50 protein-coding genes and 2 pseudogenes (2 of these 52 only partly in view) are annotated in these 57374 nt (G+C 62.0%); 28 read left to right on the top strand and 24 right to left on the bottom strand.

The genetic code is table 11. The annotated features are described in order from the left end of the window. On the bottom strand, window positions 1-1087 hold the 5' portion of the coding sequence (gene gpmI, locus ACYCCG_RS06165) for a 2,3-bisphosphoglycerate-independent phosphoglycerate mutase (protein WP_176684806.1). The gene continues 449 nt to the left of window position 1, outside the view; the window shows 1087 of its 1536 coding nt (coding positions 1-1087); it begins with the start codon at window positions 1085-1087; the stop codon falls past the left edge of the window. A 207-nt stretch (window positions 1088-1294) separates the two neighbouring features. Between gpmI and ACYCCG_RS06160 the strand changes: the two genes are divergently transcribed. From ACYCCG_RS06160 to secB, 3 genes are read left to right on the top strand one after another with little or no spacing between them, the layout of a single operon-like run. Next, window positions 1295-1708, top strand: coding sequence for a rhodanese-like domain-containing protein (locus ACYCCG_RS06160; RefSeq protein WP_176684807.1), 414 nt, complete (start codon window positions 1295-1297; stop codon window positions 1706-1708). A 1-nt stretch (window position 1709) separates the two neighbouring features. Next, entirely contained in the window at window positions 1710-1964 is a 255-nt protein-coding gene (gene grxC / locus ACYCCG_RS06155; RefSeq protein ID WP_003249204.1) for a glutaredoxin 3, read from the top strand. A gap of 39 nt (window positions 1965-2003) precedes the next feature. Then, complete coding sequence (gene secB / locus ACYCCG_RS06150) at window positions 2004-2489, top strand: protein-export chaperone SecB (RefSeq protein ID WP_003249206.1); 486 nt, start codon at window positions 2004-2006, stop codon at window positions 2487-2489. A 154-nt stretch (window positions 2490-2643) separates the two neighbouring features. On the opposite strand, the gene trmL is transcribed toward secB, so the two are convergent. Then, entirely contained in the window at window positions 2644-3105 is a 462-nt protein-coding gene (gene trmL / locus ACYCCG_RS06145) for a tRNA (uridine(34)/cytosine(34)/5-carboxymethylaminomethyluridine(34)-2'-O)-methyltransferase TrmL (RefSeq protein ID WP_003249209.1), read from the bottom strand. Here trmL and ACYCCG_RS06140 point away from each other — a divergent pair. Beyond that, entirely contained in the window at window positions 3104-3541 is a 438-nt protein-coding gene (locus tag ACYCCG_RS06140; RefSeq protein WP_339443779.1) for a hypothetical protein, read from the top strand. The genes trmL and ACYCCG_RS06140 overlap by 2 nt on opposite strands. A gap of 589 nt (window positions 3542-4130) precedes the next feature. Here ACYCCG_RS06140 and ntrC read toward each other — a convergent pair. From ntrC to glnA, 3 genes are all read right to left on the bottom strand, one after another. Continuing rightward, window positions 4131-5567 (bottom strand): nitrogen regulation protein NR(I), encoded by a 1437-nt coding sequence (ntrC, locus tag ACYCCG_RS06135; RefSeq protein WP_003249213.1) that lies wholly within the window; start codon window positions 5565-5567, stop codon window positions 4131-4133. Continuing rightward, a complete protein-coding gene (glnL, locus tag ACYCCG_RS06130; protein WP_209969488.1) occupies window positions 5564-6649 on the bottom strand; it encodes a nitrogen regulation protein NR(II) in 1086 nt (361 codons plus the stop codon). The genes ntrC and glnL overlap by 4 nt, the downstream gene beginning before the upstream one ends. A gap of 365 nt (window positions 6650-7014) precedes the next feature. Continuing rightward, on the bottom strand, window positions 7015-8421 hold the full coding sequence (gene glnA / locus ACYCCG_RS06125; protein WP_021783715.1) for a type I glutamate--ammonia ligase: 1407 nt from the start codon (window positions 8419-8421) through the stop codon (window positions 7015-7017). A 470-nt stretch (window positions 8422-8891) separates the two neighbouring features. Here glnA and thiI point away from each other — a divergent pair, with 470 nt between their 5' ends. Beyond that, the gene (gene thiI, locus ACYCCG_RS06120; RefSeq protein ID WP_459669743.1) at window positions 8892-10346 is read left to right on the top strand and encodes a tRNA uracil 4-sulfurtransferase ThiI; all 1455 of its coding nucleotides are present in this window, start codon (window positions 8892-8894) and stop codon (window positions 10344-10346) included. A gap of 128 nt (window positions 10347-10474) precedes the next feature. After that, the gene (gene typA, locus ACYCCG_RS06115) at window positions 10475-12295 is read left to right on the top strand and encodes a translational GTPase TypA (RefSeq protein WP_021783717.1); all 1821 of its coding nucleotides are present in this window, start codon (window positions 10475-10477) and stop codon (window positions 12293-12295) included. Window positions 12296-12477: 182 nt separating this feature from the next. On the opposite strand, the gene ACYCCG_RS06110 is transcribed toward typA, so the two are convergent. Further along, window positions 12478-12882, bottom strand: a complete 405-nt coding sequence (locus tag ACYCCG_RS06110) for a YkgJ family cysteine cluster protein (protein WP_049870388.1) — start codon at window positions 12880-12882, stop codon at window positions 12478-12480. A gap of 184 nt (window positions 12883-13066) precedes the next feature. On the opposite strand from ACYCCG_RS06110, the gene ACYCCG_RS06105 reads away from it, so the two are divergent. The 5 genes from ACYCCG_RS06105 (at window position 13067) to ACYCCG_RS06085 (ending at window position 18416) form a co-directional block, all read left to right on the top strand. Continuing rightward, window positions 13067-15517: a glycogen/starch/alpha-glucan phosphorylase gene (locus ACYCCG_RS06105; protein ID WP_339443780.1), complete on the top strand. Its 2451-nt coding sequence runs from the start codon at window positions 13067-13069 to the stop codon at window positions 15515-15517. A gap of 237 nt (window positions 15518-15754) precedes the next feature. Beyond that, entirely contained in the window at window positions 15755-16765 is a 1011-nt protein-coding gene (locus ACYCCG_RS06100; RefSeq protein WP_176684813.1) for a class 1 fructose-bisphosphatase, read from the top strand. A gap of 3 nt (window positions 16766-16768) precedes the next feature. After that, window positions 16769-17365 carry a DUF924 family protein gene (locus ACYCCG_RS06095; protein ID WP_176684814.1) on the top strand — a complete coding sequence of 199 codons (597 nt, stop codon included), beginning with the start codon at window positions 16769-16771 and terminating at the stop codon, window positions 17363-17365. A gap of 227 nt (window positions 17366-17592) precedes the next feature. Beyond that, complete coding sequence (bamE, locus tag ACYCCG_RS06090; protein ID WP_009681214.1) at window positions 17593-17847, top strand: outer membrane protein assembly factor BamE domain-containing protein; 255 nt, start codon at window positions 17593-17595, stop codon at window positions 17845-17847. After that, window positions 17844-18416, top strand: coding sequence for a lipocalin family protein (locus tag ACYCCG_RS06085; protein ID WP_176684815.1), 573 nt, complete (start codon window positions 17844-17846; stop codon window positions 18414-18416). The genes bamE and ACYCCG_RS06085 overlap by 4 nt, the downstream gene beginning before the upstream one ends. 156 nt (window positions 18417-18572) lie before the next feature. On the opposite strand, the gene ACYCCG_RS06080 is transcribed toward ACYCCG_RS06085, so the two are convergent. Beyond that, window positions 18573-19937, bottom strand: coding sequence for a formimidoylglutamate deiminase (locus ACYCCG_RS06080; RefSeq protein ID WP_459669738.1), 1365 nt, complete (start codon window positions 19935-19937; stop codon window positions 18573-18575). Between the two features lie 144 nt (window positions 19938-20081). Between ACYCCG_RS06080 and hutC the strand changes: the two genes are divergently transcribed. The 14 genes from hutC (at window position 20082) to ACYCCG_RS06010 (ending at window position 37595) form a co-directional block, all read left to right on the top strand. Beyond that, complete coding sequence (hutC, locus tag ACYCCG_RS06075) at window positions 20082-20792, top strand: histidine utilization repressor (protein ID WP_176684829.1); 711 nt, start codon at window positions 20082-20084, stop codon at window positions 20790-20792. Next, complete coding sequence (locus ACYCCG_RS06070) at window positions 20789-21361, top strand: HutD/Ves family protein (protein WP_404701396.1); 573 nt, start codon at window positions 20789-20791, stop codon at window positions 21359-21361. Before hutC ends, ACYCCG_RS06070 begins: the two co-directional genes overlap by 4 nt. A gap of 339 nt (window positions 21362-21700) precedes the next feature. After that, window positions 21701-23374, top strand: a complete 1674-nt coding sequence (hutU, locus tag ACYCCG_RS06065; protein ID WP_176684818.1) for a urocanate hydratase — start codon at window positions 21701-21703, stop codon at window positions 23372-23374. A gap of 107 nt (window positions 23375-23481) precedes the next feature. Continuing rightward, the gene (gene hutH / locus ACYCCG_RS06060; protein ID WP_176684819.1) at window positions 23482-25014 is read left to right on the top strand and encodes a histidine ammonia-lyase; all 1533 of its coding nucleotides are present in this window, start codon (window positions 23482-23484) and stop codon (window positions 25012-25014) included. Window positions 25015-25167: 153 nt separating this feature from the next. Beyond that, on the top strand, window positions 25168-26571 hold the full coding sequence (locus ACYCCG_RS06055; protein WP_176684820.1) for an amino acid permease: 1404 nt from the start codon (window positions 25168-25170) through the stop codon (window positions 26569-26571). A 15-nt stretch (window positions 26572-26586) separates the two neighbouring features. Next, window positions 26587-27792, top strand: coding sequence for an imidazolonepropionase (gene hutI / locus ACYCCG_RS06050; RefSeq protein WP_339533652.1), 1206 nt, complete (start codon window positions 26587-26589; stop codon window positions 27790-27792). 10 nt (window positions 27793-27802) lie between these two features. After that, window positions 27803-28606 carry an N-formylglutamate deformylase gene (hutG, locus tag ACYCCG_RS06045; RefSeq protein WP_339533650.1) on the top strand — a complete coding sequence of 268 codons (804 nt, stop codon included), beginning with the start codon at window positions 27803-27805 and terminating at the stop codon, window positions 28604-28606. A 169-nt stretch (window positions 28607-28775) separates the two neighbouring features. Continuing rightward, window positions 28776-29747 (top strand): prolyl aminopeptidase, encoded by a 972-nt coding sequence (pip, locus tag ACYCCG_RS06040; protein WP_252461015.1) that lies wholly within the window; start codon window positions 28776-28778, stop codon window positions 29745-29747. After that, entirely contained in the window at window positions 29744-30181 is a 438-nt protein-coding gene (gene dtd / locus ACYCCG_RS06035; protein ID WP_176684823.1) for a D-aminoacyl-tRNA deacylase, read from the top strand. Before pip ends, dtd begins: the two co-directional genes overlap by 4 nt. A 263-nt stretch (window positions 30182-30444) precedes the next feature. Further along, on the top strand, window positions 30445-32166 hold the full coding sequence (locus ACYCCG_RS06030) for a glucan biosynthesis protein G (RefSeq protein WP_392460880.1): 1722 nt from the start codon (window positions 30445-30447) through the stop codon (window positions 32164-32166). Next, complete coding sequence (gene mdoH, locus ACYCCG_RS06025; protein ID WP_459669731.1) at window positions 32159-34732, top strand: glucans biosynthesis glucosyltransferase MdoH; 2574 nt, start codon at window positions 32159-32161, stop codon at window positions 34730-34732. The genes ACYCCG_RS06030 and mdoH overlap by 8 nt, the downstream gene beginning before the upstream one ends. A gap of 296 nt (window positions 34733-35028) precedes the next feature. Beyond that, a complete protein-coding gene (locus ACYCCG_RS06020) occupies window positions 35029-35826 on the top strand; it encodes a transporter substrate-binding domain-containing protein (RefSeq protein WP_033730273.1) in 798 nt (265 codons plus the stop codon). Window positions 35827-35905: 79 nt separating this feature from the next. Then, window positions 35906-36868 carry an amino acid ABC transporter permease gene (locus ACYCCG_RS06015; protein WP_209969536.1) on the top strand — a complete coding sequence of 321 codons (963 nt, stop codon included), beginning with the start codon at window positions 35906-35908 and terminating at the stop codon, window positions 36866-36868. Continuing rightward, window positions 36861-37595: an amino acid ABC transporter ATP-binding protein gene (locus ACYCCG_RS06010; RefSeq protein WP_003249271.1), complete on the top strand. Its 735-nt coding sequence runs from the start codon at window positions 36861-36863 to the stop codon at window positions 37593-37595. The genes ACYCCG_RS06015 and ACYCCG_RS06010 overlap by 8 nt, the downstream gene beginning before the upstream one ends. 109 nt (window positions 37596-37704) lie before the next feature. On the opposite strand, the gene ACYCCG_RS06005 is transcribed toward ACYCCG_RS06010, so the two are convergent. From ACYCCG_RS06005 to ubiE, 13 genes and pseudogenes are all read right to left on the bottom strand, one after another. Continuing rightward, complete coding sequence (locus ACYCCG_RS06005) at window positions 37705-38409, bottom strand: methyl-accepting chemotaxis protein (RefSeq protein WP_392514121.1); 705 nt, start codon at window positions 38407-38409, stop codon at window positions 37705-37707. Between the two features lie 198 nt (window positions 38410-38607). Continuing rightward, a pseudogene (locus ACYCCG_RS06000) lies at window positions 38608-39648 on the bottom strand (methyl-accepting chemotaxis protein); the annotation flags it as partial. 307 nt (window positions 39649-39955) lie between these two features. Next, window positions 39956-40669, bottom strand: a complete 714-nt coding sequence (locus ACYCCG_RS05995; RefSeq protein ID WP_373604727.1) for a methyl-accepting chemotaxis protein — start codon at window positions 40667-40669, stop codon at window positions 39956-39958. 141 nt (window positions 40670-40810) lie between these two features. Beyond that, a pseudogene (locus tag ACYCCG_RS05990) lies at window positions 40811-41755 on the bottom strand (methyl-accepting chemotaxis protein); the annotation flags it as partial. Window positions 41756-41973: 218 nt separating this feature from the next. Further along, complete coding sequence (locus ACYCCG_RS05985; RefSeq protein WP_209969543.1) at window positions 41974-42681, bottom strand: 16S rRNA (uracil(1498)-N(3))-methyltransferase; 708 nt, start codon at window positions 42679-42681, stop codon at window positions 41974-41976. Beyond that, window positions 42678-43466 (bottom strand): twin-arginine translocase subunit TatC, encoded by a 789-nt coding sequence (gene tatC / locus ACYCCG_RS05980; protein ID WP_209969546.1) that lies wholly within the window; start codon window positions 43464-43466, stop codon window positions 42678-42680. The genes ACYCCG_RS05985 and tatC overlap by 4 nt, the downstream gene beginning before the upstream one ends. Next, a complete protein-coding gene (gene tatB / locus ACYCCG_RS05975) occupies window positions 43463-43843 on the bottom strand; it encodes a Sec-independent protein translocase protein TatB (RefSeq protein ID WP_176683056.1) in 381 nt (126 codons plus the stop codon). Before tatB ends, tatC begins: the two co-directional genes overlap by 4 nt. 3 nt (window positions 43844-43846) lie before the next feature. Beyond that, a complete protein-coding gene (locus tag ACYCCG_RS05970; RefSeq protein ID WP_209969551.1) occupies window positions 43847-44119 on the bottom strand; it encodes a twin-arginine translocase TatA/TatE family subunit in 273 nt (90 codons plus the stop codon). Window positions 44120-44181: 62 nt separating this feature from the next. Continuing rightward, on the bottom strand, window positions 44182-44517 hold the full coding sequence (locus tag ACYCCG_RS05965) for a phosphoribosyl-ATP diphosphatase (RefSeq protein ID WP_003249283.1): 336 nt from the start codon (window positions 44515-44517) through the stop codon (window positions 44182-44184). 1 nt (window position 44518) lies between these two features. Next, window positions 44519-44911, bottom strand: a complete 393-nt coding sequence (gene hisI / locus ACYCCG_RS05960; protein ID WP_021783739.1) for a phosphoribosyl-AMP cyclohydrolase — start codon at window positions 44909-44911, stop codon at window positions 44519-44521. A gap of 72 nt (window positions 44912-44983) precedes the next feature. Beyond that, window positions 44984-46606, bottom strand: coding sequence for a ubiquinone biosynthesis regulatory protein kinase UbiB (gene ubiB, locus ACYCCG_RS05955; protein ID WP_103443686.1), 1623 nt, complete (start codon window positions 46604-46606; stop codon window positions 44984-44986). Continuing rightward, window positions 46603-47226, bottom strand: a complete 624-nt coding sequence (locus tag ACYCCG_RS05950) for a ubiquinone biosynthesis accessory factor UbiJ (RefSeq protein ID WP_209969556.1) — start codon at window positions 47224-47226, stop codon at window positions 46603-46605. The genes ubiB and ACYCCG_RS05950 overlap by 4 nt, the downstream gene beginning before the upstream one ends. After that, window positions 47226-47996 carry a bifunctional demethylmenaquinone methyltransferase/2-methoxy-6-polyprenyl-1,4-benzoquinol methylase UbiE gene (gene ubiE / locus ACYCCG_RS05945; protein ID WP_209969559.1) on the bottom strand — a complete coding sequence of 257 codons (771 nt, stop codon included), beginning with the start codon at window positions 47994-47996 and terminating at the stop codon, window positions 47226-47228. The genes ACYCCG_RS05950 and ubiE overlap by 1 nt, the downstream gene beginning before the upstream one ends. A 124-nt stretch (window positions 47997-48120) precedes the next feature. Here ubiE and ACYCCG_RS05940 point away from each other — a divergent pair, with 124 nt between their 5' ends. Next, entirely contained in the window at window positions 48121-48396 is a 276-nt protein-coding gene (locus tag ACYCCG_RS05940) for a polyhydroxyalkanoic acid system family protein (protein ID WP_003249289.1), read from the top strand. 18 nt (window positions 48397-48414) lie between these two features. On the opposite strand, the gene ACYCCG_RS05935 is transcribed toward ACYCCG_RS05940, so the two are convergent. After that, entirely contained in the window at window positions 48415-53175 is a 4761-nt protein-coding gene (locus ACYCCG_RS05935) for a hypothetical protein (protein WP_459669725.1), read from the bottom strand. A 179-nt stretch (window positions 53176-53354) separates the two neighbouring features. Here ACYCCG_RS05935 and ACYCCG_RS05930 point away from each other — a divergent pair, with 179 nt between their 5' ends. Continuing rightward, window positions 53355-53774: a phasin family protein gene (locus ACYCCG_RS05930; protein WP_459669723.1), complete on the top strand. Its 420-nt coding sequence runs from the start codon at window positions 53355-53357 to the stop codon at window positions 53772-53774. Window positions 53775-53784: 10 nt separating this feature from the next. After that, window positions 53785-54516, top strand: coding sequence for a phasin family protein (locus ACYCCG_RS05925; protein WP_209969566.1), 732 nt, complete (start codon window positions 53785-53787; stop codon window positions 54514-54516). A gap of 121 nt (window positions 54517-54637) precedes the next feature. Here the strand turns inward: ACYCCG_RS05925 and ACYCCG_RS05920 are convergent, their stop codons facing one another. The 3 genes in view from ACYCCG_RS05920 to phaZ are tightly spaced (at most 49 nt apart) and all read right to left on the bottom strand, a layout consistent with a single transcriptional unit that may run on beyond the window. Next, window positions 54638-55252 carry a TetR/AcrR family transcriptional regulator gene (locus ACYCCG_RS05920; protein WP_209969570.1) on the bottom strand — a complete coding sequence of 205 codons (615 nt, stop codon included), beginning with the start codon at window positions 55250-55252 and terminating at the stop codon, window positions 54638-54640. Between the two features lie 13 nt (window positions 55253-55265). Beyond that, window positions 55266-56948, bottom strand: coding sequence for a class II poly(R)-hydroxyalkanoic acid synthase (gene phaC, locus ACYCCG_RS05915; protein ID WP_031322405.1), 1683 nt, complete (start codon window positions 56946-56948; stop codon window positions 55266-55268). 49 nt (window positions 56949-56997) lie between these two features. Next, window positions 56998-57374 carry the end of a poly(3-hydroxyalkanoate) depolymerase gene (gene phaZ / locus ACYCCG_RS05910; RefSeq protein ID WP_209969576.1) on the bottom strand. Its footprint extends 475 nt past the window's final position, so 377 of the gene's 852 nt are visible here — the last part of the coding sequence; the start codon falls outside the window, past its right edge; its stop codon occupies window positions 56998-57000.

Below are 57374 nucleotides of genomic sequence, written 5' to 3'. Positions count from 1 at the left end.
CGACCTTCGGCGACGGGATCAGGATGCGTTCTTCGCCTTCGAACGGCTCTTCGCGGCCACCAGAGAAGAAGAAGGTGACGTGGGCATATTTCTCGGTTTCGGCGATGCGCAGCTGGGTCTTGCCGTTTTTCGCCAGGTATTCGCCCAGCACGTTGTTGAGGCTGGATGGCGCAAAGGCTGCTGGTGCCGGGATCTTCGCCGAATACTGGGTCAGGCCGATGTACGCCGCCATCTTTGGCAGGCGCGCACGGGCGAATTCCGTGAAGTCTGGCTCTACAAATGCACGCGACAGTTCGCGAGCACGGTCGGCGCGGAAGTTCATGAAGATCACGGCATCGCCATCTTCGACCTTGACGGCTTCGCCGATGCGCGTGGCCTTGACGAATTCGTCGCTCTCGTCGCGGGCGTAAGCTGCTTCAAGGCCTGCTTGGGCCGTGTCAGCGGTGTACTCGGCAGCGCTGTCGACGATCAGGTTGTAGGCGGCGCTGACACGGTCCCAGCGGTTGTCGCGGTCCATGGCGTAGTAGCGGCCGATCAGGCTGGCGATGCGGCCCTTGCCCAGCTTGGCGAAGGTGGCATCGAGCAGTTCGATGGACGACTGCGCGCTGCGTGGCGGGGTGTCGCGGCCATCGAGGAAGGCATGCAGGTAGATCTTTTCGGCGCCACGCTGGGCGGCCAATTCGGCCATGGCCACCAAGTGGTCCTGGTGGCTGTGTACGCCACCATCGGACAGCAGGCCGAGAATGTGCACGGCCTTGCCAGCACTGGCTGCCTTGTCCACAGCACCGGTCAGCACCGGGTTTTCGAAGAACTCGCCGTCGCGGATGGCCTTGGTCACCCGGGTGAAGTCCTGATAGACGACACGACCTGCGCCGAGGTTCATATGACCGACTTCGGAGTTGCCCATCTGCCCGTCCGGCAGGCCGACATCCATGCCCGAGCCGGAAATAAGGCCATGCGGCTGGGTGGCGCACAGGCGGTCATAGACCGGTTTATTGGCGGCAAAGATGGCATTGTGTTCGGGGATATCGCTATGGCCGAAGCCATCCAGGATAATCAGGACCAGGGGTTTGGGCGTGCTCGTCATCAATCAAACTCACGGTTGTTCAAAGATGATAAAGACACGCATTTTAGGGCAAATACGCCACCCGCGGCGAATATTCGTCCCATTCCACCGACCGGCGCACCTGTGCTAGCAACATGAAGGTGGTTTTGTGGCCGGCCCGTCGGGCTTTGGTGGCACCAAGGGGCTGTGTATACTGGCCGGCATTTTCAATCGCCTGGAACACCGCTGATGGTTGCTCACCTGATTCAATTCGCGACAGATCACTACATCCTGGTTGCGATCTTCCTCATTTTGCTGGTCCTGCTGCTTATCAATGAAATCCGTCGTGGTGGCCAGAGCCTGACTAACGGCCAACTGACAGCCATGGTCAATGCCGAGAAGGCCCTGGTGATCGACATTCGCCCGGCCAAGGAATACTCCGCTGGTCATATCGTCGGTGCGGTGAACATCCCGCAGGACAAACTGGCCAACCGCATGACCGAGTTGGGCAAACATAAAGAGAAGACCCTGATTGTCGTCGACGCGATGGGCCAGCAGTCCGGCACTATTTGCCGCGAGCTGCTCAAAGCTGGTTACAACGCCGCCAAACTGAGCGGTGGCGTTTCCAGCTGGAAAGCCGATAACCTGCCCCTGGTGAAGTGATATGAAGCCTGTCATCGTCTATTCCAGCGACTACTGCCCCTACTGCATGCGCGCCAAGTACCTGCTCGAGAGCAAGGGCGTGGCCTTCGAGGAAATCAAGGTCGACGGCAAGCCGCAGGTTCGCGCCGAGATGAGTCAGAAAGCCGGCCGTACGTCGGTGCCGCAGATCTGGATCGGCAGCACCCATGTCGGTGGATGCGATGACCTCTATGCCCTGGAGCGCGCCGGCAAGCTCGACGCGCTGCTGGCGGCCTGATTTGCACTGCATTCAAAAACATTAGGATAAGGATCTGACATGACTGACCAACAGACCAACGGCGCTGCTGCAGAAGACAACAGCCCTCAGTTCTCCCTGCAACGCATCTATGTGCGCGACCTGTCGTTCGAGGCCCCGAAAAGCCCGCAGATCTTCCGTCAGACCTGGGAGCCGAGCGTTGCTCTGGACCTGAACACCAAGCAGAAATCCCTGGAAGGCGACTTCCACGAGGTCGTGCTGACCCTGTCGGTTACCGTCAAGAACGGTGACGAAGTGGCTTTCATTGCTGAAGTGCAGCAGGCCGGTATCTTCCTGATCGCCAACCTCGATGCGCCTTCGATGAGCCACACCCTGGGTGCGTTCTGCCCTAACATCCTGTTCCCTTATGCCCGTGAGGCCCTGGATAGCCTGGTGACTCGCGGTTCGTTCCCGGCGCTGATGCTGTCGCCTGTCAACTTCGACGCCCTGTACGCGCAAGAAATGCAGCGTATGCAGGAAGCGGGTGAAGCGCCTACTGTGCAGTAATAACTGCCGGTATCAAGAAAGCGCCTCTCGGGGCGCTTTTTTTTGCCTGTGCGGGCCTCTTCGCGGGTAAACCCGCTGCTACAGGCGATCGCGCCGTTCCCTCAATCTGTGTAGGAGCGGGTTTACCCGCGAAAAGGCCGGCACAGGCGACACATCAGCTCCCGGCAAACCCGTTCTGCCGCCACGCCTCATACACCGTCACCGCCACGGTATTGGACAGGTTCAGGCTACGGCACCCCGGCCGCATCGGCAGGCGCAGGCGGTGTTCGGCCGGCAGGCTGTCCAGCACCTCGGCCGGCAGCCCGCGGCTCTCCGGCCCGAACAGGAAGGCATCGCCCGGCTGGAAGGCCACTTCGTGGAACGGGTGCGAGCCCTTGGTGGTAAAGGCGAACAACCGTGGGTTGCCAAGGCTTTCCAGGCATCCGGCCAAGCTCTCGTGACGCTTGAGCGTGGCATACTCGTGGTAGTCCAGCCCTGCGCGGCGCAGGCGCTTGTCATCCAGTTCGAAGCTGATGGGTTCGATCAGGTGCAGGGCGCAGCCGCTGTTGGCGCATAGACGAATGATGTTGCCGGTATTCGGCGGAATTTCTGGTTGAAAAAGGATGACGTGAAACATGCACGGCTCCAAGCGTGAAGATGACGGGCATTCTACTCCTGAACCGGACGTGCGTTCGAAGGCCTTCCCACGGGTGATGCTGTCGTTGGCGATCGTCGGCTTGATGGTGGGGCTGATGATCGGTCGCCTGACTACGCCCAACGAGCGAGAGTTGCAGCAGGTGCAGGTGATGCAGGATGGCCTGGAGCTTTGGTTCAACGAAGAGCCCAAGCTGCATGGCGAGAACGTGGAAGGGACGGTGGCGTTGCTGTTCCAGGCCCAGGGCAAGGCTCAGCAAGGGCAGCTTAGCCTGCAAGGCAAGCCGGTGAGCTGGCGGGTACAGCACAGCAAGGAAGGTTTGTTGCTGACGGTGGTGGCCGCGCGCCCCCTGCACGGCGAATGGGCCGGTGCAGAGGACGCTGGGCGCTGGCGGGTGCAAGTGAAACTGCACGAATAAAAGAGGGGATATCCCGGCCTGCCTGTACCAGGGTCCCCAAAAGGGGTACTGCGTATAAAGGGGGGATGTCCCGGCCTGCCTGTACCGAGGTCCCCAAAACGGGCGGTGCTGCGTATAAAAGAGGGGTTCACCCGGCCTGCCTGTACCAGGGCCCCCGAAACTGGAGATGTATTGCTTATTGCAGGGGGCGTGCCAGTTTTGCAAAACCCGTTAATACTGGGCTTTGCGGGTGATTTGGCCGGATTTTAAGGGTATTTGTGCCTTCGAGAGGTGCAGCCGGCACAGGAACGGTGCATTCAGACGGCTGAAATGGCTGGGGCCGCTTTGCGCCCCATCGCGACACAAGGCCGCTCCCACAGGATCGTGGCAGGAGCGGGTTTACCCGCGAATACGGTGGTGGCGGCAATGGTGAGCGGCAGGTGGAGATTGGCCAGCAGGCCCGGCCTCTTCGCGGGTGAACCCGCTCCTACGACGACCCCGATGTGTGTCCATCGCATCAGCCTTGGGGCAGAGGTGATCCCGTGGGAGCGGCCTTGTGTCGCGATGGGCTGCAAAGCAGCCCCAGCAATCTAGAAGGCTAATTCAGAGCTCAGTGGTCATCACCTTCCTCATCATCCCCACCAGCCACATTCATCCCCAATTCCTTGATCTTGCGTGTCAGGGTGTTACGCCCCCAGCCCAGCAACAGCGCGGCATCCCGCCGGCGTCCGGCGGTGTGCTTGAGTGCCGTCTCGATCATGATCCGTTCAAAGCTCGGCACTGCGCTGTCCAGCAGGCTGGTCTGCCCGCGCGCCAAGGCCTGGTCGGCCCACTGGCGCAGGGCCTGCTCCCAGTTGGTTACCGGCGCGGCGTCTTGTGGCAGGTTCAGCAGTTCTGGTGGCAGGTCACCGATCAGCACTTCGCGGCTGGAGGCCATCACGGTAATCCAGCGGCAAGTGTTCTCCATCTGCCGCACGTTGCCCGGCCATGGCAGGTTGCGGATGAACTCTTCAGTCTCCGGCTTGAGGATCTTCGGCTCGACTGCCAACTCCTGGGCGGCCCGGGCAAGGAAGTGGCGGGCGAGGGCGGGGATATCTTCGCGGCGGTCGGCCAGGCGCGGAATGTGGATACGGATGACATTAAGACGGTGGAACAAGTCTTCACGGAACTTGCCGGCCTGTACCAGTGATTCCAGGTTCTGGTGGGTGGCGGCGATGATGCGCACGTCGACCTTGACCGGCACGTGGCCGCCCACGCGGTAGAACTCGCCGTCGGCCAGCACGCGCAGCAGGCGGGTCTGGGTGTCGGCGGGCATGTCCCCGATTTCGTCGAGGAACAGCGTGCCGCCATCGGCCTGCTCGAAACGGCCCCGACGCAAGTTGGCAGCACCTGTGAAGGCGCCTTTCTCATGGCCGAACAGCTCCGACTCCATCAGATCCTTGGGGATGGCGGCCATGTTCAGGGCAATGAACGGCGATGCTGCGCGCGGGCTGTGTCGGTGCAGGGCGTGGGCCACCAGTTCTTTGCCGGTGCCGGACTCGCCGTTGATCAGCACGGTGATGTTGGAGTGGCTGAGGCGGCCGATGGCACGGAACACCTCCTGCATCGCCGGGGCTTCGCCAATGATTTCCGGGGTGCGCGCCAGGTTCTGTGGCACATCCAGGCCTTGCTGCTCCTGGGCATGCTGGTTGGCGCGCTTGACCAGCGATACCGCTTCGTCGACATCGAATGGCTTGGGCAGGTACTCGAAGGCACCGCCCTGGTACGAGGCCACGGCGCTGTCCAGGTCGGAGTGGGCGGTCATGATGATGACCGGCAGGCGCGGGTGTTGCTCGCGGATCTGCGCCAGCAGGTCGAGGCCGCTGGTGCCAGGCATGCGGATGTCGGAAATGATCACGTCGGGTTGCTGGCGTGCCAAGCGCCCCATGACACCGTCTGCGCTGTCGAAGCTCTGGGTGGTCATGCCTTCCTGTTGCAGGGCTTTTTCCAGGACCCAGCGGATGGAGCGATCATCGTCGACGATCCAGACGGTTTCACTTCGGCTCATGAGGCGGTGGCTCCTTGTTCCAGAGGCAGGTAAATCGAGAAGGCGGTATGGCCTGCGTGGCTTTCACACTCGATCAGGCCCTGGTGCTGGCTGATGATGTTCTGGGTAATGGCCAGGCCCAGCCCGGTACCGTCCGGGCGACCACTGACCATGGGATAGAAGAGGGTGTCTTGCAGTTCCGGCGGGATGCCCGGGCCGTTGTCGATGATCTCTACCCGCGCTACCAGGCGGTGACGCACGTGGCCGATGGTGAACTGGCGCAGGGCGCGGCTGCGCAAGGTAATGCGACCCAGGCGCAGCTCATTCTGCGCGCTGATCGCCTGCATGGCGTTGCGCACGATGTTGAGTACGGCCTGAATCATCTGCTCTCGGTCGATCAGCACGTCCGGCAGGCTCGGGTCGTAATCGCGCACCAAAGTGATGCACCCCTGGCTTTCGGCATCGACCAGGCTGCACACCCGCTCCAGCACTTCGTGAATATTGGTCATGGCCAGCGAAGGCAGCTTGTTCGAGCCGAGCATGCGGTCGACCAGGTTACGCAAACGGTCAGCCTCTTCGATGATTACATTGGTGTAATCGCGCAGCCCTTCCTCGGGCAGTTCGCGGGCCAGTAGCTGGGCCGCTCCGCGGATGCCGCCAAGGGGGTTCTTGATTTCGTGGGCCAGGCCGCGTACCAGCATCTTGGTGGTTTCCTGCTTGCTCAGTTGAGCCTCTTCCTTGGTGATGCGCAGCAGCCGGTCCCGCGGATGCACTTCGAGCAACAGCAGGGTCTGGCCTTGATGCAGTATCGGTGTTACCGCGTAGTCGACAGTGATGGTCTGCCCGGTCAGCGATGTAAGCTGCGCTTCACGCTTGGTGAACGGGTGCGCCTGCTCGACCGCCTGGCGCAGCGAGCTGAGCGCCTCGGTCGATTCGGTGAACAGTTCGCTGATGAACTGCCCATGGCTGCGCTGGCCACTGACGGCCAGTAGCATTTCTGCGGCCGGATTCATGTACTCCAGGCGCAGCTCGGCGTTGAGCAGCAACGTGGCAGTGGTCAGGTTGTCCAGAAGCAGACGGTGCTGTGCATCGCTGATGGTCATAAGGCGTCGTTGACCTCTTTTGGCGCTTGCCTGGCACTGTTATGGCCAGGGCCGGACGCGGGGTGGATCCACTGATGCGAGACTCTTGATAAGAAAATGCAAGAAACAAACCAAAGCGCCGAAAAGAAGCGGAATTTGCCGAGAAAGGCCTGAAACTGCGCAAATTCGGACCAGAAAGTCTTGGTGAAACGTTTAATTTGAACCAGATTGGGGAGCAAATGAGGGCATGGTGTGAATTAGTGCACCAAGATAGAGCATAGCGTGACAGGCGGGGTTGCAGTGCTTCTGCTTGGTGCGCAGAAACGAAAACGGCCTCCCGAAGGAGGCCGTTGTGATCAGGTCATCGGCGCGGGGCGCCAATCAGATCAGCAGCTGTAGTACAGCTCGTATTCCAGCGGGTGTACGAAGGTGCGCACCTTGATTTCTTCTTCGCTCTTCAGCTCGATGAAGGCATCGATGAAGTCGTCGGAGAACACGCCGCCCTTGGTCAGGAACGCACGGCCTTTATCCAGCTCTTCCAGAGCTTCTTTCAGGCTGCCGCACACTTGCGGGATGTTCTTGGCTTCTTCTGGCGGCAGGTCGTACAGGTTCTTGTCGGCCGCGTCGCCTGGGTGGATCTTGTTCTGGATGCCGTCCAGGCCAGCCATCAGCAGGGCCGCGAAGGCCAGGTACGGGTTGGCCGATGGGTCCGGGAAGCGTGCTTCGATACGGCGGGCTTTCGGGCTGCCAACGTAAGGAATACGGATCGAGGCGGAGCGGTTGCGAGCCGAGTAGGCCAGCATTACCGGGGCTTCGAAGCCTGGAACCAGACGCTTGTAGGAGTTGGTCGACGGGTTGGTGAAGCCGTTCAGGGCCTTACCGTGCTTGATGATACCGCCGATGAAGTACAGGGCGGTGTCGGACAGGCCGGCATAGCCTTCACCCGAGAAGGTGTTCTTGCCGTCTTTCCAGATCGACATGTGCACGTGCATGCCCGAGCCGTTGTCGCCATACAGTGGCTTCGGCATGAAGGTGGCGGTACGGCCGTAAGCGTCGGCAACGTTGTGCACGACGTATTTCAGCGCCTGTACTTCGTCAGCCTTCTTCACCAGGGTGTTGAACTTGACGCCGATTTCGTTCTGGCCGGCAGTCGCCACTTCGTGGTGGTGAACTTCAACGGTCTGGCCCATTTCTTCCAGAGCGTTGCACATGGCAGTACGGATTTCGTGGTCGTGGTCGAACGGCGGAACCGGGAAGTAGCCACCTTTCACGCCTGGACGGTGGCCTTTGTTACCGCCTTCCACGTCAGCGCCGGTCATCCACGAGCCCTGCTCGGAGAAGATCTTGAACATCGAGCCGGAGATGTCCGACTGGAACTTCACTTCGTCGAAGATGAAGAACTCAGGCTCTGGGCCGGCGAATACGGTGTCACCGATGCCGGTGCTCTTCAGGTACTCTTCGGCGCGCTTGGCGATTGCACGTGGGTCACGATCGTAGCCCTGCATGCTCGACGGGTCGACGATGTCGCAGGTAATGATCAGGGTTGGCTCTTCGGTGAACGGATCCAGAACGGCGGTTTCGTCAACCGGCATCAGGATCATGTCGGAGGCTTCGATGCCTTTCCAGCCAGCGATGGAGGAACCGTCGAACATCTTGCCGACTTCGAAGAAGTCTTCGTCCAGCGCATCACGCGACGGCATGGTCACGTGGTGCTGAGTGCCTTTGGTGTCCGTGAAACGCAGATCAATCCACTTGACGTCATGATCTTTGATGAGTTGAACCGACTTCGACATGTTGTCCTCCGGATGGTCTAGAGCGCGGTGGGCCGCTGCCCTGGAAAAAGGGTGTTGCCGGGCGCGGATAGTCGGCCAAGCTTACCTGCCTCACAAGGGAGCAAATTGCATGCCAGTGCCCGAAAATGGCGAGGCTGGGATAAAAGGGGGCGTTTGCGGGCATTTGGCGTTGGGGTGGCGGGCAAAAGTGCACCCTTACGATGCGTTTTTTGATCATCTCGCACCAATAGGGTGCGTGGCATGAGTGGTGTGCCAGCTTCTAGGGCCTCTTCGCGGGTAAACCCGCTCCTACGGGCTTTGCACTGCTTGTAGGCGCGGGGGCACCCGCGAAAGGGCCGGAACAGGCACTGCAAAACCCGCTCTCTGCATTTATCTCAAAGCTTCTGATCAAAAGTTGGTCAAATCCTGAGCAATTTCCGATATAATTCGCGCCCCTCATTTTCGGCAGGCCCTGCGCGCGCTGTTAACCAATGAAACTTATCGTCAAAGTCTTCCCAGAAATCACCATCAAAAGCCGGCCGGTGCGCAAGCGCTTCATCCGCCAGCTTGGCAAGAACATCCGCAACGTGCTCAAGGATCTCGACCCTGAGCTCGCGGTCGATGGTGTCTGGGACAATCTCGAAGTGGTTACCCGCGTCGAAGACGAAAAAGTCCAGCGCGAGATGATCGAGCGCCTCACCTGCACGCCGGGTATCACCCACTTCCTGCAGGTCGAGGAATACCCGCTGGGTGACTTCGACGACATCGTCGCCAAGTGCAAGCACCACTTCGGCCACCTGCTGGCCGGCAAGCACTTCGCCGTGCGCTGCAAGCGCGGTGGCCACCATGACTTCACTTCGATGGACGTCGACCGTTACGTCGGCAGCCAGCTGCGCCAGCAGTGTGGCGCCGCCGGGATCGAGCTGAAGAAGCCTGAAGTGCTGGTGCGCATCGAAATCCGCGACCAGCGCCTGTACGTGATCCACAACCAGCACAATGGCATCGGCGGTTATCCGCTGGGTGCCCTGGAACAGACCCTGGTGCTGATGTCCGGTGGTTTCGACTCCACCGTTGCGGCCTACCAGATGATGCGCCGCGGCCTGATGACCCACTTCTGCTTCTTCAACCTCGGCGGCCGTGCCCATGAGCTGGGCGTGATGGAAGTGGCCCACTACCTGTGGAAGAAGTACGGCAGCAGCCAGCGTGTACTGTTCATCAGCGTGCCGTTCGAAGAAGTGGTTGGCGAAATCCTCAACAAGGTCGACAACAGCTACATGGGCGTGACCCTCAAGCGCATGATGCTGCGCGGCGCCGCCCATATGGCCGACCGCCTGCAGATCGACGCGCTGGTGACCGGCGACGCGATTTCCCAGGTGTCCAGCCAGACCTTGCCGAACCTGTCGATCATCGACTCGGCCACCGACAAGCTGGTGCTGCGCCCGCTGCTGGCCAGCCACAAGCAGGACATCATCGACCAGGCCACCGAAATCGGCACCGCGGACTTTGCCAAGCACATGCCGGAATACTGCGGCGTGATCTCGGTAAACCCGACTACCCATGCCAAGCGTCACCGCATGGAGCACGAAGAAAAGCAGTTCGACATGGCCGTGCTGGAGCGCGCTCTTGAGCGCGCCAAGTTCATTTCCATCGACCATGTGATCGATGAGCTGGGCAAGGACATCGAAATCGAGGAAGTGGCCGAGGCGCTGCCTGGCCAGATCGTCATCGACATTCGGCACCCCGATGCCCAGGAAGACGAACCACTGGTGCTGGAAGGTATCGAGGTCCAGGCCATGCCGTTCTACGCCATCAACAGCAAGTTCAAGCACCTGGACCCTACGCGCCAGTACTTGCTGTATTGCGACAAGGGTGTGATGAGCCGTTTGCACGCACACCACCTGCTCAGTGAGGGACATGCCAATGTGCGTGTTTATCGTCCGACATAAGATGCCGGGGCTGTATGGCGGCAGTATTCGCCATCGCCCTCCCGACCGCCGGGCCCGCTGAGCCTTAAACAGTACATATTGGCCGCCTACACTGGGCGGCAACCGAATCCTCTGATCGAGATACACTTGTGATCGAAAATCTGCGTAACATCGCCATCATCGCCCACGTTGACCATGGTAAAACCACTCTGGTCGACAAACTCCTGCGTCAGTCCGGCACTCTGGAGCGTAACGAGCTCAACGACGAGCGCGTCATGGACTCCAACGACCAGGAAAAAGAGCGCGGTATTACCATTCTGGCGAAAAACACCGCCATCAACTGGAACGGCTACCACATCAACATCGTCGACACCCCCGGCCACGCCGACTTCGGTGGCGAGGTTGAGCGTGTAATGTCGATGGTCGACTCCGTGCTGCTGCTGGTCGACGCCCAGGACGGCCCGATGCCGCAAACCCGCTTCGTGACCAAGAAGGCCTTCGAAGCCGGCCTGAAGCCAATCGTCGTGATCAACAAGGTTGACCGCCCAGGCGCGCGTCCTGACTGGGTTCTGGACCAGATCTTCGACCTGTTCGACAACCTCGGTGCCACCGACGAACAGCTGGACTTCAAAGTGGTCTACGCCTCGGCCCTGAACGGCATTGCCGGCCTGGACCACACCGCCATGGGCGAAGACATGACCGCGCTGTACCAGTCGATCATCGACAACGTACCGGCTCCGTCTGTTGACCGCGAAGGCCCGTTCCAGATGCAGATCTCTGCACTGGACTACAACAGCTTCCTCGGCGTTATCGGTGTTGGCCGCATCGCCCGTGGTCGTGTCAAGCCGAACACCCCGGTTGTCGCCATCGACACCAACGGCAAGAAGCGTAACGGCCGTATCCTGAAGCTGATGGGTCACCACGGTCTGCACCGCGTTGACGTCGAAGAAGCCCAGGCTGGCGATATCGTCTGCATCAGCGGTTTCGATGAGCTGTTCATCTCCGACACCCTGTGCGCCCCGGATGCGGTAGAAGCGATGAAGCCGCTGACCGTTGACGAGCCGACCGTTTCGATGACCTTCCAGGTCAACGACTCGCCGTTCTGCGGTAAAGAAGGCAAGTTCGTCACCAGCCGTAACATCAAGGACCGTCTGGACAAGGAACTGCTGTACAACGTTGCCCTGCGCGTTCAGGAAACCGACTCCCCTGACAAGTTCAAGGTATCGGGCCGTGGTGAGCTGCACCTGTCGGTGCTGATCGAAACCATGCGTCGTGAAGGCTTCGAAATGGCCGTGGGCCGTCCTGAAGTGATCATCCGCGAAGTCGACGGCGTCAAGCAGGAGCCGTTCGAGAACGTCACCATCGACATCCCTGAAGAATCCCAGGGCAAGGTCATGGAAGAAATGGGTCTGCGTAAAGGCGACCTGACCAACATGGTTCCGGATGGCAAAGGCCGTGTTCGTCTGGAGTACAACATTCCAGCCCGTGGTCTGATCGGTTTCCGTAACCAGTTCCTGACCCTGACCAACGGTGCAGGCATCCTGACCTCGATCTTCGATCGCTACGACACCATGAAGTCGGGCCAGATGTCCGGCCGCCTCAACGGCGTACTGGTTTCGGTCGAGACCGGCAAGGCACTGACCTACTCGCTGGAAACCCTGCAGGCTCGCGGCAAGTTGTTCGTTGAGCACGGCCAGGAGATCTACAACGGTCAGATCATCGGCCTGAACAGCCGTGACAACGACCTGGGCGTGAACCCGACCAAAGGCAAGAAGCTCGACAACATGCGTGCTTCGGGCAAAGACGAAGTCATCGCCCTGGTACCGCCAGTTCGCCACACCCTCGAGCAGGCCCTGGAGTTCATCCAGGACGACGAGCTGTGCGAAGTGACTCCTAAGTCGATCCGTCTGCGCAAGAAGATCCTGGACGAAGGCGAGCGTACCCGCGCAGCCAAGAAAGCCAAGAACTGAGTTAGCTCAGGCTGAATGAAAACGCCCCCGGTCGAAAGGCCGGGGGCGTTTTAGTTTGTCTGGGTTTTTTGTGCTGGTTGTACCGGCCTCTTCGCGGGTGAACCCGCTCCTACAGGATATCCACAAAGGTCAAGACCTGTAGGAGCGGGTTTACCCGCGAAGACGCCGGTGCAGGCAATAGATCAGCGCCCAACCACTTTGGGCTTGTAGGCGCAATACCCCGGCCGCGGCCCGACCTTGGGGTGGTTGCGGCAGGTATCCGGGCGCTTGTCATAAATGGTGCACAGGCGGCTTTTACGATCCAGGTACATGCAGTCGTCGTTGCTCATCCGGGTCAGGGTGAAGATCCCCGACTTCTGGTTGAAGCGCTCGATGATGCCTTCTTTTTGCAGGCGTTTGGCCACGTTCTTGGGTGGTTCGTCTTTTTCGAACTCGTCGACCACGCCGATACGGATCAGATCCTTGATCTTCACCTCTACCGGCAGGGTGCAGCAGGTCGAATGGCAGCCGTGGCACATGTGGCTGGCGTAGCGCTGCCAAGTCTCCAGGCGGTCGACTTCGGCGGCGGCGATCAGGGTCGTTTTCATCTTTATAAGGTGGATCACGGTCTTGGGGCGCGCGATGATACCGGAATTGTTCAATTTATGAACAACCTTTTGCCGGAATCGCAGAGTGGGCATGAAAACTGCGAACCGTAACTGTCGCTCCCTGTCGAAGGGTCTAGTCTCATCACTCTCCCTCCGCTTTCGTCAACTTGCCCGAGGATGCCGCATGTCCCAGGAACCCAAAGCACGTGACGCCGAAGTCGCGGATTTTCGCGCCGCTGTACTGAACAAGCTGACCTACGCGGTCGGCAAGGACCCCGAGCATGCCTTCGACCATGACTGGTTCGAGGCCATTGCCCTGGCCGCGCGCGATCACATGGTCGACCACTGGATGGATCACACCCGACAGGCCTATCGGCGTAGCCAGAAACGGGTCTACTACCTTTCCCTGGAGTTTCTCATCGGCCGCTTGCTGTACGACAGCCTGAGCAACCTGGGCCTGCTGGACATCGCGCGCGATGCGCTGGAGGGGCTGGATGTGGACCTCGAGCGCATTCGCCTGCTCGAGCCGGATGCTGCGCTGGGCAATGGCGGCCTTGGCCGTCTGGCGGCGTGCTTCATGGAGAGCATGTCTACCTTGGGTATCGCTGCCCATGGCTACGGCATCCGCTACGAGCATGGGTTGTTCCGTCAGGCCGTGGTCGATGGTTGGCAGCAGGAACAGACCGAAAACTGGCTGGATTTCGGCAACCCCTGGGAGTTCGAGCGCGCCGAGGTGATCTACCCGATCAGTTTCGGCGGCAGTGTCGAAACGGTGCACGATGCAAGCGGTGCCCAGCGCCAGGTATGGTGGCCTGGCGAGACGGTGCGGGCGGTAGCCTACGACACGCCGGTGGTCGGCTGGCGCGGATCCAGCGTCAACACCCTGCGCCTGTGGCGTGCCCGTGCGCTGGAAGAGTTGCACCTGGAGCGCTTCAACGCCGGTGACCACTTGGGGGCGGTGGCTGAAGTGGCGCGTGCCGAGAGCATTTCGCGGGTACTTTACCCGGCCGACAGTACCGAGGCTGGTCAGGAGCTGCGCCTTCGCCAGGAGTACTTTTTCGTCTCGGCTTCGCTGCAGGACTTGCTGCGGCGCCACCTGAACATGCACAAGGACCTGCTCAACCTACCCGATGCAGCGGCCATCCAGCTAAACGACACCCACCCTTCGATTGCGGTGGCGGAGTTGATGCGGTTGCTGGTGGACCAGCACGAAGTGCCTTGGGAAAAGGCCTGGGAGCTGACCGTCGGCACGCTCGCCTACACCAACCACACCCTGTTGCCAGAAGCCTTGGAAACCTGGCCGGTAGCGCTGATGGAACGCATGCTGCCGCGGCACATGCAGATCATCTTCCTGATCAATGCCTACCATATCGATGCGTTGCGGGCCAAAGGCCTGCACGATTTCGACGTGCTGCGCGCGGTTTCGCTGATCGAGGAGGACAACGGCCGACGGGTGCGCATGGGCAACCTGGCGTTTCTTGGCTCGCACAGCGTCAACGGCGTGTCGGCGCTGCACAGCAAGTTGATGAAGAGCACGGTATTCTCCGAGCTGCACAAGCTCTACCCGAAACGGATCAACAACAAGACCAACGGCATTACCTTCCGCCGCTGGTTGTACCAGTCCAACCCCCAGTTGACCGAGATGCTGGTCGAGGCGCTTGGGCCGGAACTCAAGGACGACCCGCAGACGCGTCTGGCGGGCCTGGTGCCGTTCGCCGACAAAGCCGGTTTCCGCAAGCAGTTCGCTGCCCAGCGGCTGCACAGCAAGCGTGCCCTGGCCAGCATCATTCAGGATCGCATCGGTGTCACGGTCAACCCCGAGGCGCTATTCGATGTTCAGGTCAAACGCATTCACGAATACAAGCGCCAGTTGCTCAACCTGCTGCACACCGTTGCACTGTATCAGGCCATACGCAATGACCCTGGCACCAACTGGGTGCCGCGGGTGAAGATCTTCGCTGGCAAGGCTGCGGCCAGTTACCACCAGGCCAAACTGATGATCAAGCTGGCCAACGACATCGCCCGGGTGGTGAACAACGACCCGACGGTGCGCGGCCTGCTGAAAGTGGTGTTCCTGCCCAACTATAACGTCAGCCTGGCCGAGAGCATCATCCCGGCGGCGGACCTTTCCGAGCAGATATCCACTGCGGGCTACGAAGCTTCCGGTACCAGCAACATGAAGTTCGGCCTCAATGGTGCACTGACCATCGGCACCCTGGATGGCGCCAATGTGGAGATGTGCGAACAGGTGGGGGCTGACAACATGTTCATCTTTGGCCTGACCGCGCAGCAGGTTGAAACGCGCAAGCGTGCCGGTGACTTTGGTGCCAACGCCGCCATAGCCGCTTCCAACCGTTTGAGCGATGTGTTGCAGGCTATTCGCAGTGGTGTGTTCTCGCCCGACGACCCCTCTCGTTACACCGGGTTGATCGACGGCCTGGTGGCCTACGACCGCTTCCTGGTGTGCGCCGATTTCGATGCCTACTGGGATGCCCAGCGGCGGGTCGAGGATCTGTGGCACACGCCGCAGGAGTGGTGGCGCAAGGCGGTGCTCAATACCGCGCGGATGGGCTGGTTCTCGTCGGATCGGACTATCCGTGAGTATGCGACCGAGATCTGGAAGGCGCTGGATTGAGGTAGGCCTGTGCTGGCTTGTTCGCGGGTAGACCCGCTTCCTGCAGGGCTTTCATCAACCTGGGAGCGCGCGTGCCCGCGAATGGCCCCACAACCAGACCACCGGCCTGGCGCGCGCTGAACTACCGACCTATTGTGCCGTCTGAGAGCCGTGGCGAGTCTCATCACTCGCTAGCCCGTCACTCTCCCTGTAAACTGCGGGGGTTTTTCCTCCCCCCCAATCCGTTCGGAGCCATACATGTCCCGCGTTACCCTGAGTCGCTATCTGATTGAGCAGACCCGCAGCAACAATACCCCTGCCGATCTGCGCTTCCTGATCGAAGTGGTAGCGCGTGCGTGCAAGGAAATCAGCCATCACGTGTCCAAGGGCGCCCTCGGTGGTGTGCTGGGCAGCATGGGCACTGAAAACGTGCAGGGCGAGGTCCAGAAGAAACTGGACGTGATTTCCAACGATATCCTGCTGGAAGCCAACGAGTGGGGCGGCCACCTGGCTGGCATGGCTTCCGAAGAAATGGACAACGCCTACCAGATCCCGGGCAGGTACCCGAAAGGCGCCTACCTGCTGGTCTTCGACCCGCTGGACGGTTCTTCGAACATCGATGTCAACGTGTCGGTCGGTACCATCTTCTCGGTTCTGCGTTGCCCTAACCAGTACCTGAGCCAGAACGAAAGCCTCAACGAAGAAGCGTTCCTGCAGCCAGGTACCGAGCAGGTTGCTGCCGGTTACGCCATCTACGGCCCGCAAACCATGCTGGTCCTGACCCTGGGCAATGGCGTCAAGGGCTTCACCCTGGATCGCGAACTGGGCAGCTTCGTGCTGACTCACGAAAACATCCGCGTACCGGAAACCACTGCCGAGTTCGCCATCAACATGTCCAACCAGCGCCACTGGGAAGCCCCGGTACAGCGCTATGTGGGCGAACTGCTGGCAGGCGAGACCGGCCCGCTGAAGAAGAACTACAACATGCGCTGGATCGCCTCGATGGTGGCCGACGTGCACCGCATCCTGACCCGTGGCGGCCTGTTCATGTACCCACGTGACGCCCGCGAACCAAGCAAGCCGGGCAAGCTGCGCCTGATGTACGAAGCCAACCCGATGTCGTTCATCATCGAACAGGCCGGCGGCGCTTCCACCAACGGTTACGATCGCATCCTCGACATCAAGCCAGAAAGCCTGCACCAGCGCGTGTCGGTGATTCTCGGCTCGAAGGAAGAGGTCGAGCGCGTCACCGCCTACCACAAGGAGTAAGTCATGCTCGCACCTTGGCAGCCGTTGCTGGAGTGGTGGTTCGGTTGGGGCACCAGTGCCCAGGCCGTGGCTGACGAGAAGAGCACGCTGTGGTTCGGCAAGCATCACGATGCCGACGCCTATGCGCTGTTTGGCGATCTCGTCGAGCACGCCCTGGCGGGTGGGCTCGAGGAGTGGCAGCAAAGTCCGCAGGGCTGGCTGGGCCTGCTGATTTTGCTGGACCAGCTGCCACGCATGATCTACCGCGACACGCCGCGTGCCTTCGAGGGCGACCGGCGTGCCCAGGTGGTGGCCATGCAGGGCCTGCAGAAGGGCTGGGACTACCAGCTGCTGCCGATCCAGCGGGTGTTCGTGCTGCTGGTGCTGGAGCATGCCGAAGTGCTGGACTGGCAGAACCTGTGCGTGGAACGCTATCAAATGCTGCTGGACGAACAGCCCGAGGCCAACCGCCGGCTGTTCGAAGGCTTCCTCGACTATGCCGAGCAGCACCAGCGGGTAATTGCCCGGTTCGGGCGTTTCCCGCACCGCAACCTGGTGCTGGAACGGCCAAGTACCAGCGAAGAAATGGACTTTTTGCTGGAGCCTGGGTCTCGTTTCTGACGCCCAAAGGGCCTGCTGTGCAAGACATCGCGACGCGAGGCCGCTCCAACAGGGGCGGCCTTTTTTATTGTGCGCATGACTAATGCTTTGTGATTAATCGCACAGTAGTGGCCATCCGACCAATGGTGTAGGGGCAAGGGGGGTGGGGCAGGGAACCTGGGAGGGATTTTCACGTCGAAGGTCACTGCAGGCCACTCGCCTGTATCATCTTTCAGGAGTGTCCCTTCATGTCGTTGCGTTCCCTCGCCCTGTTGTCGCTGTGCGTCGTTCTGACTGCCTGCAGCAAGATCAACCAGGAAAACTATTCCAAGATCAAGGCCGGTATGAGCAAGGCCGAGGTCGAGCAGTTGCTCGGCACGCCGACCGAGTGTTCTGGCGCGTTGGGCATGAGCAGTTGCACCTGGGGGGACGAGAAGAGCTTCATCAGCGTGCAGTACGCAGCTGACAAGGTGCTGATGTACTCCGGGCAGGGTCTCAAATGAGGCGTGCGTACCTGCTGATGGGGGTATGCCTGGCGTTGCTGCTGGGCGGTTGTGCAGGTTCCTCGCACGACCCGCTGGCACCTAAAACCGCCGGCCATGTCGACCTCAAGCGCTACCAGGGCAAATGGTACGAGCTGGCGCGCCTGCCCATGCGCTACCAGGAAGGCTGCGAGCAGTCCGAGGCGCATTACAACCTCAAGCCTGATGGCAGTTATGGCGTGCTCAACCGCTGCCGCACCATGGGTGATGAATGGCTGCGCGCCGAAGGGCATGCGAATATCCAGGAACCGGGGCACACCGACAAGCTGTGGGTCGAGTTCGATAACTGGTTCACCAAGCTGGTGCCAGGCGTGGCGCGGGGTGAGTACTGGATTCTTTATGTGGACGACCACTACCGTACGGCCATCGTCGGCAGCCCGGACCGCAAATACCTTTGGATTCTGTCGCGCACGCCGACACTGCCGGCCTGGGAGCGCGAGAACCTGCTGTCCAGGGCGCGGCAGCAGGGGTATGACACCAGCCGCTTGATCTGGCGGGCGTCCGATCAGCAAATAGTAAAGATGCACTGAGTTTTTTGGGGTTGCGTGGCAACCCTTCGCGGGCAAGCCCGCTCCCACAGGTTCTGCGCTGAACCCTGGGCTACCCCCAAGACGCTTTGTGGGGCAGTCCACCAACCTGTGGGAGCGGGCTTGCCCGCGAAGGGCTGCAACGCAGCCCCGGTACCCTCAGCCTAAAAGCTGGCGCAACACCTCGGCAAACGCCCGCCCGCTTTCTTCTTCTTGCGCATGCCGCCCCTGGCGCACCACCCACTGCCCATTCACCATCACATCGCGTACCTGGCGATCGCCGCCGGCAAACAGCCAGCGGTTGAGAATGGCGTCACCCTCCGCCATGGCGATGTACGGGTCCTGCCCATCGAGCACCAGCCAATCGGCGCGCTTGCCCACCGCCAGCTCGCCGACCGCCTGCCCCAGCGCCTGCGCACCACCGGCCAGCGCCGCGTCATACAGCGTGCGCCCGACCATCGGCTGGTCGCCGCGATACAGGCGGTTGCGCCGTTGATCCCGCAGGCGCTGACCATATTCCAGCCAACGCAGTTCCTCCACCACGCTTAACGACACATGGCTGTCCGAGCCAATGCCCATGCGCCCACCCTGTGCCAGGAAATCCACTGCCGGGAAAATCCCGTCGCCCAGGTTGGCTTCGGTGGTCAGGCACAACCCGGCCACCGCGCCGCTGCGGGCCATGGCAGTTACTTCGTCCGGTTCGGCATGGGTAGCGTGTACCAGGCACCAGCGGCGGTCCACGTCTACGTGCTCATACAGCCACTGCAGCGGGCGCAGGCCGCTCCAGGCAAGGCAGTCGTCGACTTCCTTCTGCTGTTCGGCGATGTGGATATGCACCGGGCACTGCCTGTCGCTGGTTGCCAGCACTTCGGCGATCTGCCCAGGCGTCACCGCCCTCAGCGAGTGGAAGCACAGGCCCAGGTGCTGCGCGGGTTGCGCGGCCAGCAGCGGGGCGAGTTGCGCTTGCAACTGCAGGTACTGTTCAGTGGAGTTGATGAAGCGCCGCTGCCCGTCGTTCGGCGCCTGGCCGCCAAAGCCTGCATGGCTGTACAGCACCGGCAGCAAGGTCAGGCCAATGCCGCTATCGGCCGCAGCCGCGCTGATGCGGAGCGACAGTTCGGCCGGGTCGGCGTAGGGCTTGCCGGCCTGGTCGTGGTGCACGTAATGGAATTCGGCCACCGAGGTGTAGCCGGCCTTGAGCATCTCGATGTACAACTGGCGGGCGATGACCTGAAGCTGCTGTGGGCTGATCTGCCCGACCAGGCGATACATCAGCTCGCGCCAGGTCCAGAAACTGTCGTTGGGGTTGCCGGCAACTTCCGCCAGGCCTGCCATGGCGCGCTGGAAGGCATGTGAGTGCAGGTTGGGCATGCCGGACAGCAGCGGGCCGGCCAGGCGCTCGGCGCCTTCGGCCGAAGCGCCTGGCGCGATGCTGGCCACATGGCCATCGCTGGCGACCTCGATACGCACATGGCTGGCCCAGCCCGTAGGTAGCAGGGCGCGTTCGGCGAAGTAGGCAGACATCGGTGGAATCCTGTTATTGTTAACTTGTATATACATATACAGGCGTTTGCCTGCCGGGTAAACTGCGGCAAGCTACCGCTCATTTCATTTGCACAAGGATCCATCGCCGTGCCGACACCTCCTGTCTCCGCGTTGGTTGCCCAGATGGGCGAGGGCCCGGCGCCGCTCTACGCCCGGGTCAAACAGATGATCATCCAGCAGATCGACAACGGCAGCTGGCCACCGCATCACCGGGTACCCTCCGAGAGCGAGCTGGTCAACGAGCTGGGCTTCAGCCGCATGACCATCAACCGCGCCCTGCGTGAACTCACCGCCGAAGGCCTGCTGGTGCGCATGCAAGGGGTCGGTACCTTCGTGGCCGAGCCCAAGGGCCGTTCGGCGCTGTTCGAGGTCAACAACATCGCTGACGAAATCGCCGCGCGTGGCCATCAGCACAGCTGCCAGGTGATCACGCTTGCCGAAGAAGCGGCCGGCTCCGAACGGGCGCTGGCTCTGGACATGCGTGAAGGTCAGCGGGTGTTCCATTCGCTGATCGTGCATTTCGAGAATGGCGTGCCGGTGCAGATCGAGGACCGTTACGTCAACGCGGCCATCGCCCCCGACTACCTCAAGCAGGACTTTACTCGGCAGACGCCTTACGCCTACCTGTCCCAGGTGGCGCCGTTGACCGAAGGCGAGCACGTGGTCGAGGCGATCCTGGCCGAGCCGGAAGAATGCCGCCTGTTGCAGATCGAGCAGGGCGAGCCTTGCCTGCTGATTCGTCGTCGCACCTGGTCCGGTCGTCAGCCGGTGACCGCTGCACGGCTGATCCACCCCGGTTCCCGTCATCGCCTGGAAGGACGTTTCAGCAAATGAGTCAGCTGCAGTTGATGCGTGCGCACGATTACCCGCGCATGCCGTGGAAGAACGGTGGCGGTTTCACCGAAGAGATTACCCGCGACCGTGGCGAGGGCCTGGACGGTTTTGGCTGGCGTCTGTCGATTGCCGATATCGAGGAGTCGGGCGGCTTCTCCGCCTTCGTCGGTTACCAACGGATCATCACCGTGCTGCAGGGCGACGGCATGCGGCTGCTGGTCGACGGCCAGGCCAGCCGGCCATTGCTGGCGTTCGATGCGTTTGCCTTCAGCGGCGAGAACCAGGTCAGCTGCAAGTTGCTGGGCGGGCCGATCCGCGATTTCAATCTGATCTATTCGCCGCAGCGATATCGGGCGCGGTTGCAGTGGCTGGATGGCACCAGCCGCGTGTACAGCTCGGCGTCGACGGTGTTGTTGTTTGCTGGCAGCAGCCATGTTGAGGTGACCATCGTGGGGCGTGAAACGCAGCGGCTAGGGTTGTATGACTGCCTGCGGCTGGAGGGCAATGACGAATTGCTTGGGCTGGAGGTTCAGGGGCGGTTCTGCCTGATCGAACTGGTTGAGTGCTGAGGGTCTGGCTGTAGGTTTTTATCGCCTGTGAGATCGAGCGCCGCCAGGTGTCCGCCTCGACACATTCTGCGCCTGTGAGATCGAGCGCCGCCGCAGAACTTAAGCCGGACCGGCGCTCGATCTACGCACCGCCGCAGAACTTAAGCCGGACCGGCGCTCGATCTACGCACCGCCGCAGAACTCAAGCCGGACCGGCGCTCGCTTTACCCCCAAGAAGTCAAGGTGGGAACGGCAAGGTCCGATTATTTTGGTTGTCCATGCTTGTACATACAAGTAAAGGTGTGTTTGTATATTGACCACGACATACCCGCCCGCGGACGACCGCAGAGGACCTTTCCCGTGACCGACAACAACAAATACCGTGACGTTGAAATCCGTGCCCCACGTGGCAACAAGCTGACCGCCAAAAGCTGGCTGACCGAAGCGCCACTGCGCATGCTGATGAACAACCTCGATCCACAGGTCGCGGAAAACCCGAAAGAGCTGGTGGTATATGGCGGTATCGGCCGCGCTGCGCGCAACTGGGCCTGCTACGACAAGATCGTTGAAACCCTGACCCGCCTGGAAGACGACGAAACCCTGCTGGTGCAGTCGGGCAAGCCGGTCGGTGTGTTCAAGACCCACAGCAACGCACCGCGCGTGCTGATCGCCAACTCCAACCTGGTGCCACACTGGGCCAACTGGGAACACTTCAACGAACTGGACGCCAAGGGCCTGGCCATGTACGGCCAGATGACCGCCGGCAGCTGGATCTACATCGGCAGCCAGGGCATCGTCCAGGGCACCTATGAAACCTTCGTCGAAGCCGGTCGCCAGCACTACGGCGGCAGCCTGAAAGGCAAGTGGGTACTCACCGCTGGCCTGGGCGGCATGGGCGGCGCGCAGCCACTGGCCGCGACCCTGGCCGGGGCTTGCTCGCTGAACATCGAATGCCAGCAGAGCCGTATCGACTTCCGCCTGGAAACCCGCTACGTCGACGAGCAGGCCACTGACCTCGACGACGCCCTGGCACGCATCGCCAGGTACACCGCCGAAGGCAAGGCCATCTCCATCGCCCTGCACGGCAATGCCGCCGAAATCCTCCCAGAGCTGGTCAAACGTGGCGTGCGCCCGGACATGGTCACCGACCAGACCAGCGCCCACGACCCACTCAACGGCTACCTGCCTGCCGGCTGGACCTGGGAGCAGTATCGCGACCGTGCGCAGACCGAACCGGCTGCAGTGGTCAAGGCCGCCAAGCAGTCGATGGCTGTGCACGTGCAGGCCATGCTGGACTTCCAGAAGCAGGGTATCCCGACCTTCGACTACGGCAACAACATCCGCCAGATGGCCAAGGAAGAGGGCGTGGCCAATGCCTTCGACTTCCCAGGCTTCGTCCCGGCCTATATCCGCCCACTGTTCTGCCGCGGGGTCGGCCCGTTCCGCTGGGCGGCGCTGTCCGGTGAAGCCGAGGACATCTACAAGACCGACGCCAAGGTCAAGGAACTGATCCCTGACGACGCCCACCTGCACCGCTGGCTGGACATGGCCCGCGAGCGCATCAGCTTCCAGGGCCTGCCGGCACGTATCTGCTGGGTGGGGCTGGGCCTTCGCGCCAAGCTGGGCCTGGCCTTCAACGAAATGGTCCGCAGCGGCGAGCTGTCGGCACCGGTGGTGATCGGCCGTGACCACCTCGATTCCGGCTCGGTATCCAGCCCGAACCGCGAAACCGAGGCCATGCGTGATGGTTCGGACGCTGTTTCCGACTGGCCGCTGCTCAACGCCCTGCTGAACACCGCAGGCGGCGCCACCTGGGTGTCGCTGCACCATGGCGGTGGCGTGGGCATGGGCTTCTCGCAGCACTCGGGCATGGTCATCGTCTGCGACGGTACCGATGAGGCCGCCGAGCGCATCGCCCGGGTACTGACCAATGACCCAGGGACAGGCGTCATGCGCCACGCCGATGCCGGTTACGACATCGCCATCGACTGCGCCAAGGAGCAGGGCCTGGACCTGCCGATGATCACTGGTTGATCGCCTCGCTTTGGACCGCCCCCCACAAGGGGTGATACTGAACAACAAGAAGGAGCGCGCAGGCACCTGGATACGGGCCTGCCGCTCTACGCGATTGGAGTAGCAAAGTGACCGAACTCACCCTCAAGCCTGGCACCCTGACCCTGGCCCAGCTGCGTGCGATTCACGCCGCGCCCGTGCGCCTGCAACTGGATGCCAGCGCCGCGCCGGCCATCGACGCCAGCGTCGCCTGCGTCGAACAGATCATTGCCGAAGACCGTACCGCCTACGGCATCAACACCGGTTTCGGCCTGCTGGCCTCGACCCGCATCGCCAGCCATGACCTGGAAAACCTGCAGCGGTCGCTGGTGCTGTCCCACGCCGCCGGCATCGGCGCGCCGCTGGATGACGACCTGGTGCGGTTGATCATGGTGCTGAAGATCAACAGCCTCAGCCGTGGCTTCTCCGGCATCCGTCGCAAAGTCATCGACGCGCTGATTGCCTTGGTCAACGCCGAAGTCTACCCGCACATCCCGCTGAAAGGCTCGGTAGGCGCCTCCGGTGACCTTGCACCGCTGGCGCATATGTCGCTGGTGCTGCTGGGCGAAGGCAAGGCCCGCTACAAGGGCCAGTGGCTGCCGGCCACCGAAGCCTTGGCGATTGCCGGCCTTGAACCGCTGACCCTGGCCGCCAAAGAGGGCCTGGCCCTGCTCAATGGAACTCAGGCTTCCACCGCCTATGCCTTGCGTGGCCTGTTCCAGGCCGAAGACCTGTATGCCGCAGCCATCGCCTGCGGCGGCCTGAGCGTCGAAGCTGCGCTGGGGTCGCGTTCGCCGTTCGATGCGCGTGTCCACGAAGTGCGTGGCCAGCGTGGCCAGATTGACACCGCGGCCTGCTTCCGCGACCTGCTGGGCGACTCCAGTGAAGTGTCGCTGTCGCACAAGAACTGCGACAAGGTCCAGGACCCGTACTCGCTGCGCTGCCAGCCGCAGGTCATGGGTGCCTGCCTGACCCAGCTGCGCCAGGCCGCCGAGGTACTGGGCATCGAAGCCAACGCCGTGTCGGACAACCCGCTGGTGTTCGCTGCCGAAGGTGATGTGATCTCCGGCGGCAATTTCCACGCCGAACCGGTGGCCATGGCCGCCGACAACCTGGCCCTGGCCATCGCTGAAATCGGCTCGCTCAGCGAGCGCCGCATCTCGCTGATGATGGACAAGCACATGTCCCAGCTGCCGCCGTTCCTGGTAGAAAACGGCGGGGTCAACTCCGGCTTCATGATCGCCCAGGTCACCGCTGCCGCCCTGGCCAGCGAGAACAAGGCATTGTCGCACCCGCACAGCGTCGACAGCCTGCCAACTTCGGCCAACCAGGAAGACCACGTGTCGATGGCCCCGGCGGCCGGCAAGCGCCTGTGGGAAATGGCCGAAAACACCCGTGGCGTGCTGGCCATCGAATGGCTGGGCGCTTGCCAGGGCCTGGACCTGCGCAAAGGCCTGAAGACTTCGGCCAAACTGGAGCAGGCGCGCCAGGCGCTGCGCAGCGAGGTGCCGCACTACGACCGTGACCGTTTCTTCGCGCCGGATATCGAGAAGGCCGTGGAACTGTTGGCCAAGGGTAGTCTGACCGGCTTGCTGCCGACGGGTGTGCTGCCAAGCCTGTGATGCCCCTTGGGGCCGCTTGGCGGCCCTTCGCGGGCAAGCCCGCTCCTACACAAATTGCGATAGGCAAATCCATGTAGGAGCGGGCTTGCCCGCGAATGGGCTGCGCAGCAGCCCCTCAATCTCACGACCACAAAAACAATTCAAGGACGTGACATGCAACAAGCTCAAGGTCTCAAGCGCGGGTTAAGTGCCCGCCACATCCGTTTCATGGCCCTTGGCTCCGCCATCGGCACCGGCCTGTTCTACGGCTCGGCCTCGGCCATCCAGATGGCAGGCCCGGCCGTGCTGCTGGCCTACCTGATCGGCGGCGCTGCCGTGTTCATGGTCATGCGCGCCCTTGGCGAAATGGCCGTGCACAACCCGGTGGCCGGCTCCTTCGGCCACTACGCCACGACCTACCTCGGCCCAATGGCTGGCTTCATCCTCGGCTGGACCTACGCTTTCGAGATGGTCATCGTCGCCATCGCCGACGTCACCGCGTTCGGTATCTACATGGGCTTCTGGTTCCCGGAGGTAGCCCGCTGGATCTGGGTGCTGGGCATCGTCTTCCTGATCGGTGGCCTCAACCTGTGCAACGTCAAGGTGTTCGGCGAAATGGAATTCTGGCTGTCGCTGCTCAAGGTCGGCGCCATCGTGGCGATGATCCTGGCCGGCCTCGGCATCATGGCCTTCGGTTTCAGCCAGGTGGGTACCGGGCATGCCGTGGGCATGAGCAACCTGTTCGACCATGGCGGCTTCATGCCTAACGGCGTGGGTGGCTTGATTGCGTCGTTTGCCGTGGTGATGTTCGCCTTCGGCGGTATCGAGATCATCGGGGTCACCGCCGGTGAGGCAAAGGACCCGCAGCGCGTCATTCCCAAAGCGATCAACGCGGTGCCGCTGCGTATCCTGCTGTTCTACGTGCTTACCCTGTTCGTGCTGATGTGCCTGTACCCCTGGCCGCAGATCGGCAGCCAGGGCAGCCCGTTCGTGCAGATCTTCAGCAACCTGGGCATCGGCTCTGCCGCTGCCGTGTTGAACGTCGTGGTGATTTCCGCTGCCATCTCTGCCATCAACAGCGACATCTTTGGTGCTGGCCGCATGATGTATGGCCTGGCCCAGCAAGGCCACGCCCCGCGCGGTTTCAGCAAGTTGTCGAAGCATGGCGTACCGTGGATGACCGTCGTGGTGATGGGCGCTGCGCTGTTGATCGGCGTATTGCTCAACTACCTGATCCCGGAAAATGTGTTCCTGCTGATTGCCTCGATCGCCACCTTCGCCACGGTGTGGGTGTGGCTGATGATCCTGCTCACCCAGGTAGCCATGCGCCGCAGCATGAGCCGCGAGCAAGTGGCCCAGCTCAAGTTTCCGGTTCCGTTCTGGCCATACGGCCCGGCCATGGCCATTGCATTCATGGTGTTCATCTTTGGCGTGCTCGGCTACTTCCCGGACACCCAGGCGGCATTGATCGTCGGCGTGCTCTGGGTGGTGTTCCTGGTGGCGTCCTACCTGCTGTGGTGCAAGCCGCGCGCAGGGCAGGGCCAGCCGGTAGCGGAGCCGGCCGAGCTGCACCGCTAGCATAGGAGATTGTGCATGAGAACCCTCTGGCAGCATTGCCATGTTGCAACCATGGCCGACGGCCGCTACTCGGCCATCGAGGATGCGGCGATCGTCACCAGCGCCGGGCTGATCGAGTGGATAGGCCCACGCGCCGAGCTGGCGCCCGTCGAAGCTGACCGCACGGTTGACCTGGGTGGTGCCTGGGTCACTCCCGGGCTGATCGACTGCCACACCCATGCGGTGTTCGGCGGCAACCGCAGCGGCGAGTTCGAGCAACGCCTGCAGGGCGTGAGCTATGCCGAAATCGCCGCACAGGGCGGTGGTATCGCGAGTACCGTGCGGGCTACCCGGGCAGCCAGCGAAGACGAACTGTTCGCCAGTGCTCGCCAGCGCGTTCAGGCACTGATGCGCGATGGCGTGACCACTGTCGAGGTCAAGTCCGGCTACGGCCTGGACCTGGCCAACGAGCGCAAGATGCTGCGAGTGGCCCGGCGCCTGGCTGACGAGCTGCCGCTGACGGTGCGTGCCACGTGCCTGGCAGCGCACGCTTTGCCCCCGGAGTACACAGGCCGGGCCGATGACTACATCGCGCACATCTGCGATGAAATGTTGCCGGCTCTGGCCACCGAAGGCCTGGTAGATGCGGTGGATGCCTTCTGCGAACACCTCGCGTTCTCGCCGGCCCAGGTCGAGCGACTGTTCATCAAAGCACGCGAACTGGGCTTGCCAGTCAAGCTGCATGCCGAACAGCTGTCATCGTTGCACGGCTCAAGCCTGGCCGCGCGTTACCAGGCACTGTCGGCTGACCACCTGGAGTTCATGACAGAGGAAGACGCCGTGGCCATGGCAAACGCCGGCACGGTCGCTGTGCTGCTACCGGGTGCTTTCTACTTCCTGCGTGAAACCCAGCTGCCGCCAATGGATGCATTGCGCCGCCACGGGGTAAAGATTGCCCTGGCCAGCGACCTCAACCCCGGCACCTCGCCAGGGTTGTCGCTGCGGTTGATGCTGAACATGGGCTGCTCCTGCTTCCGCATGACGCCGGAAGAAGCCCTGGCCGGCGTTACGGTCCACGCCGCCACGGCGCTGGGCCTGGGTGACAGCCACGGCTCGCTGCAAGTGGGCAAGGTGGCCGACTTCATCGCCTGGCAAATCGAACGCCCCGCCGACCTGGCCTACTGGCTGGGTGGCGACCTGCCCAAGCGTGTAGTACGTATGGGCCACGAAATCTCCAACTGAGCGAGGCACGATGGACAAGGTACTGAGTTTTCACCAAGGTCGCCTGCCGTTGCTGATCAGCATGCCGCACGCTGGCCTGCGCCTGAGCGACGCCGTACGCGACGGCCTGGTCGACCAGGCGCAAAGCTTGCCGGACACCGACTGGCACATCCCGCAGTTGTACGACTTTGCCCGTGACATGGGCGCCAGCGTGGTGGCTGCAGAGTATTCACGCTTCGTCATCGACCTCAACCGGCCGGACGACGACAAGCCACTGTACGCCGGCGCCACCACGGGCTTGTACCCGGCGACGTTGTTCGGTGGCGAACCCCTGTTCAAGGATGGACTGGCGCCGTCTGGCGAAGAACGTAAACGCTATCTGGAGCAGATCTGGCGCCCTTATCACACGACCATTCGTCGTGAACTGGACCGCTTGCGTGAGCAGTTTGGCTATGCGCTGCTGTGGGATGCCCATTCGATCCGTTCGCTGATCCCGCACCTGTTCGATGGCAGGTTACCGGACTTCAACCTGGGTACTTTCAACGGCGCCAGTTGCGATTCGGCACTGGCTGAGCGGCTGCAGGGTGTGTGCGCCGGGGTGCAAGGTTACAGCCATGTGCTTAATGGTCGGTTCAAAGGCGGGTACATCACCCGGCATTATGGCGACCCGGCCAACCATATCCATGCGGTGCAACTGGAGCTGGCGCAAAGCACCTATATGGAGGAAGTCGAGCCGTTTGCCTACCGGGAAAACCTGGCGCAACCGACGCAAGCGGTCTTGAAGCAGCTGCTGCAAGCGCTGCTGGCTTGGGGTGATGAGCGTTACAGACGTTGAGTGGAGGAGGCGACGCTATCGGCGTCGCCAGGCATCGTGGCGGGCAGTGGCTGGAAATCGGCGCAATGGTCAATTCGCGCCGTTCGAACGCGTCAGCAAGGACGGTGCTGAAAGCGCAATTCAGGTTTATGATGGCCCACGGCCGAATAATCCTCACACGGAGTGCGCAATGCAGACCCTCTACCCGCAGATCAAACCCTACGCCCGGCACGATCTGGCCGTGGAAGCGCCGCATGTGCTTTATGTCGACGAAAGCGGCTCGCCGGAAGGTCTGCCCGTGGTGTTCATCCACGGAGGCCCGGGCGCTGGCTGCGACGCCCAGAGCCGCTGCTACTTTGACCCCAACCTGTACCGCATCATCACCTTCGACCAGCGCGGCTGTGGCCGCTCCACGCCCCATGCGAGCCTGGAGAACAACACCACCTGGCACCTGGTCGAAGACCTGGAGCGTATTCGCGAACACCTTGGCATAGACAAGTGGGTGCTGTTTGGTGGCTCTTGGGGCTCGACCCTGGCCCTGGCCTACGCTCAGGCTCACCCCGAACGTGTGCATGGCCTGATCCTGCGTGGCATCTTCCTGTGCCGGCCGCAGGAAATCGAGTGGTTCTACCAGGAAGGCGCCAGCCGCCTGTTCCCCGACTACTGGCAGGACTACATCGCACCGATTCCACCGGAGGAGCGCGACGATCTGGTCAGGGCCTTCCACAAGCGCCTGACCGGTAACGACCAGATCGCCCAGATGCACGCCGCCAAGGCGTGGTCCACCTGGGAAGGCCGTACCGCCACCCTGCGTCCCAACCCGCTGGTGGTCGACCGGTTTTCCGAACCGCAGCGGGCGCTGTCGATCGCCCGTATCGAATGCCACTACTTCATGAACAACGCCTTCCTCGAACCGGACCAGCTGATCCGTGATCTGCCCAAGATCGCCCACTTGCCGGCGGTGATCGTGCATGGGCGCTACGATGTGATCTGCCCACTGGACAACGCCTGGGCGTTGCACCAGGCCTGGCCGAACAGTGAGCTGAAAGTGATCCGTGATGCCGGTCACGCCGCTTCCGAGCCTGGCATCACCGATGCCTTGGTGCGTGCCGCCGACCAGATGGCCCGACGCCTGCTCGACCTGCCCCTGGAAGAAGCATGAAGGGCCTGTTGCAGCGCGTGCGCGGTGCGCGGGTTGAGGTGGCGGGGGAGGTGGTCGGTGCCATCGACCAGGGGTTGCTGGTGCTGGTCGCGGTCGAGCCTGACGATTCCCGCGAACAGGCCGATAAGCTGTTGCACAAGCTGCTGAACTACCGTGTATTCAGTGACGAGCAGGGCAAGATGAACCTGTCGCTCAAGGATGTCGGGGGTGGCCTGCTACTGGTGTCACAGTTCACTTTGGCGGCCGACACCCGCAACGGCATGCGCCCAAGCTTCTCGACAGCGGCGCCACCGGCCCTCGGCGCCGAGTTGTTCGACTATCTTTTGCAACAGGCAAAGGCTCAGCACGCCGACGTGGCCAGCGGCCGCTTCGGTGCGGATATGCAGGTGCACCTGGTCAATGATGGCCCTGTAACATTTATGTTACAAATATGAGGTCAAAAACCCCTTTGTTCGCAGGAAAACAAGGGGTTTTGTACGATAAATAGTTGCTCCAGCCTGATGCGTTGTCACGCAACCTGCTGGATAATCGCGCGCTGCATGGACCTGCGTTCGCAGGTCCGTTTCACTCTGACTCGAGCATTGTCTGGATCCGTTTGGGGAATCATTACGCCCTCACGGGGTCCGAACAGTGCTCGCCAACCCGGCATTTGTCGCTGGCCGTTGGTTTCATGATCTGTTTTCGGCGAGGGTTGCTCGTGATTGTTAGTCCCCAAAAAGCATCAAGAATCCCCGGCGTTCGGCTGCGCAAGGCGCTGATGGCCAGTGTGGCTATGGTTGGCCTGATGAGCGCGGGCCAGCTGTGGGCATTCAATCTTGACGATGTTGCAGCCAAGGCAAAGGATCTGGCCGGCCAGAAGTACGACGCACCCAAAAGCAACCTGCCGGCCGTATTCCGCGACATGAAGTTTGCGGACTACCAGAAAATCCGTTTCCTGCAGGAAAAGGCCGAGTGGGCCAAGGACAAGACCCCGTTCAAGCTGTCGTTCTATCATCAGGGCATGCACTTTGACACCCCGGTGAAAATCAACGAGGTCACCGCCACCAAGGTCCGGGAAATCAAGTACGACCCGGACCGCTTCGAGTTCGGTGACGTGCCGCACGACCCGGAAACCACCAAAAACCTCGGTTACGCCGGTTTCCGCGTGCTGTACCCGATCAACAAGGCCGACAAGCAGGACGAGATCATGACCCTGCTTGGCGCCAGCTATTTCCGCGTAGTCGGCAAGGGCCATGTGTACGGCCTGTCTGCCCGTGGCCTGGCCATCGACACCGCACTGCCATCGGGCGAAGAGTTCCCGCGCTTCACCGAGTTCTGGGTTGAAAAACCCAAGCCAGCCGACAAGCACCTGGTGATCTACGCGCTGCTGGATTCGCCGCGCTCCACCGGCGCCTACAAGCTGATCCTGCGTCCGGGCAACGATACCGTGGTCGACGTGCAGTCCCGCGTGTTCCTGCGTGAGCATGTCAGCCGCTTGGGCATTGCGCCGCTGACCAGCATGTACCTGTTCGGCCCCAATCAGCCGTCCAAGGTGCTCAACTACCGCCCGGCACTGCACGATTCCGAAGGCCTGTCGATTCACGCCGGCAATGGCGAGTGGCTGTGGCGCCCGCTGAACAACCCGAAACACCTGGCCGTGAGCAACTTCAGCGTCGAGAACCCGCGTGGTTTCGGCCTGATGCAGCGTCAGCGCGCGTTCAGCGACTACGAAGATCTCGACGACAACTACCAGAAGCGCCCAAGCGCCTGGATCGAGCCGAAGGGTGACTGGGGCAAGGGTAGCGTGGACCTGGTCGAAATCCCGACCGCCGACGAGACCAACGACAACATCGTGGCCTTCTGGAGCCCGGAGAAACTGCCGGAGCCAGGTAAACCGTTCGAGTACGCCTACCGTATGCACTGGACCATTGACGAGCCGAAGTTCCAGGCCCCTGATCTGGGCTGGGTCAAGCAGACCCTGCGTTCCACCGGTGACGTCAAGCAGTCCAACCTGATCCGCCAGCCAGACGGCAGTGTGGCGTTCCTGGTCGACTTCGCCGGCCCGGCCCTGGCCGCCCTGCCGGAAGACACCGCCGTGCGCAGCCAGATCAGCGTGGGCGACAATGCCGAGGTGGTCGAGAACAATCTGCGCTATAACCCTGAGACCAAGGGCTGGCGCCTGACCCTGCGCTTGAAGGTCAAGGAAGCCAACAAATTGACCGAAATGCGTGCCGCGCTGGTGCGTGATGTACCGGTCGAGCCCGCCAAGCCTGCCCAGGACGCCAAGCAGGACAAGGCCGCAGCCAAGCATGCCAAGGCCGAGAAAGCCGTCAAGGCCGAACAACCTGCCGCCGATGCGGCGTCCACCAACGGGGCACCGGCCACCACCGAGAAGGTGTTGACCGAGACCTGGAGCTATCAGTTGCCTGCCGATGAGTAACTCAAGCGCAAGGCCGGAGTCGCTTGGCGAGTACCTGGCCCACCTACCTCTGACCGACGAGCAGCGGGCTGAACTTGCCAGCTGCACTTCGTTCAGTGAGCTGCACCAACGCTTGGCGGCCAAACCGGCCGCCAGCTCTGCCGAGGCCGTGCAGGCCTCGGTGGGCCCGCGCCTGACCGTGGGCAGCGCCGCCGAACTTGAAGACGCCGAAATGCTCGGCGTCGATGGCAGCGGCCGCCTGTGCCTGAAGATCGCCCCGCCGATCAAGCGCACCAAGGTTGTGCCCGAGCCGTGGCGCACCAATGTGTTGATCCGCATGTGGCGGCGCATGACCGGCCGCACCAACGCCCCGCAGCCGCCCAAACGCGAACTGCCACCGGCCCGCTGGCGCACGGTCGGCTCGATCCGCCGTTACATCCTGCTGGCACTGATGATCGGCCAGACTATCGTCGCCGGCTGGTACATGAAAGGCATCCTGCCGTATCAGGGCTGGTCGTTCGTCGACCTCGACGAAATCCTCAGCCAGTCGCTGTGGGACACGGTGGTGCAGGTGTGGCCGTATGCCCTGCAGACTTCCATCCTGATCCTCTTCGGCATCCTGTTCTGCTGGGTGTCGGCGGGCTTCTGGACCGCGCTGATGGGCTTCCTCGAGCTGCTCACCGGGCGCGACAAATACAAGATTTCGGGCAGCAGTGCAGGCAACGAGCCGATCGCGCCCGAGGCGCGCACCGCGCTGGTGATGCCGATCTGCAACGAAGACGTGCCGCGGGTGTTCGCCGGCCTGCGCGCAACGTTCGAGTCGGTGGCCGCCAGCGGCAACCTCGACCGTTTCGACTTCTTTGTGCTCAGCGACACCAACGACACTGACATTGCCGTGGCCGAGCAACAGGCCTGGCTGGATGTGTGCCGCGAAACCAAAGGCTTTGGTCGCATCTTCTACCGCCGCCGTCGGCGCCGGGTGAAGCGCAAGAGCGGCAACCTCGACGACTTCTGCCGTCGCTGGGGTGGCGAGTACAAGTATATGGTTGTACTCGACGCCGACAGTGTCATGAGCGGCGAGTGCCTGAGCAGCCTGGTGCGCCTGATGGAGGCCAACCCGGACGCCGGCATCATCCAGACCGGGCCGAAAGCCTCGGGCATGGACACCCTGTATGCACGTATGCAGCAGTTCGCTACCCGCGTGTACGGCCCACTGTTCACTGCCGGGCTGCACTTCTGGCAGTTGGGTGAGTCGCACTACTGGGGCCACAATGCGATCATCCGCATGAAGCCGTTCATCGAGCACTGCGCCCTGGCGCCGTTGCCGGGCAAGGGCGCGTTCGCCGGTGCCATCCTTTCCCACGACTTCGTCGAAGCTGCGCTGATGCGCCGTGCCGGCTGGGGCGTGTGGATTGCCTACGACTTGCCGGGCAGCTACGAAGAACTGCCGCCAAACCTGCTCGACGAGCTCAAGCGCGACCGCCGCTGGTGCCACGGTAACCTGATGAACTTCCGCCTGTTCCTGGTCAAGGGCATGCACCCGGTTCACCGTGCGGTGTTCCTCACGGGGGTGATGTCTTACCTGTCGGCGCCGCTGTGGTTCCTGTTCCTGGTGCTGTCGACAGCGCTGTTGGCGACCAACACGCTGATGGAGCCGCAGTATTTCATCGAGCCGTACCAGCTTTACCCGCTGTGGCCGCAGTGGCACCCGGAGAAGGCCGTGGCGCTGTTCTCCACCACCATCGTGCTGCTGTTCTTGCCCAAGCTGCTTAGCGTCATCCTGATCTGGGCCAAGGGCGCCGTCGAGTTCGGTGGGCGAGTCAAGGTCACCTTGTCGATGCTGATGGAGATGCTGTTCTCCATGTTGCTGGCACCGGTCCGCATGATCTTCCACACCCGCTTCGTGCTGGCCGCGTTCCTCGGCTGGGCTGCGACCTGGAATTCGCCGCAGCGTGACGACGACTCCACGCCGTGGGGCGAAGCCGTGCGCCGACATGGCCCGCAGACGCTGCTGGGCATTGCCTGGGCCGCACTGGTGGCGTGGTTGAACCCGAGCTTCCTGTGGTGGCTGGCGCCTATCGTCGGTTCGCTGGTGCTGTCGATCCCGGTATCGGTGATTTCCAGCCGCACCCGCCTGGGTCTGGCGGCCAAGGACGAGAAGCTGTTCCTCATCCCCGAGGAATACGCCACCCCACAAGAGCTGCTGGCGACCGACCAGTACACCCACGAAAACCGCTGGCATGCCTTGCATGATGGCTTCGTGCGGGCCGTGGTCGACCCGAGGCAGAATGCCCTGGCCTGCGCCATGGCTACTGCCCGCCATGGCCAGGCGGCACCGATCGAAGCGTTGCGTGCAGAGCGCGTTGCCAAGGCGATTGAAGTCGGGCCGAAAGGCCTGGACCTCAATACGCGCCTGGCCCTGCTCAGCGATCCGGTGGCACTGAGCCGCCTGCACGAGGAAGTGTGGGCCGAGCACAATGCGGCATGGATCGATGTGTGGCGTGCGTCGATCAACAATGACCCGCATTCGCCGCTGTTGCCGTTGCATCCGGAAAGCGCAGGCCAACCGAGCCTCGTCGGCGCCTGATCGGGCCTGTTCGCGGCGGATCGACGCCCCGATGGACCTGATCCTAAAGGGTACCTGACAGGGCCTCTTCGCGGGTGAACCCGCTCCTACCAGGGATACGCATTCCCTTGTAGGAGCGGGTTCACCCGCGAAGCTTTTTGCCCTAGCCCCCCATTTTGGCCAACAAAGTCCCCCCGCGGCTCTAGGTCCTCGGGCCGCCATGCGTTAGCATCCCTCTCCGATACGACGCTTCGGCCAGCACGGCCGTGCCAACACAATAAGATTCGCTACTTTTATTGCTAGGGGACTTGGTGATGATCAAGAAATACCTTTCGCGACTGCTGGTCGGTGTGACCGCCCTGGTCGCCGTGACTGCGGCCCAGGCGGGCGCCATCGATGATGCGGTCAAGCGCGGCACCCTGCGGGTGGGCATGGACCCGACTTACATGCCGTTCCAGATGACCAACAAGCGTGGCGAGATCATCGGTTTCGAGGTCGATATCCTCAAGGCCATGGCCAAGTCCATGGGCGTTAAGTTCGAGGCGGTGTCCACCGCCTATGACGGCATCATCCCGGCCCTGCTGACCGACAAGTTCGACATGATCGGCAGCGGCATGACCCTGACCCAGGAGCGCAACCTGCGTCTGAACTTCAGCGAACCCTTCATCGTGGTTGGTCAGACCCTGCTGATCCGCAAGGAACTGGCTGGCGAGATCAAGTCGTACAAAGACCTGAACAACGAGAAGTACCGCCTCACTTCCAAGTTGGGCACCACAGGTGAAATGGTCGCCAGGAAGCTGATCAGCAAAGCCAAGTACCACGGCTACGACAACGAACAGGAAGCGGTCATGGACGTGGTCAACGGCAAGGCTGACGCCTTTGTCTATGACGCACCGTACAACGTGGTGGCGGTAGATAAAGCCGGCGCCGGCAAGCTGCTGTTCCTCGACGAGCCCTTCACCTACGAGCCGCTGGCCTTCGGCCTGAAGAAGGGCGACTACGACAGCATCAACTTCATCAACAACTTCCTGCACCAGATCAAGCACGACGGGACCTACGATCGTATTCACGACAAGTGGTTCAAGAACAAGGACTGGCTGAAGGAAATGGAATAAGGCCCAGGCCACAAGCCCGGCTTTATGACCCCGACGCGCAGGCAAACCCTGCGCGTTCGCATTTACGGAAGTACCCCACGTGATCAAACACAAGAAAGCCCAGTGGCCCTGGCATGGGTTGACCGCCCTGGTCCTGGTGGGCCTGGCGCTCAGCCTTTACATGGCCACCTCGATGATTTCCTACGAGTGGCGCTGGAACCGCGTACCGCAGTACTTCGCCTACAAGGCCGAGGACGCACAACGCGCTGCCGGTTACGGCACTGTGCAGGAAATCGTCATCTCCGGTGACAACGCCCGCGTCACGCTGAAGGACGAAAGTGGTGCCGAGCAAGTGCTCGATGTGGCCAAGGACAGCCTGCAACTGAGCCGCGGCGACGATGTTGCCGAAGGCGACCAGATTGGCGTAACCCGCCACTGGGCCGCTGGCCCGCTTGCGTGGGGCCTGTGGACCACCTTGTGGATCTCGGTGGTGTCCGGGGCGCTGGGCCTGGTGATCGGCCTGTTCGCCGGATTGTGCCGGTTGTCCAACAACCCGACCCTGCGCGACCTGTCGACCGTGTATGTCGAACTGGTGCGCGGCACGCCGCTGCTGGTACAGATCTTCATCTTCTACTTCTTCATCGGCACCGTGCTCAACCTGTCCCGCGAGTTTGCCGGGGTGGCGGCACTGGCATTGTTCACCGGTGCTTACGTGGCCGAAATCGTCCGCGCTGGCGTGCAGTCGATCGCCAAGGGCCAGAACGAGGCTGCCCGGTCGCTGGGCCTGAACGCTGGCCAGTCGATGCGCCATGTGATCTTGCCGCAGGCGTTCAAGCGCGTGCTGCCGCCCCTGGCCGGCCAGTTCATCAGCCTGGTCAAGGACACCTCGCTGGTGTCGGTGATCGCCATCACCGAACTGACCAAGAGTGGCCGTGAGGCCATCACCACCTCGTTCTCTACCTTCGAGATCTGGTTCTGCGTGGCAGGCCTGTACCTGCTGATCAACCTGCCGCTGTCGCACATTGCCAGCCGGCTCGAACGGAGGCTTGCGCAAAGTGATTGAAGTCCGTGACCTGCTGAAAGTCTTCGACACCCGTGGCCAGGTGGTAAGGGCTGTGGATAACGTCACCACTCAGGTCGCCAAGGGCGAAGTGGTGGTGGTGCTCGGCCCGTCGGGGTCGGGCAAGTCGACATTCCTGCGCTGCCTCAACGGCCTGGAGCATTTCGACCAAGGCCATGTGGCCATCGATGGCCTGCAACTGGCCGACCCCAAGACCGACATCAATGCCTACCGCCGCGAAGTCGGCATGGTGTTCCAGCACTTCAACCTGTTTCCGCACATGACCGTGCTGGAAAACCTGTGCCTGGCGCAGAAGGTGGTGCGCAAGCGCAACAAGGCTGACCGCGAGGCCAAGGCCCGGGCGCTGCTGGAAAAGGTCGGTATTGCGCAGAAGGCCAACGAATTCCCGTCCCGGCTTTCTGGCGGTCAGCAGCAGCGGGTAGCGATTGCCCGGGCCCTGGCGATGGACCCGAAAGTGATGCTGTTCGACGAGCCGACCTCGGCGCTCGACCCGGAAATGGTCGGTGAGGTGCTGGACGTGATGAAGACCCTGGCCCAGGAAGGCATGACCATGGTTTGCGTCACCCACGAAATGGGCTTTGCCCGTGAAGTGGCCGACCGCGTGCTGTTCTTCGACCACGGCAAACTGCTGGAAGACTCGGCACCGGCCGCGTTCTTCGCTGCGCCGAAAGACCCGCGTGCGCAGGCATTCCTGCGTCAGGTGCTGTAACCGCGCCGGTTTCTTCACGGGCAAGCCCGCCCCTGCATGTCCATCACTGCCTTGAAGGGGGTGCTGTACCTGTGGGAGCGGGCTTGCCCGCGAAGAGGGTGACGTGATGTCAGATGCTGAACCGCCCCACCATCCCCCGCAATTGCTGCCCCAGATGCTCCAGCTCTCCACTCGAGGCTGCTGTCTGCTCACTGGCGGCACTGGTCTGATCCGAGACATCCCGCACATTGATCACGCTTCGATTGATCTGCTCGGCCACCACGCTCTGCTCTTCACTGGCGGTGGCGATCTGCTGGTTCATGCCCTGAATGCTCGACACCGTGTCGGTGATCTGGCTCAGCGCGTGCCCGGCTCTACGGCTCAGATCCACGCTCTGTTCGGTCAGGCTCTTGCTGCTGTCCAGCAAGCGGGTTACTTCGTCGGTACCGTTGTGCAGACTGTCTATCAGTTGGCCGATCTCCTCGGTCGCCGTCGACGTGCGCTGAGCCAAGCCGCGTACCTCATCGGCCACCACGGCAAAGCCACGCCCGGCTTCACCGGCCCGTGCCGCTTCGATCGCCGCGTTCAGCGCCAGTAGGTTGGTCTGTTCGGACACCGACTTGATCACATCGAGGATGCTGCCAATCCGCTGGCTCTCGCCTGCCAGGTGCTGCATGGCCGCCAGGCAATGGTCCATCTGCCCGGCCAGTTGTTCGATACGGCCGATGGCTTCGGCTACTACCTGGTCACCCACCTGTGCCTGCTGGTCTGCGTTGGTCGCGGCCAGCGAGGCTTGTTCGGCGTTCTGTGCCACTTCCTGCACGGTGGCACTCATCTGGTTCATGGCAGTGGCCACCTGGTCGGTTTCCTCGCGCTGCTGATTGATGCGCAGCTTGGTGTCTTCGCTACTGGCCGCCAACTGCGTGGCGGCCTGTGACAGCTGACCGACACCCTGATCGATGCCACCGATCAGCTCGCGCAGGCTCAAGGTCATCTCGCGCATACTGGTTTGCAGCTGGCCCATTTCGTCGCGGCGTTGCACGGTATCAACCTGGCTCAGGTCACCCTTGGCGATGCGGGCGGCCACAGCCAGCGTCTGGCGCAGCGGCTGGGTGATCTGCAAGGTGATCAGCCAGGCGGCCAGCGCCCCTACCACCATTGCCAGCAGTGCCACACTGGTCAGCAGCGACCGGGCGGCCAGGGCCTCTCTGTCGCGTTGTTCGACCTTGCGTTTGCCCAGTTCGAGGCTCACCGTTCGCAGCTCGTTGCCCATGTTTTCCATGCTGTTCTGCAACTGCTCGACACGAACGGCGGCGCGGCGGTACTGATCCAGGCTGGCGCGGTACTTGCTCAGCTCGGCACCGGGTTGCTCACTGATGGCACGTGGCAAGCTCAGCGGCGCAAGGCCTTCAAGCAGTTGCGCAAGGCTACTGTCGGCAGCGTCCAGGGCGCTATCACCGACTTTGGCAAAATCCTCGACCGGGACGAAGGTGTAGGCTGGAACCAGGCTTTGCTGATTGGCACCTTCGACATGCCGGCTGAGGGTGTCCATAAGGCCCAGCACGCCACTTTGCTGACTGTCGTCAGGCATTTTCAGCAAGGCCTGGGTCTGCAGTTCGTCAATCGCCTCGCTGAGTGCATGTTCCTGCGACTGCAGGGCTTCACGCAGGGCCAGACGGCTGGCGACGCTGCGCTGCAGTTCGCTGAAGTTGTCGCGCAGGCTCTGCAACAATGCCATTTTTTCTGTCAGCAACTGCCGTGACTCATCGACGTTGCTGCGTTGCTGCAGGGTGGTCAGCATGCTGTTGAGCTGGTCGAGGATGTTGCTGATGCGCGCTCTGCTGGCATCGTCGTTGAGCACGCGGTAGGTGATGCGTTCCGCGCGCAGGTCTTTTGTCAGGTCGTTGATCAGGCCTATTTCGCTGAGTTGCTGTGAGCGCACGATGGCACCATCCAGGGCACGCCAGCCGCTGATGGTGGTGGCCAGGGTGAGCAGCAGGACCACGGCGAAGCCGAGGGCCAGCTTGGCGGCGACACTGATGTTGCCGAGCTTGCGGTTGAGGGAGCCAAGCATGGGGAATCTCCGAGCGAGTGAGAGAAAGGATGCAGGCGCATGGCTGGCATCACATCTCTGCCCATCGGCAGCGGAGCTGTAGGACTTGACCTGATAATCAAGTAGGAAATTTCGCCGCGAACAGTAGGATACATAGGAGCGGGTTTGCCCGCGAATACGGTGGTGCCGGCAACGGTGAACGGCGGGTGGAGATTGGCCAGCAGGGCCGGCCCATTCGCGGGTGAACCCGCTCCTACGACGGCCTGTACATGTGTGTAGGAGCGGGTTTACCCGCGAATAGGCCCGACCGGGTGACCGCTAGTTCAGATCACAGCCTGAACCGCCCAACCAACCCTTGCAAATGGGTCCCCAACCGCGCCAGTTCCACGCTGGAGCTGGCGGTCTCCTCACTCGCCGCGGAGGTCTGGTCGGAAATATCCCGCACATTCATCACGCTGCGGTTGATCTCCTCGGCCACGGCCGTCTGTTCCTCGGCCGCCGTGGCAATCTGCTGGTTCATCGCCTGAATCGACGACACCGTGCGGGTGATGGTTTCCAGCGAGCTGCCGGCGCGGCGGGTCAGCTCGACGCTGCTGTCGGTCAGTTGGCGGCTATTGTCCATCACGCTGGCCACCCGTTGGGTGCCGCTTTGCAGGCCGGCAATCAACTCCTCGATCTCTTCGGTCGATTGCTGTGTGCGTTGAGCCAAGCTGCGCACTTCGTCGGCAACCACAGCAAAGCCACGCCCGGCCTCACCGGCGCGTGCCGCTTCGATGGCCGCGTTGAGGGCCAACAGGTTGGTTTGCTGGGCCACCGATTTGATCACGTCGAGTACGCTGCCGATCTTGTCGCTTTCGGTCTTGAGCAGGTTCATCGCTTCGCTGGAATTGACCACTTCGCTTGCCAGGCGCTCGATCTGTGCCACCGCCTCGCCCACCACGCGATCGCCCTCGCGGGCCTGCTGGTCGGCCATCAAGGCGGCTTCAGAAGCCTGTTCGGCATTGCGTGCCACATCGTGCACGGTGGCTGTCATCTGGTTCATGGCCGTCGCTACCTGGTCGGTTTCGACCTTCTGGTTGTTGACTCCGGCGCTGGTCTGTTCTGTCACCGCCGACAGCTCCTCGGCAGCGCTGGCGATCTGCGTGACGCCGTCGCCAATGCCGCCGATCAGCTCACGCAAGCCCTGGGTCATGCGATGCATGCTGGCCTGCAATTGGCCCAGTTCGTCGCGGCGTTGTACTTGCAGGCTCTGGGTCAGGTCTCCGCTGGCCACACGTTCTGCGGCGCGCAGGGTTTGGCGCAGAGGGATGATGATCTGCCGGGTAATGGCCCAGGCAGCCAGCAGGCCAAGGGCCAATGCCAGCACGGTGGCGACTGTGAGCAGTGTTTTGGCCTGCGCGGCCGCGGCATTACGCACCTCGGTTTGCGAGGTGGTCATCGTCTGGCTGGCCTGCAGCAGTACCGTGCCTTGTTCAGCCATGCTTTGCAGCGCTTGCTCACTGGCACGCTGGGCGTCGCCGAACTGGGTCACGGCATCGCGGTAGCCGCCCATGGCCGTGGCGGCATCATCCAGGCTGGCAGCATGTTCGGCTGGCACTTTGGCCGGCAGTGCGCGCAGCTCGGCCAAGGCCTGGTCGATGGCTTTCAGTGCCGTTTGCTGGAAGTCGGCATTGCCGCTGTAGGTGTAGCCACGCACCTGGAAACGCGCTTGTTGCAGCAGGGCGCTGACGTCCACCGCGTGCTGGTACTGATTGATGTCTGCACCCTGCAGCAGGCTGCGCTGTACGCGGCCAATCAACTCCACGACTTTATCGGCGCTGCTACCCAGTACATCACGGCTGGCTTCGCGGCGTTGGTCGGCCTGCTTCAGCTCGTTGAATGCCTGCTGGTAGACGCGCACTGCCTCGCGCTGTTGTTCGAGGCGCTGGCGGTCGGCGGGTTGCTCGATCTGGCCAAGCATCAGTTGCACCTGGCGGTCGAGGTTGCTCAGGGCTTTTTCCAGCTCTGCCAGCGAAGCGTCGTCGCGGCGGCGATCATAGAGCTGGCGGGCGATGCGCAGTTCCTGGGTGTATTGCTGGACGACAGAGATATTTCCCAGTTTGTCGCCACGGTCGATGATGCTGTCCATGCCGTGCCAGCCGACCAGGGTAATGGCCAAGGTCAACAGCAGCACCAGGCCGAAGCCCAGCCCCAGTTTGCGATTGACGCTCACATTGCCCAGCGATTGGGCTAACCATTGATACATGTTCGACTCCCCGGCGGCTTGGCAGCACAAATAATTGTTTTGTTGCCAAGGCCATCGGCCCGGGAGAGGGAAACTTGATGGGCAAAAAAGGGGTGTTTGTGTCAGAAAATACGCGAAAGCAGCGCGGTGACGGCGGTCTCCACCCGCAAGATGCGATCACCCAGCTGCACCGGCGCCAGGCCTGCCTTGCCCAGCAGGTCGATTTCGTAGGGGATCCAGCCTCCCTCGGGGCCGATGGCCAGGGTAACGGCTTGTTCTACGGCGCGCGGACAGGCTGGGTAAGGGCCGGGGTGGCCGACCAGGCCCAGGGTGCCGGCGGCGATGGTGGGCAGGCGGTCTTCGACAAAAGGCTTGAAGCGCTTTTCGATGATGACCTCGGGCAGCACGGTGTCGCGCGCTTGTTCCAGGCCCAGGATCAGGTTCTCGCGAATGGTGTCGGGCTGCAGGAAGGGCGTTTGCCAGAAGCTTTTCTCGACCTTGTAGCTGTTCAGCAGGATCAGCCGCGGTACACCCAGTGTGGCCACGGTCTGGAACAGCCGTCGCAGCATTTTCGGCCGAGGTACCGCCAGCACCAGGGTCAGCGGCAGCTTGGCCGGTGGCTGCCGGTCGAAGGTCACTGCCAGCTCGGCTTCGTGTTTTTCCAGGCGCAGCACCGTGGCCTTGCCCATCAGGCCATTGATACGGCCCACGCGCAGGTTGTCGCCCACCGCCACGCGGTGGATTTCCTGCATATGGGTGAAGCGCCGATCAGCAAGAACGACGCGGTTGGCCGAAACGAAGTCGGTCTCTTCAAGAAGCAACAGGTTCACGGTTGGGTCGCAGGTGGCTGGTCGTTATGGTCGTCGGCGGTTTCGTCGTGGGCGCTGCGCTTGCGGATCAGGCTGCCGCACAGCACACCGATCTCGAACAGCAGCCACATGGGCACGGCCAGCAGGGTCTGGGAGAAAATGTCCGGTGGGGTGAGGACCATGCCGACCACGAAGCAGCCGATGATCACATACGGGCGGGCCTTTTTCAGGTACTTCACGTCGACGACGCCGATCCACACCAGCAGCACCACTGCCACCGGGATTTCGAAGGCCACGCCAAAGGCGAAGAACAGCGTCATCACGAAGTCGAGGTAGCTTGCGATGTCGGTCATCATCGAAACGCCTTCTGGCGTGGCGCTGGCGAAGAAACCGAAGATCAGCGGGAATACCAGGAAATAGGCGAAGGCCATGCCGGCATAGAACAGGAAGATGCTCGACACCAACAGTGGAATGGCGATGCGCTTTTCATGGCGGTATAGCCCTGGCGCGATAAAGCCCCAGATCTGCTGGAGGATGAACGGGATGGCCAGGAACAGCGAGACGATCATGGTCAGCTTGAACGGCGTGAGGAACGGCGAGGCCACATCGGTGGCGATCATCGTCGCATTGGCCGGCAAGTGCTCGCGCAGTGGCGCGGAAACCAGTGTGTAGATCTGCTGGGCGAAGGAGAACAGCCCGGCAAAGATCAGGAAAATGACGGCAACGCAGCGCAGTAGGCGGGTGCGCAGTTCGGTCAGGTGTGAAACCAGCGGCATTGGCTGGTCGTGTTCCGGGTTCTCGCTCATGGGGCTCGCGGCGGTTGAGGCGGTTCAGAAGAAGCGGCCGGGGTGGCAGCTGGCTCGACAACCGGCCTGGTTTCGAGCCCGGCAGGTGGCTGCACACTGGCCGTGGTCACTGGCGGCTGTGCGGGTGGCGCTAGCGGGTTGAGGATGCGCTTGGCTTCCTCTTCCATCTGCAGGATGTGCTCATTGTGCAGCTGGCGGCGGATGTCGTCGGCGCCAATTTCTCGCTCCACTTCCATCTTGATGCTATTGAAGCTGCGCTTGAGCCGGCCGATCCACAGGCCTGCCGTGCGCGCGGCACCCGGCAGGCGCTCGGGGCCGAGCACCAGCAGGGCGACCAGGCCGACGAGCAGCAGCTCGCTGAAACTCATGCCGAACATGGGTCAGTCTTTCCGCTGCGGCTCTTGGACCGGTTGTGCCTGGCCTTCGATTGTGTGGCCTTGTTGCGGCTGCGCGGTGTTTTGCACCGGCGGCACAGGCTGGGCAGGCGGCGGAGTCTGCTCGGCCGGCTTGGACTCTTCCTCGTTCATGGCCTTGCGGAAGCCCTTGATCGATTCGCCCAGGTCGCTGCCGAAGTTCTTCAGCTTCTTGGTGCCGAACACCAGGACCACGACGACCAGCAGGACGATCCAGTGTTTCCAGTCAAAGATACCCATTTCGTACTCCTGAAAATTGTGTGTTGGCCCTATCCGGGCTGCACGGTGCCCCCAATTGAACGTCAGGCAGATGGCTGGCGTGCGGCCTTCTCATCATGCCCGGACAAGCCGAAGCGGCGTTCCAGCTCATCCAGCACGGCTTGCGGATGCTGGCCCAGCGCACTGAGCATCACCAGGCTATGAAACCACAGGTCGGCGGTTTCGTAGATGACATCGCTGTAATCCTTGCTGATCTGGGCATCCTTGGCAGCAATGATCGTTTCGACCGACTCTTCGCCGAGCTTTTCAAGGATCTTGTTCAGGCCCTTGTGGTACAGGCTGGCCACGTAGGAGCTGTCAGGCGCCGCTTGCTTGCGTTCTTCAAGCACTTCGGCCAGGCGGTTGAGGGTGTCGCTCATGTCAGTGTCCTGCGTTGTAGATGGCATCCGGGTCCTTCAGGACCGGGTCGACGATTTTCCACTGGCCGTCTTCATAGACGCGGTAGAAGCAGCTTTCACGACCGGTATGGCAGGCGATATGACCCAGTTGCTCGACCATCAGGATGATCACGTCGGCGTCGCAGTCCAGGCGCAGCTCATGCAGTTTTTGCACATGCCCGGATTCCTCGCCTTTACGCCACAGCTTGCCACGCGAACGCGACCAGTAGATGGCACGCTGCTCGGCGGCTGTCAGGGCCAGCGATTCACGGTTCATCCAGGCCATCATCAGCACACGTCCGGTCTTGTGGTCCTGAGCGATTGCCGGTACCAGGCCATCGCTGTTCCACTTGATCTCGTCCAGCCAGTCTTTCATCGTCGACTCCAAAGCGGGCCCGCTCCTGTGCCGAGCCCTTTGCGCTAGTGTGCCAGCCACAGGCGCGGCTGGCTATTGGCGCACGATCAGGTAAAGGCCCGCAGCCAGCATCAACCAGGCGGGCCAGGCGGCCGGGGCGGCCAGGCTGGCGGTTTCAGCAGCGCCTGCGGCCAAAACTGCGCCACCGCCGAGCAGGCCGGCGCCGAGCAGGCGCAGCGCCCAGCGGTCGCCCTGGCGGCGCCGTTCCGGCAATTGTGGATCGTGCAGGTGAGGCTGCGACAGGCGTTCGAGCAGGTCGCGGGTCATGCCGGCCAGGTGTGGCAGTTGCTCGACCTGGCTGTGCAGGTTGCCGAACACGGCCTTGGGGCTATAGCGGTCGCGCATCCAGCGTTCGAGGTACGGTTTGGCGGTGCTCCACAGGTCCAGGTCGGGGTACAGCTGACGGCCCAGGCCTTCGATGTTGAGCAGGGTTTTCTGCAGCAATACCAACTGTGGCTGCACTTCCATGTTGAAGCGCCGTGCGGTCTGGAACAGGCGCATCAGCACTTGGCCGAAGGAAATATCTTTTAACGGTTTTTCGAAGATCGGCTCGCACACGGTGCGAATCGCTGCTTCGAACTCGTTGACCTTGGTGTTTGCCGGCACCCAGCCCGAGTCGATGTGCAACTGGGCCACGCGGCGGTAGTCACGTTTGAAGAAGGCAAACAGGTTGCGCGCCAGGTAGTCCTGGTCCTCGGCGGTGAGGCTGCCGACGATGCCGCAGTCGATGGCAATGTACTGCGGGCTCCACGGCTTGACCGTGCTGACGAAGATGTTGCCGGGGTGCATGTCGGCATGGAAGAAGCTGTCGCGGAACACCTGGGTGAAGAACACTTCCACGCCGCGCTCGGCCAGCAGCTTCATGTCGGTGCGCTGGTCGGCCAGGGTGGTCATGTCGGTCACCGGTACGCCGTAGATGCGCTCCATCACCAGCACCTTGGGGCGGCACAGGTCCCAGTACACCTGGGGCACGTACATCAGCTCGGAGCCTTCGAAGTTGCGCCGCAGCTGGCTGGCGTTGGCAGCCTCGCGCAGCAGGTCGAGCTCGTCGTAGATGGTTTTTTCGTAGTCGCCGACGATTTCCACCGGGTGCAAGCGACGGGCATCCGCCGAGGCACGTTCAGCGGCCTTTGCGATCAGGAACAGCCAGGCCAGGTCCTGGGCGATGACCGGTTTCAGGCCCGGACGCACCACCTTGACCACCACCTCTTCGCCGGTTTTCAGGCGTGCGGCGTGCACCTGGGCCACCGAGGCCGAGGCCAGTGGCTCGACGTCGAAGCGGCTGAACACCTCGCCGACCTTCGCACCGAGCTGTTCCTCGATCAAGGCCACGGCTTTTTTCGGGTCGAAGGGGGGGACACGGTCCTGCAACCGCATCAGCTCGTCGGCGATGTCGGGGGGGAGCAGGTCGCGGCGGGTGGAAAGCAGTTGGCCGAACTTGATGAAGATCGGCCCCAGGTCCTGCAGCGCCAGGCGCAGGCGCGCGCCACGGCTGAGCTCGGTGGGTTTGCGTGGCAGCCAGCGCCATGGCATCAACAGGCGCAGGCTGGCCAGCCACCAGGGCAGCAAGGGTTGGTCGAACAGCAGGTCATCGAGGCGGTAGCGGATCACCACACGCTGGATGCGAAAAAGACGTCGGACGGCGAGCAGCTTCATGCGTTATCGCTGGTATCAAGGGATCGGGACAGGCGCCTGAGGCGCGCTTCGAGGCGTTCTGTATCAAGCTTCAAGGCATCGAGCTCGCTGAAGGCGGCTTCGGCCTCGCGCTTGCCGACCAGGGTACGGGATTCTTCGGCCAGGTATTCGGACAGGCTCTGGCTGAAACGTGCCAGGCCTTGGCGAGTCCAGCGAGCGCGCAGGCGGATATGGCCGGCCAGCATTGCCGTGGCGACCGGACCAAGCCAGCGTTGCAGCTCGTGCTCCCAGTCCAGTTCCAGGTCCTGCAGCACACCAAACAGGTCGAGCAGTACGGCGCTGTCGCCGTGCAGCTCGACCTGCGGGCTGTGCAGCACGGCGGTCTTGTCCTTGGCCAGGGCCAGTTGCGCCAGGCTACCGGCGGGGGCACGCAGGCTGCAGTCGACCTCACCCTGCCAGTGGGCGGCGAGCATCAGGCCTTCTTCGTCGGGCAGGATGAACAGCTGCAGGGCTGGTTGGCGGCAGTCGATTTCGATGACCTTGCCTTCCAGCGCGGCCAGCCGCGGCAGGGCCGTGCTGTCCAGGCGCAGGATGCGGTTCAGGCCATGTTCGACGCTGGCGAGCAGCCCGGCCAGCAACATCAGGGTTTGATTCCCCGGTGCACGGCAACGATGCCGCTGGTCATGTTGTGGTAGGTGACGCGGTCGAAACCGGCCTCGACCATCATGCTCTTCAGGGTTTCCTGGTCAGGGTGCATGCGGATCGACTCGGCGAGATAACGGTAGCTCTCGGCGTCATTGGTGATCAGCTTGCCAGCCAGCGGCATGAAGGCGAACGAGTAGGCGTCGTAGGCCTTGGACATCAGCTTGTTGGTCGGCTTGGAGAACTCCAGGATCAACAGGCGGCCACCGGGCTTGAGCACGCGCAGCATCGAACGGATGGCGGCGTCCTTGTGGGTGACGTTGCGCAGGCCGAAAGCGATGGTCACGCAGTCGAAGTGGTTGTCCGGGAACGGCAGCTTTTCAGCATCGGCCTGGACGAACTCGATATTGCCGGCCACGCCGCGGTCAAGCAGGCGGTCACGGCCTACCTTGAGCATCGAATCGTTGATGTCGGCCAGCACCACCTGCCCGGTCGGCCCGACAAGACGCGAGAACTTGGCCGCGAGGTCACCGGTACCGCCGGCGATGTCCAGCACGCGGTTGCCGCTGCGCACGCCCGACAGCTCGATGGTAAAGCGCTTCCACAGGCGGTGCATGCCGCCGGAAAGCACGTCGTTCATCAGGTCGTACTTGGCTGCCACCGAGTGGAACACTTCGGCAACTTTCCTTGCCTTCTGGCTTTCAGGTACGTCCTGATAGCCGAAATGGGTGGTGGGTTCGGCGTGGTCGCCTTTGCGCTGGTCGTTCATATCGCTTCACCGGAAAAAATTACCGCCATTCTAGGGCGAACGGGCGGATTTGTCTTGGCGGGGTGTGCCAGTGGGCAGGGGCGGGCATAATGCTCATTATGTCTACATCTTCAGGAACGCCTGCATGACCCAGATCAGCGTCGAACGCAAACACTCCCTCGGCCGTGATGCCGCCCGCGCCAAGGCCGAAGCGCTGGTCGACAAGCTCAGCCGCGAGTACGACCTCAAGGCCACCTGGAACGGCGACCGCGTGGACGTTGCGCGCAGTGGCGCCAATGGCAGCGTGCACATTGGCGACGACAGCATCCGCGTGGAATTGAAGCTGGGCATGATGCTGTCGATGATGAGTGGCACCATCAAAGGTGAGATCGAGCGGGCGCTGGACAAGGCCCTGGCCTGAGCCGGCGCCGCTCTCTGGCTACTGCGGCGCGTCCGCCGGGAAGGGAATGATACCAATCACCTGCTCCAGGCGTAGATCGCCGCGGTAGATCGCGATGCGCTCCCGTGCGCTTGCTGCTTGCTCGAGCAGGGCCTTACGGCCCCTTACGCCCGCATCCCAGAATTTGAGGTGGCCCTTGACGAAGTCATGCCCCCTCGCTTCGAGGCTGGGATAATGAAAATGCGCCTCCCACAGTAACCGCTGTGGCGCTTGCACATCGCGAACCTCGTAGACGTCGAGGTAATCATTGGCGTGACGTAACTGCCGGCGAATCACGGTTTGCCTGATCCGAATCCGCTTCTGCTCAGCCAGGAAGCGAAGGGCCTTGCCGTCGGGATGGCGGGTGTTCAGATACGCGTCGGTGAGTAGCCGAAGTTTTTCGTGATGGACGCGGTCTACCGCTGCCCGAAGGAGTTCGACCAAGCCGTAATCCAGTGGATTGTTAAGCTCGGTCAGTTGCTGCTGCACTTCGCGCATGTCACCTGCCGGCCATTCCAGAAAGTCGCTCAGGCTGTTGGGCTCATCGGCATAGTGAGCGGCGAAGGCGATTTTTCCATCCACCTCTGCCAGCAGGCGGTTTGCTCGCTGGCGCAACTGTGCCCGGTCATGCAGGGCCGGCCGCGCGTGCTCAGGCACGGCATGCCACACCCCGTCGCGTTGCGCGAAACTGCCCGCAGGCTCCTGGTTGAATGCACTGCGCTGGATGGCCCGGTTGCCCATTTGATCGATTTCCACCAGCAGCGGTCGGCCTTGGTCAACACGGATGCCCCGGCGCTTGATCGTTGCGGGGCGATGATAGGGCGCTGGCGAGGGGGGACTGATGCCACTGTCGAGGTTGGTCAAGGTCGCGCTCAGTTGCTGCTCCGTGATCTGGGTAATGGAGGACAGTTCGCGTATGTATTCGTCCAGTACGTCAGCGACCAGCGCAGGCGAGTCCAGTGTCCTCATGTATTGGGCTCGATCCAGCACGGTACGGTATTTCTGAAGGATATCCTGAAGCAGTTCGGCTTTGACTTGGGCCGTCTCTTCGGTGGCTGCCAGCCCGTCGTGGCTCCATACTGTGCGGCTGAATTCGATGCCGCTGAGCGGCGCGCGCATCGCAAGCAAGTCCTCGGCCGTGTCCGCAGAGAGGCGGGTCTTGTCCACGGCGAGGTAGGCCAGGTCACTGAGCAGCTGGGCCCGAATGACCAGTGTCGAATACGTCCTGCGTTCAATGGTCTGGGCGAGTTTCGTGGCTTTATTGGGAAAATCGATCTTGGGGTCCTGCAGTGTTTCCGCCAGGATCCGATCCAGCCGCTGGCTGACGACAAGCAGGCGTCGGCTGGCCTGGCTAGAATCGCGTACCCGTTCGCGATAATCGAGGTATTGCTGTATCTGCTCGGCAGTCTCTGGAACGCGGGGCAGCCCGATGGACTGTGCGCTCAGTGCCTGGTGGTCGACCTGCTCCAGCAAGCGGCGGCACAGCAGCATGTCGTTTTCGATGGCTGCACCGTACCAATTGCCGTATCGGCGTCGGTTCGGGGCTCGGGTGTCGAATTTGCTGAACCGTGGTTCGGCCATCTCCTTGAACACTTCGATGTTCCCATGCAACAGCGTGCTCTGCCGTTCCAGGTAGAGTGCGGATGCCCTGATCTCTGGCAAGTGGCGCAGGCGCTGGGCTTTGAGTGCCTGCCTCTGAAGTTGCAATGCTGGCGGCGGTGAAGCGCGCTCCTGTGCAGGCAGAGCATCGACAGCCAGGCTGTACTCCAGCGCGAGGTCGTCATAAGCCTGCAGTTGCACTTGACTGCGTTCCATCAGTGGCGCCATCTGATTAAGCGTGTGTTGATTCGCCGTGGCGGTTGCGCTCAACGTGTCGAACCGTTGGCGGTTTTCAGCGTTGATGGTGTGCCTGTCCTTTGGCATGCCGCCAAAGAGGCTCACGTTCAAAGTCCATTGTTCATGCCAGCGCGTAAGCCATGGCCCTTTTTGCCGCTCACGACCAATGATGTGGTAACCGTCCGGGTCGCCATTCCATTGCGACACCCATTCGCTGTTGCTCGGCTCGGGCCCGATGATCTGCATGCCGTTCCAGGTCTCGATGACCTCATAGGCGTCATCGCCGAGCTTGACGTAGTAACGGCCGGCGATGCTGTACAGCCCCCGCAGACGGCCCTTTGCCAGTGGCACGTGCCCTTCCAGCGGCTGCGAAGCTTGCAATTGGGCCATTGACTGACGCACCTGGACCGACAGCTTGCTCAGGCTCTGCTCCTCACACCAGGCATTTACCCGCATGATCCTGGGCTGCGTCGCCTCGACGGGGGCCTGCCAGGGTTTCTCCTGTGGCTGCTCGAGCACTGGCGGCGGGGAGTCTGCCTTCGGCGCAGGGCCTGAAAAACGGAGCGTAGCGGCCTCTTCGCTGTTGACGGGTGGCGTTGCAGGGCGGTGGGCAAGGAGCAAGGCCAGGTTGGTGATCAGGTCTATGGCAGCGACGATCTTGTTGTCACCGCTGCGCTTGATCAGCGCCTCAACGTCTTCCTTGGCTGCCGACAGCGCCACCACCAGCCACACCAGGGTGGTCATCGGGCCATGCCAAAGTTGGGTGACGGTATTGAAGATCGCCCAAGCAGCCTCCTTCACCAAAGCCCGCACTTCTTGAGCATTGGAGACGCTGTTGCTGGCTGAGGCCAATAACATGGTCTCGATACGGGCGTTGAACAGATGAGTGTCCAGATCTTCCGTCCACGCCTGGAACGAGGCCTGGACCGGGCGTCTGAGGCGTTGCAAAAGGCCGTCCAGCAGCTCGACCGGCACATTGAGCAAGTGCGTCAGCGTTGTAATATTCGGGTGCAAGTGCGGGTGCTTGAACCCGTCGTTCTGGTAAATCGGACGCGCGTCATCGTCGAGCCAGGCCAATACGCTCTCTTGCGGTTCGCCCCTGCTGCGGATTGCGTCCATCAGCAATTCGAGGGTCGGAAATTCCTGCAACGCCTTGTCGACATAGAATGGGCGGTACAAGACCCAACTGCCGCTTGCCGGTATTTCGATGATGAACATCCCGTGTGCCACATCGCTTGCCGAAGCGCCAGGCGCGCAAAGGAACGCCAGGGGGGCGATGCGCAGAAGGTCCACGCCATTGTCCATGCCCTGGCAGAACCTGAGCATTGCCTGGCTTGCCGTTTCGCCAAGCTGTTGCTCGATCTTGGCCTTCAGGGTGCTGAACCGAAGGGCGTAACGCCATTCCCTGGCATGCTGTCGTATCCGCTCGGCCCTGCGCGGTTGGGTGTTGACTTGGTCCTTCAGGTAGGAGGGGTAGTGACCGCCGATGTCGACCTGATGAATCAGGCCCCTGATCTGGTCGATGCCTAGCCAGTCGGTCACAGGCGAGCCGTCCTCGAAATTCATCCCGCTCATCACCTCGCCAGCCTCCAGCCGCAGGCGTGAAATTGCCAGGTCGGTCAGGGGCACCGTGCGCAAGAACAGTGACTGCCCTTGTGTGCCGGGGCCGATGATGGCCTGGGAAATGCGGATGTGCACCTCGTTCGGGTCGTATACCGCCTTGTCTGGGTAGCTGGTCTGCAGGGTCTCACGCAAGCGGCGAGCGGCGTAATCACGGATATCCTCGACATCGCCCAGCGATGTGCGGCCTTTCGACCGACCTTGGCTCGCCGCCAGATCGAGCAGTGCAGTGTGATAGGCGTAGCGGTCCTCAGCGCTGGCATTGAGCAGCCATCGCGGCGGGCTGACGGAGGGTGCAGCTTGCTCCTGCGACGGCAGGTCGAAGAAGTAAGCTGACGGGTCGCTCACCTGGCGCAGTTGTCGCTCCAACTCGTCGACGGTTGCCAGGCCGCCAATACGCAGGCGGCCGATGTCGTCCAGGATATCGTTCAGCAGTTGCCTGGCCTGGAAGGCGAAAGGGCGTCCGGTTACCTGCGTGTGTGCCCAGGACAACGTTTCGAAGCGATAACGTTGCGCTAGCTGCCGTTGCAGCGCGGTGGCAAAGCTGGGCAGGTCGACATGGCGGTGAACCGAACCGCAGGGTTTGCATTGCAGAACCAGGCTGCGGGTGCCGCTTGTGGTGATGAGCAACAGATCCGGTAGGGTAACGGTGTGTGCCCCGCCATCCGTTCCGAGCGTGACTTGTATCGCCTCGACAGCCAGGCTGTCGAATACCCCGTCGAGCAGGGCGTACATTGCCGCTTTTTCATCATCTTCAAGGCCTTGGCGAGGGAGGTTTTCAAGCAATGCGGCCTTGATGGTGTGTTCCAGCCAGAGCATGCGCGAGAGTTGGCTGTCTTCGTCGAGTCCGTTCCAGAAGCCGACCTGGGCTTGCTGGAAGGCCGGTATCAACGCGCCAAGCACGGTATCGAAGTCATCGCTGAGCTTCGTCAGGTCCGGCATGATTTCGGGTTGGCGGATGTTGTCCTGGCCTTGCTGCTGAACTTGAAACACATGGGGCGGGCTGATGCTCAGCTTGTCTGCGGCGCTCAGTTGCACACGTTCCTTGGCCAGGAAATGCTTGAGAAGCTCGTCCAGCAGCCCGCTCTGACGTGGCAAATCATCTGTGCTGGCCGGTGCATGCAGGATGACGAAAGGGTCGAGCGATGTGATGTGAGGATGGTTGCGGTGCAACCATGGATATCGGTCGCTGAAAGTCTGAAATGCTTCTTTTGATAAAACGTCCCGCAGGCTGGGTCGTTTGGAGAAACAGGCTGCCACGCTTTGCTTGAACGTCAGCCTGGGTGGGTTTGCTACAGCAGTCATGGCGTCGATGTCCGTGAGGTGAAGCCTGTGACGCTAGCGCTATGGGCAAAGAGGTTTGCGGTATATAGATGCGACAACGAAGACCTTAGGGTGAGGTTTCTAATTTTCTTCCCTACCTTATGTTCAAGCCCAGCCTCCATGGGCGGTTTTCCACCACTCATGAGCATGAGGTACACAGCATGGCCAAAGTGATTGTGAAGAAAAAAGACGAAGCCCTGGGCACGCTTGGCGAGGTGCGCGGCTATGCGCGCAAGATCTGGCTGGCCGGTATCGGCGCCTACGCCCGCGTTGGTCAGGAAGGCTCTGATTATTTCAAGGAGCTGGTCAGGGCGGGTGAAAGTGTCGAGACGCGCGGCAAGAAGCGCATCGACAAAGAGCTCGATGCCGCCAACCAACAGCTTGACGAAGTCGGTGAAGAAGTGAGCCGCGTACGCGGCAAGGTAGAAATTCAACTCGACAAGATCGAAAAAGCTTTCGACGCACGGGTCGGTCGCGCCTTGAATCGCCTGGGTATTCCGTCTAAACATGACGTTGAGGCGTTGTCGATCAAGCTTGAACAGTTGCATGAGCTGCTTGAGCGTGTCGCGCACAAACCATAAGGAGAGCAGGATGGCTGGCAAGAAGAACACCGAAAAAGAAGGCAGCTCCTGGGTCGGCGGGATCGAGAAATACTCCCGCAAGATCTGGCTGGCGGGGCTGGGTATCTATTCGAAGATCGACCAGGACGGACCGAAGCTGTTCGACTCGTTGGTGAAGGATGGCGAGAAGGCCGAGAAGCAGGCGAAAAAGACGGCTGAAGATGTTGCCGAGACTGCCAAGTCTTCGACCACTTCGCGGGTGTCGGGCGTGAAGGACCGTGCGCTGGGCAAGTGGAGCGAACTCGAAGAAGCCTTCGACAAGCGCCTTAACAGCGCCATCTCGCGTCTTGGCGTGCCGAGCCGCAACGAGATCAAGGCACTGCACCAGCAGGTGGATAGCCTGACCAAGCAGATCGAGAAGTTGACCGGTGCTTCGGTTACGCCGATTTCTTCGCGCACTTCGACGAAGCCGGCTGCGGGCAAGGCCGCGGCCAAGCCACTGGCCAAGGCAGCGGCAGCCAAGCCTGCTGCTAAAACCGCAGCGGCAAAACCCGCAGCCAAGCCAGCAGCCAAGCCTGCAGCGGCCAAACCTGCGGCAGCCAAGAAACCTGCGGTGAAGAAAGCTCCAGCCAAACCGGCAGCGGCCAAACCAGCAGCACCAGCTGCCAGCGCTGCGCCTGCTGCGACCACAGCACCGGCACCTGCCGCTTCCCCGGCCAGCAGCACGCCGTCGGCACCGACTGGCACCGGTACCCTGATCTGATACCGCGTCGCTTTCTTCGCGGGCTCGCCCGCTCCCACAGGTACAGCGCAGATCCGAACATCAGCGCAGACCCTGTGGGAGCGGGCATGCCCGCGAAGGCCCCACCACGGATCTGCTCGGCCTACCCCTCCAGGTACTTCATCGCCAGTTGCTCCGCCGCTGCCCGGGCCTGGGCCTGCAGATGCGGCGCCACCAGCATCATCACCTGGTACACCACGATCCCCACATCCCCCTCGCGCCCCAGCACACGCTGGTAATCCAGCGAGAACATCAGCGTCAGGGTGATCTGCTCCACCAGTTGCCCCAGCGCCTGGGTATCACTCTCTACCAGCCCCTGGCTCTTGAGGCTGGCCAGCAGCGCTGCCAGCGTGCGTTTGAGCGCATTGATCAGGCCGCGCATGCCTCGGGCGAGCTTGGGCAGGCGCCCGGTGAGGTTGGACAAGTCCTGGAAAAGGAAGCGGTACTGAGCCATGCGCTCGACGATCAAGTGCAGAAACAGCCAATAATCCTCTGCGTCCAGACGCACCTCCAGCGGCGGGTCCAGCAGCGGCATCAACGCTTCCTCAAAACGCTCGAACAAGCCCAGTACCAAGGGCTCCTTACCATGGAAGTGGTAGTACAGGTTGCCTGGGCTGATGCCGAGTTCGTTGGCAATTTCCAGGGTGGATACGTTGGGTTCGCCCTGCTGGTTGAACAACTGCAGGGCGCACTCAAGGATACGGTCGCGGGTTTTCATCCAGTCAGCATGCTCATCGGGTCAGCACGTAGGTGCCTGGCGCGGGGCCTAGCGGTGGGTAAGTGGCGTTGCCCAGTTCAGTGCGCGGCGCCTTGAGCAGGCCGGAGCGGGCGGTGATCCACTCCAGCCACAACGGCCACCAGCTGCCTTCGCTGCGCTTGGCATCGTGGAACCAGGCGCGCGGGTCGTTGCTCAGCTTGGGGTTGGCCAGGTAGTAGGCCTTGGGGTTGCCTGGCGGGTTGATGATGCTCTGGATATGCCCGCTGTTGGCCAGCACGAAGCGCCGCTCGCCACCCAGCAGTAACGCCGAGCGGTACACCGCATCCCATGGCGTGATGTGGTCGTTGCTGCCGGCCACGGTAAAGCTGTCGATATTGACCTGCTGCAGGTCGATCGGCGTACCGCACACCTCCAGCCCGGACGCGTAGGTCAAGGGGTTGAGCTTGAAAAACTCCAGCAGGTCGCCATGCAGCGCGGCGGGCAGGCGCGTGCTGTCGGCATTCCAGTACAGGATGTCGAAAGCCGGCGGTGTCTTGCCGAGCAGGTAGTTGTTGACCCAGTAGTTCCAGATCAGGTCGTTGGGCCGCATCCAGGCAAAGATCCGCGCCACTTCGCCACCGTCCAGCACGCCACGCTGATAGGAGCGCCGCTTGGCCGCTTCGATGGTTTGTTCATCGGCGAACAGGCTGGCCGGGCTTTCGAACTTGCTGTCCAGCAAGCTGACCAGATACGTGGCACTGCGCACCCGGCGCAACTGCTTCTTGGCTTGCAGGTGGCCTTGCAGTGCGGCCATGGTCAGGCCACCGGCACAGGCGCCCATCAGGTTGGGGTCGCGGTTGCCGCTGATACTGCGGCAGGCATTGAGCGCTTCCTCCAGGGCTTGCACGTAGCTGGAAAGGCCCCATTCACGGTGGCGTGGGTCGGGGTTGCGCCAGCTGACCATGAACACCTGCAAGCCGCTTTTGAGCATGTACTGGACAAAGCTGTTGGTAGCGCTGAGGTCGAAGATGTAGAACTTGTTGATCTGAGGCGGCACGACCAGCAGTGGGCGTGCGTGCTGCTTTTCGCTCATCGGCGAGTACTGGATCAGCTCCAGCAGTTCGTTGCGAAATACCACTGCGCCAGGGGTTGCGGCCAGGTTAACGCCCACTTCAAAGGCGCGCTCGTCCACCTGACGCGGCAGCCCATCGTTGTGACGCAGGTCGTCGAGCAGGTGGGCCACGCCGCGTACCAGGCTCTGGCCGCCGGTGTTGAACAGCTCCTTGACCGCCAGCGGATTGAGCAGTGAGTTGCTGGGCGCCAGCGCATCGTTGATCAGGTTGAACAGAAAATGGGCGCGGGCTCGATCATCGTCGTTCAAGTGGCTTTCATCGATCCACTGGCGTGTCTGCTTCTGCCAGGCCAGATAGGCCTGCAGGCCGCGGCGGTAGAACGGGTTCTGGCTCCAGGTCGGGTCACTGAAGCGTGCGTCACGCGGGTTTGGCTGGTAAGGCGTATCCCCCAGCATTACCCGCCCCAACTGCCCGCCAAGCGCCAGCAGATGATGCGCGGCATGCAGCGGGTGGCGCAGGCCGTGGCGACCGACGTTGCGCAGCGTGGAAAGCAGGTCGCGGCCGCGCAGGCCGAGGATGGCGTTCTGCACGTTCATGCGGGTGGCGGGGAGCGTTGTCGATCCTTTGGCCGGTTTGTCTTTCATGGCAACACTCCCTCGTCTAATCCATTTCCCCTGTCAGGCCGCAGCTGTTTCACCCCCCCGAGGCCGGACGGGGATGCATGACCGCACGCTGACGTTCTTCCTGCAGGAACTTCATGATGATCGGGGCGACGGCTTCTGCCCGGGTGATCAGGAACAGATGGCCGTCGTCGATAATGTGTAGCTGGGCATTGGGAATCCGCCAGGCCAGCAGGCGCATGTTGATCAGCGGGATCAGCGGGTCGTCGTCGCCGGCCAGTACCAGGGTGGGCTGCTGGATCTTGTGCAGCCAGTGGATGCTGGTCCAGCCGAGCCCGGCGAACAGCTGCCAGTAGTAGCCCAGCTTGCCGCCGGAGCGCACCTTGGCGGCATGGTGCATGGCCAGGTCGGGGTCACGTCGGAAGCCGCCGCCATAGATCATCGGCGCAA

This window comes from Pseudomonas sp. VEM90, assembly GCF_054611535.1.
This window is presented reverse-complemented; position numbering and strand designations above follow the sequence as displayed.

Coding starts and splice junctions, on each gene's coding strand:
- ACYCCG_RS06160 (WP_176684807.1), top strand. CDS start 1,295: ATGGTTGCTCACCTGATTCAATTCGCGACAGATCACTACATCCTGGTT.
- grxC (WP_003249204.1), top strand. CDS start 1,710: ATGAAGCCTGTCATCGTCTATTCCAGCGACTACTGCCCCTACTGCATG.
- secB (WP_003249206.1), top strand. CDS start 2,004: ATGACTGACCAACAGACCAACGGCGCTGCTGCAGAAGACAACAGCCCT.
- ACYCCG_RS06140 (WP_339443779.1), top strand. CDS start 3,104: ATGCACGGCTCCAAGCGTGAAGATGACGGGCATTCTACTCCTGAACCG.
- trmL (WP_003249209.1), bottom strand. CDS start 3,105: ATGTTTCACGTCATCCTTTTTCAACCAGAAATTCCGCCGAATACCGGC.
- ntrC (WP_003249213.1), bottom strand. CDS start 5,567: ATGAGCCGAAGTGAAACCGTCTGGATCGTCGACGATGATCGCTCCATC.
- glnL (WP_209969488.1), bottom strand. CDS start 6,649: ATGACCATCAGCGATGCACAGCACCGTCTGCTTCTGGACAACCTGACC.
- glnA (WP_021783715.1), bottom strand. CDS start 8,421: ATGTCGAAGTCGGTTCAACTCATCAAAGATCATGACGTCAAGTGGATT.
- thiI (WP_459669743.1), top strand. CDS start 8,892: ATGAAACTTATCGTCAAAGTCTTCCCAGAAATCACCATCAAAAGCCGG.
- ACYCCG_RS06110 (WP_049870388.1), bottom strand. CDS start 12,882: ATGAAAACGACCCTGATCGCCGCCGCCGAAGTCGACCGCCTGGAGACT.
- ACYCCG_RS06105 (WP_339443780.1), top strand. CDS start 13,067: ATGTCCCAGGAACCCAAAGCACGTGACGCCGAAGTCGCGGATTTTCGC.
- ACYCCG_RS06100 (WP_176684813.1), top strand. CDS start 15,755: ATGTCCCGCGTTACCCTGAGTCGCTATCTGATTGAGCAGACCCGCAGC.
- ACYCCG_RS06095 (WP_176684814.1), top strand. CDS start 16,769: ATGCTCGCACCTTGGCAGCCGTTGCTGGAGTGGTGGTTCGGTTGGGGC.
- bamE (WP_009681214.1), top strand. CDS start 17,593: ATGTCGTTGCGTTCCCTCGCCCTGTTGTCGCTGTGCGTCGTTCTGACT.
- ACYCCG_RS06085 (WP_176684815.1), top strand. CDS start 17,844: ATGAGGCGTGCGTACCTGCTGATGGGGGTATGCCTGGCGTTGCTGCTG.
- ACYCCG_RS06080 (WP_459669738.1), bottom strand. CDS start 19,937: ATGTCTGCCTACTTCGCCGAACGCGCCCTGCTACCTACGGGCTGGGCC.
- hutC (WP_176684829.1), top strand. CDS start 20,082: ATGGGCGAGGGCCCGGCGCCGCTCTACGCCCGGGTCAAACAGATGATC.
- ACYCCG_RS06070 (WP_404701396.1), top strand. CDS start 20,789: ATGAGTCAGCTGCAGTTGATGCGTGCGCACGATTACCCGCGCATGCCG.
- ACYCCG_RS06055 (WP_176684820.1), top strand. CDS start 25,168: ATGCAACAAGCTCAAGGTCTCAAGCGCGGGTTAAGTGCCCGCCACATC.
- hutI (WP_339533652.1), top strand. CDS start 26,587: ATGAGAACCCTCTGGCAGCATTGCCATGTTGCAACCATGGCCGACGGC.
- hutG (WP_339533650.1), top strand. CDS start 27,803: ATGGACAAGGTACTGAGTTTTCACCAAGGTCGCCTGCCGTTGCTGATC.
- pip (WP_252461015.1), top strand. CDS start 28,776: ATGCAGACCCTCTACCCGCAGATCAAACCCTACGCCCGGCACGATCTG.
- dtd (WP_176684823.1), top strand. CDS start 29,744: ATGAAGGGCCTGTTGCAGCGCGTGCGCGGTGCGCGGGTTGAGGTGGCG.
- mdoH (WP_459669731.1), top strand. CDS start 32,159: ATGAGTAACTCAAGCGCAAGGCCGGAGTCGCTTGGCGAGTACCTGGCC.
- ACYCCG_RS06005 (WP_392514121.1), bottom strand. CDS start 38,409: ATGAGTGCCACCGTGCAGGAAGTGGCACAGAACGCCGAACAAGCCTCG.
- ACYCCG_RS05995 (WP_373604727.1), bottom strand. CDS start 40,669: ATGAACCAGATGACAGCCACCGTGCACGATGTGGCACGCAATGCCGAA.
- tatC (WP_209969546.1), bottom strand. CDS start 43,466: ATGAGCGAGAACCCGGAACACGACCAGCCAATGCCGCTGGTTTCACAC.
- tatB (WP_176683056.1), bottom strand. CDS start 43,843: ATGTTCGGCATGAGTTTCAGCGAGCTGCTGCTCGTCGGCCTGGTCGCC.
- ACYCCG_RS05970 (WP_209969551.1), bottom strand. CDS start 44,119: ATGGGTATCTTTGACTGGAAACACTGGATCGTCCTGCTGGTCGTCGTG.
- ACYCCG_RS05965 (WP_003249283.1), bottom strand. CDS start 44,517: ATGAGCGACACCCTCAACCGCCTGGCCGAAGTGCTTGAAGAACGCAAG.
- hisI (WP_021783739.1), bottom strand. CDS start 44,911: ATGAAAGACTGGCTGGACGAGATCAAGTGGAACAGCGATGGCCTGGTA.
- ubiB (WP_103443686.1), bottom strand. CDS start 46,606: ATGAAGCTGCTCGCCGTCCGACGTCTTTTTCGCATCCAGCGTGTGGTG.
- ACYCCG_RS05950 (WP_209969556.1), bottom strand. CDS start 47,226: ATGTTGCTGGCCGGGCTGCTCGCCAGCGTCGAACATGGCCTGAACCGC.
- ubiE (WP_209969559.1), bottom strand. CDS start 47,996: ATGAACGACCAGCGCAAAGGCGACCACGCCGAACCCACCACCCATTTC.
- ACYCCG_RS05940 (WP_003249289.1), top strand. CDS start 48,121: ATGACCCAGATCAGCGTCGAACGCAAACACTCCCTCGGCCGTGATGCC.
- ACYCCG_RS05935 (WP_459669725.1), bottom strand. CDS start 53,175: ATGACTGCTGTAGCAAACCCACCCAGGCTGACGTTCAAGCAAAGCGTG.
- ACYCCG_RS05930 (WP_459669723.1), top strand. CDS start 53,355: ATGGCCAAAGTGATTGTGAAGAAAAAAGACGAAGCCCTGGGCACGCTT.
- ACYCCG_RS05925 (WP_209969566.1), top strand. CDS start 53,785: ATGGCTGGCAAGAAGAACACCGAAAAAGAAGGCAGCTCCTGGGTCGGC.
- ACYCCG_RS05920 (WP_209969570.1), bottom strand. CDS start 55,252: ATGAAAACCCGCGACCGTATCCTTGAGTGCGCCCTGCAGTTGTTCAAC.
- phaC (WP_031322405.1), bottom strand. CDS start 56,948: ATGAAAGACAAACCGGCCAAAGGATCGACAACGCTCCCCGCCACCCGC.